Annotated in this window: 45 protein-coding genes, 1 tRNA gene and 1 pseudogene; 28 read left to right on the top strand and 19 right to left on the bottom strand. The window is 38.1% G+C overall.

What is annotated here, in order from left to right:
* Window positions 1–246: 246 nt before the first annotated feature.
* Entirely contained in the window at window positions 247–1662 is a 1416-nt protein-coding gene (gene thrC, locus ACEYX7_RS03370; protein ID WP_374805399.1) for a threonine synthase, read from the top strand.
* Window positions 1663–1764: 102 nt separating this feature from the next.
* Here thrC and ACEYX7_RS03365 read toward each other — a convergent pair whose 3' ends face one another.
* The 7 genes from ACEYX7_RS03365 to ACEYX7_RS03335 form a co-directional block, all read right to left on the bottom strand.
* Entirely contained in the window at window positions 1765–2130 is a 366-nt protein-coding gene (locus ACEYX7_RS03365) for a DUF423 domain-containing protein (protein WP_374806828.1), read from the bottom strand.
* 34 nt (window positions 2131–2164) lie between these two features.
* On the bottom strand, window positions 2165–3043 hold the full coding sequence (rpoH, locus tag ACEYX7_RS03360; RefSeq protein ID WP_374805401.1) for an RNA polymerase sigma factor RpoH: 879 nt from the start codon (window positions 3041–3043) through the stop codon (window positions 2165–2167).
* A 187-nt stretch (window positions 3044–3230) separates the two neighbouring features.
* Window positions 3231–3461 carry a sulfurtransferase TusA family protein gene (locus ACEYX7_RS03355; protein ID WP_374805402.1) on the bottom strand — a complete coding sequence of 77 codons (231 nt, stop codon included), beginning with the start codon at window positions 3459–3461 and terminating at the stop codon, window positions 3231–3233.
* Between the two features lie 47 nt (window positions 3462–3508).
* A complete protein-coding gene (locus ACEYX7_RS03350) occupies window positions 3509–4234 on the bottom strand; it encodes a UDP-2,3-diacylglucosamine diphosphatase (protein WP_374805403.1) in 726 nt (241 codons plus the stop codon).
* Window positions 4235–4259: 25 nt separating this feature from the next.
* Window positions 4260–4769 carry a peptidylprolyl isomerase gene (locus tag ACEYX7_RS03345; RefSeq protein WP_374805404.1) on the bottom strand — a complete coding sequence of 170 codons (510 nt, stop codon included), beginning with the start codon at window positions 4767–4769 and terminating at the stop codon, window positions 4260–4262.
* Window positions 4770–5076: 307 nt separating this feature from the next.
* Window positions 5077–5643, bottom strand: a complete 567-nt coding sequence (gene ahpC / locus ACEYX7_RS03340; protein WP_374804552.1) for an alkyl hydroperoxide reductase subunit C — start codon at window positions 5641–5643, stop codon at window positions 5077–5079.
* 314 nt (window positions 5644–5957) lie between these two features.
* Entirely contained in the window at window positions 5958–6767 is an 810-nt protein-coding gene (locus ACEYX7_RS03335) for a cytochrome C assembly family protein (protein WP_374804550.1), read from the bottom strand.
* Window positions 6768–6932: 165 nt separating this feature from the next.
* Between ACEYX7_RS03335 and ffh the strand changes: the two genes are divergently transcribed.
* The 7 genes and pseudogenes from ffh to acpP all read left to right on the top strand — a co-directional run bounded on the left by ffh (window position 6933) and on the right by acpP (window position 12951).
* Window positions 6933–8351 carry a signal recognition particle protein gene (gene ffh / locus ACEYX7_RS03330; RefSeq protein ID WP_374804548.1) on the top strand — a complete coding sequence of 473 codons (1419 nt, stop codon included), beginning with the start codon at window positions 6933–6935 and terminating at the stop codon, window positions 8349–8351.
* 88 nt (window positions 8352–8439) lie between these two features.
* Window positions 8440–9300 (top strand): dihydropteroate synthase, encoded by an 861-nt coding sequence (gene folP / locus ACEYX7_RS03325; protein WP_374804546.1) that lies wholly within the window; start codon window positions 8440–8442, stop codon window positions 9298–9300.
* A gap of 27 nt (window positions 9301–9327) precedes the next feature.
* Window positions 9328–9648, top strand: a pseudogene (locus tag ACEYX7_RS03320) (NGG1p interacting factor NIF3).
* A 186-nt stretch (window positions 9649–9834) separates the two neighbouring features.
* The gene (locus ACEYX7_RS03315) at window positions 9835–10566 is read left to right on the top strand and encodes a hypothetical protein (protein ID WP_374806826.1); all 732 of its coding nucleotides are present in this window, start codon (window positions 9835–9837) and stop codon (window positions 10564–10566) included.
* Between the two features lie 295 nt (window positions 10567–10861).
* Complete coding sequence (gene fabD / locus ACEYX7_RS03310) at window positions 10862–11824, top strand: ACP S-malonyltransferase (RefSeq protein WP_374806825.1); 963 nt, start codon at window positions 10862–10864, stop codon at window positions 11822–11824.
* A gap of 4 nt (window positions 11825–11828) precedes the next feature.
* A complete protein-coding gene (gene fabG / locus ACEYX7_RS03305; RefSeq protein WP_374804539.1) occupies window positions 11829–12575 on the top strand; it encodes a 3-oxoacyl-ACP reductase FabG in 747 nt (248 codons plus the stop codon).
* A gap of 139 nt (window positions 12576–12714) precedes the next feature.
* Complete coding sequence (gene acpP, locus ACEYX7_RS03300; RefSeq protein WP_374806824.1) at window positions 12715–12951, top strand: acyl carrier protein; 237 nt, start codon at window positions 12715–12717, stop codon at window positions 12949–12951.
* A gap of 72 nt (window positions 12952–13023) precedes the next feature.
* On the opposite strand, the gene ACEYX7_RS03295 is transcribed toward acpP, so the two are convergent.
* The 3 genes from ACEYX7_RS03295 to tkt all read right to left on the bottom strand — a co-directional run bounded on the left by ACEYX7_RS03295 (window position 13024) and on the right by tkt (window position 16311).
* Entirely contained in the window at window positions 13024–13356 is a 333-nt protein-coding gene (locus ACEYX7_RS03295; RefSeq protein ID WP_374804535.1) for an AzlD domain-containing protein, read from the bottom strand.
* Window positions 13349–14050, bottom strand: coding sequence for an AzlC family ABC transporter permease (locus tag ACEYX7_RS03290; protein ID WP_374804533.1), 702 nt, complete (start codon window positions 14048–14050; stop codon window positions 13349–13351). Before ACEYX7_RS03290 ends, ACEYX7_RS03295 begins: the two co-directional genes overlap by 8 nt.
* Window positions 14051–14319: 269 nt before the next feature.
* A complete protein-coding gene (gene tkt / locus ACEYX7_RS03285; RefSeq protein ID WP_374806823.1) occupies window positions 14320–16311 on the bottom strand; it encodes a transketolase in 1992 nt (663 codons plus the stop codon).
* Between the two features lie 252 nt (window positions 16312–16563).
* On the opposite strand from tkt, the gene sstT reads away from it, so the two are divergent.
* Together sstT and ACEYX7_RS03275 are read left to right on the top strand one after the other, a co-directional pair.
* Window positions 16564–17763, top strand: a complete 1200-nt coding sequence (gene sstT / locus ACEYX7_RS03280; RefSeq protein ID WP_374804529.1) for a serine/threonine transporter SstT — start codon at window positions 16564–16566, stop codon at window positions 17761–17763.
* Window positions 17764–18249: 486 nt separating this feature from the next.
* Window positions 18250–19338: a 3-deoxy-7-phosphoheptulonate synthase gene (locus tag ACEYX7_RS03275; protein WP_374804527.1), complete on the top strand. Its 1089-nt coding sequence runs from the start codon at window positions 18250–18252 to the stop codon at window positions 19336–19338.
* Window positions 19339–19416: 78 nt separating this feature from the next.
* On the opposite strand, the gene lysM is transcribed toward ACEYX7_RS03275, so the two are convergent.
* Window positions 19417–19908, bottom strand: a complete 492-nt coding sequence (lysM, locus tag ACEYX7_RS03270; RefSeq protein ID WP_374804526.1) for a peptidoglycan-binding protein LysM — start codon at window positions 19906–19908, stop codon at window positions 19417–19419.
* A 185-nt stretch (window positions 19909–20093) separates the two neighbouring features.
* Entirely contained in the window at window positions 20094–21464 is a 1371-nt protein-coding gene (locus ACEYX7_RS03265; protein ID WP_374804524.1) for a phosphohexomutase domain-containing protein, read from the bottom strand.
* 233 nt (window positions 21465–21697) lie between these two features.
* On the opposite strand from ACEYX7_RS03265, the gene lepA reads away from it, so the two are divergent.
* From lepA to metH, 10 genes are all read left to right on the top strand, one after another.
* Window positions 21698–23518, top strand: a complete 1821-nt coding sequence (gene lepA, locus ACEYX7_RS03260) for a translation elongation factor 4 (RefSeq protein ID WP_374804522.1) — start codon at window positions 21698–21700, stop codon at window positions 23516–23518.
* A gap of 91 nt (window positions 23519–23609) precedes the next feature.
* Window positions 23610–24119 (top strand): hypothetical protein, encoded by a 510-nt coding sequence (locus ACEYX7_RS03255; protein ID WP_374804520.1) that lies wholly within the window; start codon window positions 23610–23612, stop codon window positions 24117–24119.
* Between the two features lie 108 nt (window positions 24120–24227).
* Window positions 24228–24893, top strand: coding sequence for a hypothetical protein (locus ACEYX7_RS03250; protein ID WP_374804518.1), 666 nt, complete (start codon window positions 24228–24230; stop codon window positions 24891–24893).
* Window positions 24894–24972: 79 nt separating this feature from the next.
* A complete protein-coding gene (locus ACEYX7_RS03245) occupies window positions 24973–26334 on the top strand; it encodes a hypothetical protein (protein ID WP_374806822.1) in 1362 nt (453 codons plus the stop codon).
* A 216-nt stretch (window positions 26335–26550) separates the two neighbouring features.
* Complete coding sequence (gene lepB, locus ACEYX7_RS03240; RefSeq protein WP_374806821.1) at window positions 26551–27576, top strand: signal peptidase I; 1026 nt, start codon at window positions 26551–26553, stop codon at window positions 27574–27576.
* Between the two features lie 89 nt (window positions 27577–27665).
* Window positions 27666–28016 (top strand): DUF4845 domain-containing protein, encoded by a 351-nt coding sequence (locus ACEYX7_RS03235; protein WP_374804345.1) that lies wholly within the window; start codon window positions 27666–27668, stop codon window positions 28014–28016.
* Window positions 28017–28022: 6 nt separating this feature from the next.
* A complete protein-coding gene (gene rnc, locus ACEYX7_RS03230; protein ID WP_374804351.1) occupies window positions 28023–28718 on the top strand; it encodes a ribonuclease III in 696 nt (231 codons plus the stop codon).
* Between the two features lie 70 nt (window positions 28719–28788).
* Window positions 28789–29787, top strand: coding sequence for a GTPase Era (era, locus tag ACEYX7_RS03225; protein ID WP_374804343.1), 999 nt, complete (start codon window positions 28789–28791; stop codon window positions 29785–29787).
* A gap of 35 nt (window positions 29788–29822) precedes the next feature.
* Window positions 29823–30509, top strand: a complete 687-nt coding sequence (gene recO, locus ACEYX7_RS03220; protein WP_374804341.1) for a DNA repair protein RecO — start codon at window positions 29823–29825, stop codon at window positions 30507–30509.
* Window positions 30510–31172: 663 nt separating this feature from the next.
* Window positions 31173–34961 (top strand): methionine synthase, encoded by a 3789-nt coding sequence (metH, locus tag ACEYX7_RS03215; RefSeq protein ID WP_374807108.1) that lies wholly within the window; start codon window positions 31173–31175, stop codon window positions 34959–34961.
* Between the two features lie 45 nt (window positions 34962–35006).
* Here metH and drt2 read toward each other — a convergent pair whose 3' ends face one another.
* The 7 genes from drt2 to map all read right to left on the bottom strand — a co-directional run bounded on the left by drt2 (window position 35007) and on the right by map (window position 41847).
* Window positions 35007–36359 (bottom strand): antiviral reverse transcriptase Drt2, encoded by a 1353-nt coding sequence (drt2, locus tag ACEYX7_RS03210; protein ID WP_374804337.1) that lies wholly within the window; start codon window positions 36357–36359, stop codon window positions 35007–35009.
* Window positions 36360–36965: 606 nt separating this feature from the next.
* A complete protein-coding gene (locus ACEYX7_RS03205; protein WP_374807105.1) occupies window positions 36966–37331 on the bottom strand; it encodes a type II toxin-antitoxin system VapC family toxin in 366 nt (121 codons plus the stop codon).
* Window positions 37332–37568, bottom strand: coding sequence for a hypothetical protein (locus ACEYX7_RS03200; protein WP_374804333.1), 237 nt, complete (start codon window positions 37566–37568; stop codon window positions 37332–37334).
* A gap of 128 nt (window positions 37569–37696) precedes the next feature.
* The gene (gene metK, locus ACEYX7_RS03195; RefSeq protein ID WP_374804331.1) at window positions 37697–38866 is read right to left on the bottom strand and encodes a methionine adenosyltransferase; all 1170 of its coding nucleotides are present in this window, start codon (window positions 38864–38866) and stop codon (window positions 37697–37699) included.
* A 187-nt stretch (window positions 38867–39053) separates the two neighbouring features.
* The gene (locus ACEYX7_RS03190) at window positions 39054–40523 is read right to left on the bottom strand and encodes an aminoacyl-histidine dipeptidase (RefSeq protein WP_374804329.1); all 1470 of its coding nucleotides are present in this window, start codon (window positions 40521–40523) and stop codon (window positions 39054–39056) included.
* Between the two features lie 171 nt (window positions 40524–40694).
* Window positions 40695–40771 (bottom strand) — tRNA-Ile (locus ACEYX7_RS03185).
* Between the two features lie 248 nt (window positions 40772–41019).
* Window positions 41020–41847: a type I methionyl aminopeptidase gene (gene map, locus ACEYX7_RS03180; RefSeq protein WP_374804349.1), complete on the bottom strand. Its 828-nt coding sequence runs from the start codon at window positions 41845–41847 to the stop codon at window positions 41020–41022.
* 246 nt (window positions 41848–42093) lie between these two features.
* Here map and rpsB point away from each other — a divergent pair, with 246 nt between their 5' ends.
* The 8 genes from rpsB (at window position 42094) to ACEYX7_RS03140 (ending at window position 48489) form a co-directional block, all read left to right on the top strand.
* Window positions 42094–42852: a 30S ribosomal protein S2 gene (gene rpsB, locus ACEYX7_RS03175; protein WP_374804327.1), complete on the top strand. Its 759-nt coding sequence runs from the start codon at window positions 42094–42096 to the stop codon at window positions 42850–42852.
* 138 nt (window positions 42853–42990) lie between these two features.
* Complete coding sequence (gene tsf, locus ACEYX7_RS03170; protein WP_374804325.1) at window positions 42991–43872, top strand: translation elongation factor Ts; 882 nt, start codon at window positions 42991–42993, stop codon at window positions 43870–43872.
* A 141-nt stretch (window positions 43873–44013) separates the two neighbouring features.
* A complete protein-coding gene (locus ACEYX7_RS03165) occupies window positions 44014–44199 on the top strand; it encodes a hypothetical protein (RefSeq protein ID WP_374804323.1) in 186 nt (61 codons plus the stop codon).
* Window positions 44200–44242: 43 nt separating this feature from the next.
* Entirely contained in the window at window positions 44243–44725 is a 483-nt protein-coding gene (locus ACEYX7_RS03160; RefSeq protein ID WP_374807060.1) for a low molecular weight protein-tyrosine-phosphatase, read from the top strand.
* A 49-nt stretch (window positions 44726–44774) separates the two neighbouring features.
* On the top strand, window positions 44775–45830 hold the full coding sequence (murB, locus tag ACEYX7_RS03155) for a UDP-N-acetylmuramate dehydrogenase (protein WP_374804319.1): 1056 nt from the start codon (window positions 44775–44777) through the stop codon (window positions 45828–45830).
* Between the two features lie 111 nt (window positions 45831–45941).
* Entirely contained in the window at window positions 45942–47198 is a 1257-nt protein-coding gene (locus tag ACEYX7_RS03150) for a YdcF family protein (RefSeq protein ID WP_374804317.1), read from the top strand.
* The gene (locus tag ACEYX7_RS03145; RefSeq protein WP_374807061.1) at window positions 47198–48229 is read left to right on the top strand and encodes an alpha/beta fold hydrolase; all 1032 of its coding nucleotides are present in this window, start codon (window positions 47198–47200) and stop codon (window positions 48227–48229) included. Before ACEYX7_RS03150 ends, ACEYX7_RS03145 begins: the two co-directional genes overlap by 1 nt.
* 80 nt (window positions 48230–48309) lie before the next feature.
* Complete coding sequence (locus ACEYX7_RS03140) at window positions 48310–48489, top strand: hypothetical protein (protein WP_374807062.1); 180 nt, start codon at window positions 48310–48312, stop codon at window positions 48487–48489.
* Window positions 48490–48535 lie beyond the last annotated feature (46 nt).

Genomic DNA, 48535 nt, shown 5'->3' with positions numbered 1-48535 from the left:
AAGATTGCGATGCGTGCTGAGAAAACCGATGAATCTTTTGCTGCTAATATCTATCTGGCTGCAACAATAATCAATTTACGTTAATTGTCAACACGCCCTAATAAATTGATAGACAATTTTTATCGATTTTGGCATGATAAAGGTATGTAATGATTAAAGTGAAATTTGCATAATTAGAAGGATTAATTCTGTTGTGGCTGTGCAATTTTTCACTAATATTTTGATTTTAAGGATTTTGGAATACCTATGCAATACTTAAGCACGCGTGGCAAGACTGCCCCTATGCAATTTAGCGATGTTTTATTGATGGGCTTAGCACCAGACGGCGGTTTGATGTTGCCTGAAAGTTACCCACAGATTGACGATGCCACCCTGAACAAATGGCGAAGCCTAAGCTATGCGGATTTGGCATTTGAAATCATGCAACGCTTTGCGACAGACATTCCTAAAGCCGATTTAAAAGACATTATCGACCGTACTTATACCGTGCAAGCCTTTGGCAAAGCAGATATTACGCCTGTACGTACACTGAAAGACGGCATCAAGATTTTAGAATTATCTAACGGTCCAACCTTGGCATTTAAAGATGTGGCAATGCAATTTTTGGGCAATGCCTTTGAATATGTGCTGAAACAAAAAGGCGAACGCTTGACCATCATCGGTGCGACCAGTGGCGATACAGGTTCGGCAGCGGAATATGCCTTGCGTGGTAAAGAAAATATCGAAGTGTTTATGATGTCACCACACGGCAAAATGAGCGAATTCCAACGTGCTCAGATGTATAGCTTGATGGACAAAAATATTCATAATATCGCCATCGAAGGCATGTTTGATGATTGCCAAGATATTGTTAAAGCTTTACAGCAAGATGCTGAATTTAAAGCAAAATATAGCCTAGGTACGGTAAACTCAATTAACTGGGGTCGTATCCTTGCTCAAATCGTGTATTATTTCAAAGGTTATTTTGCAAGTACGGAAAATAACAGCCAAAAAGTAAGTTTCTGCGTGCCATCGGGTAACTTTGGTAATGTCTGTGCAGGGCATATCGCGCGTGAAATGGGCTTGCCGATTGACCGTTTAATTGTGGCGACCAATGAAAATGATGTGTTAAACGACTTTTTCCAAACAGGTAAATATACGCCACGCACTGCGGACAAAACTTATGTGACGTCTAGCCCGTCAATGGATATTTCAAAAGCATCGAATTTTGAACGTTTTATTTTCTTATTAACAGAAAAAAATGGTGAAAAACTATCTGAACTTTGGACAGATGTAAATAGCGGAAAAGGTTTTGATTTGGCTGATTTATTGGGTGATGTACAGCAAAAATATGGTTTTACCTCAGGTAAATCTACCCATGCCGACCGTTTAGCCACCATCAAAGCAGTATATGAGAGTGACAATGATTTGCTTGACCCACATACTGCGGATGGTGTAAAAGTCGCTCGTGACGTGCGTAAAGATGGCGAAGTGATCGTCTGTGCGGAAACGGCATTGCCTGCTAAGTTTGCAGAAACTATTACTGAAGCTGTAGGGCAAATCACAATCCCACGTCCTGCACATACGCAAAATATCGAAAGCTTGGAACAAAAAGTAGTGGTATTTGCCAATGATGCCAAATTGGTGCGTGGTTTGATTGAGCAAAATGTAGAGGCGAAATAGATTTTGCCTTGCTAGCCGGTAGATGAGCGTTTATCTATCGGCTAACATTTAAAAAAGTAATTGTCAAAAGATGATTGTCACATGAAATCAAAGTGACCAAATTTATAATTTTAATTTAAACGCCTGCACCGCTAGCAGTAGCCATGCCAGAATAAAACATAATCCGCCAATCGGCGTAATCATTCCTAACATTTTTGGCATACCTAATGCCATAAGATAAAGCGATCCTGAAAAAAGAACGATACCTGCTTGCATCAGATTAAATATCAGATTGATTTTAATAATTTTAATCACGTGATATAAGACAGCAACCGCTAATAAACCCAGAGCATGATAGAAAAAATATTGTGTAGCAGTTGCCCACCAAGCCAATTGCTGTTCATCAGCGATATTTTTAAGACCATGTGCACCAAATGCACCGAGCATTATCGCACAAGCCAAATTGATTGACGCAATTGCAATACGCATAACTTAACCTATTTTATATTGCCTAATAAATCGTTTAACCTGCAGACATTGCCACTTTAATTTTTTCCATGGCATTTTTTTCAAGCTGACGGATACGTTCGGCAGATACATTATATTCTGCTGCCAATTCATGCAATGTCGATTTATTGTCATCCAACCAGCGACGCTGTAAGATATCACGTGAACGATCGTCAAGATTATCCATTGCGTTTAACAAGGCATTATTGTTTTGCTCTTCCCAGTCTTCTTCTTCAACCAGACGAGCAGGGTCATATCGATTGTCTTCCAGATATAGAGATGGGGCAGTGTAGTGACTGTTTTCATCGTCATCATCACTTTGTGCTTCAAAAGCGGCATCATAAGCAGTCAAACGCCCTTCCATTTCAAGCACTTGCTCTGCGGTTACATTTAAATCTTCTGCAATCGCTTGTGCTTCGGCAAGCGTTAATTTTTTACTGGACTTTTTTAAACTACGCAAGTTAAAAAATAGTTTACGTTGTGCTTTGGTGGTCGCGACTTTCACAATACGCCAGTTGCGAATCACATATTCATGAATTTCTGCCTTGATCCAATGTACTGCAAATGACACCAAACGCACGCCCATGTTTGGGTCAAAACGCTTGACTGCTTTCATCAGACCCAAGTTGCCTTCTTGGATTAGGTCGCCTTGCGGTAAACCATAACCTGCGTAGCTACGTGCAATGTGAATAACAAAGCGTAAGTGCGACATGACCAACATTTTGGCAGCATCTAAATCTTGATCGTAGTAATAACGCTCCGCAAGCTCTTTTTCTTGTTCTACGGTGAGAATAGGGATTTGATTGACCGTGCTGATATACGCACCAAGGTTAGTTCCTGGTGCGGATAAAGATAAAGGCATGAGTGCATTGTTGCTTTTGGCAGACGATGACATATAAAAATCCTATTTGTGAAAAGCATCAATCAAGTGTGACTAGCGTATTATGCGTTAAAATTGCTAAAAAAAATATTGCAAAGTGTAAGCGAATAGACAGATCAATAACAAAGTTTGATATATGGCGATTTTAGCAAATATCAAGTTGCCTTTTGAACGTTAAATAAAATGAAATATATTCATTTATTCAATGACGTTGGATCGAAAAATGTATCTCATCAGTAAGATGTTGAATAGCTTGAAGCTGTAAACCTTGCACATCACAAAACTGTTGAATGTCTTGTATGCTATTTTGATCAGTGCTTTTTAATAAAAAGAATTGCTGGTCTGCCTGTTGCTTTAAGGCTTTTTTTAGCATTAATAATGGTGCAGGGCAAGCTTTATTACGTGCATCAATTTCAAAAAAAGATTCGTTCATAGCAGAAAATCAAACCGTAAATATCAGATTCTAAGTAAAAATTAATTTTAAGAAAAGTCCCAATCTTGCAATTCAAATGATAATTGACCATCATTTAACAATAATATTTTCGCTGATCCAAGCTTGCCTTGTTCACGCCAATCGCCTAAGACGATACGATATTTTTTTTCATCTAAAGCATAAATGGCGGGGCGGTGCGTATGACCATGAATCAATATATCACACTCATGTAAGGCTTGTGCAACCGCTTCAGCATTGACATCAATAGGTGCTTTTCGAGCCTGATTTTGCTTACTTTTATTGCGTAAATGATTGGCGAGCATTTTTTTTGCTTTAAAAGGCAAAGCCTTTAATGTTGCCAAACTAATAGGGTGGCGAATGGTTTTTTTATAACGTTGATAATCTACATCGTCAGTACATAAGCTATCGCCATGTTCTAGGCGAAAGTTTAGACCTTGCCATTGATAACAATAAGGCTCATGTAACAGTTTTCCATCAAAGCGATCCAAAAACCGCTGTCCCAGTAAGAAATCACGATTGCCTACTAAAAAATAAATATGATTGCCTTGATGCGTAAAATCTCGCAAGGCTTTGACAATCGGCAACAGCCATCCACTTGGATCAGCATCATCTAGCCACGTTTCAAACCAATCACCCAAAATATATAACTCAGTTGGTTCAGTTTGAAAGTGTTGTAATAAACGCACAAAACCGCTTGTTAAAAGCGGCTGGTGTTCAGACAAATGTAGATCTGAAATGAATAGCTGTCGCATTGCTTAAAGTCGTTCTCGTAGAGAATTATTCAGCGATGATTTTAGCAGATTCGATCACGATATTTTCTAATGGAACATCTTGATGATGACCACGGCTACCTGTACGTACAGCTTTGATCGCATTTACAACGTCCATACCTTCAACGACTTTACCAAATACAGCGTAGCCCCAGCCCTGTACTGTTTTGCCAGAATGGTTTAGGAAGCTGTTATTTTTTACATTAATAAAGAATTGTGCAGATGCTGAATGTGGTGCTTGAGTACGTGCCATTGCAATTGTACCCAACTCATTGCTTAAACCATTGTCTGCTTCATTTTCGATAGAATCACGTGTGGTTTTTTCGTGGAAGCTTTCATCAAAACCACCGCCTTGAATCATAAAGCCATCGATAACACGGTGAAAAATGACACCGTCATAAAAACCTTCACGAACGTATTGTAAAAAGTTTTCTACAGTTTTAGGCGCTTTTTCGCTATTTAGCTCAAGTACGATACGACCTTTATTGGTATTTAATTCAACTTGTGGAAGACTCATAGGATGCTCCGAATACATGAATGTCATGTTGTTTTTGGTTCGGTAAGATTACGCAAACTGTTTTGATTTCTCAAGCAAAATTACTTGATTTTTAACAAAGTACACAAATTTTAAACTCAATATTTAGTATTTTGTGATGATAATCACATTATTTGATGGTATTTTTACATTTCAATACACTATGTAAAATGTTTGAGAAAGCATTCTTTGTTCAATTTATTCTGGTTTTTAAAGAAATAAAATGCCCAAAGCCTTAAAAAAGCTTTGGGCAGGATTTATTTTAATGATCAATAAATCGCTTTAAAACTTAGATTTTACCAACTAAGTCTAAGCTTGGTTTCAAAGTTTGTTGACCTTGTTCCCATGCAGCTGGACATACTTCACCGTCGTTGTCACGTACGTATTGTGCAGCTTTTACTTTGCGTACCATGTCTTTTGCAGAACGACCGATACCCAAGTCATGGATTTCAGCAACTTTGATTTTGCCTTCTGGGTCAACCAAGAAAGTACCACGCAAAGCAGCGTTATCTTCTTCGATCATGATGTTAAAACCACGTGTGATTTTACCAGTACCATCGCCAAGCATTGGGTATTTTACTTTACCAATCGCTGGAGATGAATCGTGCCATGCTTTGTGTACAAAGTGAGTATCAGTAGAAACAGCATAAACTTCTACGCCCAAGCCTTTTAATTCTTCGTAGTGGTTCGCCATGTCTTCTAATTCTGTAGGGCAAACAAAAGTAAAATCATGTGGATAGAACATGAAAATTGACCATTGACCTTTTACGTCTTCAGAAGTGATGGTTTTGAACTCACCATTTACATATGCTTGAGTAGAAAATTCAGGAATTGTTTGATTGATAATGGCTACCATGTCAATTACTCTCTCTATAACTATATTGATTAAAAGGAAGCATCAGAGTGCTGGCTTCAGTATAACGTAAATTTGATTATTTTGCATGGCTAAAAAAACGGAAAATACGATTAAACAACATAAATACTACGATTATTTGTGTAATAATTATCCACTTTGGTTTAATTTATAATCCTTAAGAAATTATTGAACATAGGAAATAACAATTTTTAGATTAAATTGAGCGATTTATATTCAATTTAATCTAAAAATATGTATAATTTAATCTAAAAAATCGATGATGTTTTAAAATTTTGATTTTTATAGATATTGCATTAAGCTCGCATAAGAATAACTTGCAATACAAATTGCGTACCAATAAAGCCTAATGCTAAAAAGCCAAAGCCAATTAAGCTAAAACGAATGGCTTTATTACCACGCCAACCAAACTGCCAACGTCCAACCAACAAGCCCAAGTAAATTAACCATGACATGACACTAAATACGGTCTTATGTGCTAAATGTTGTCCAAAGAAATTTTCAATATTACAAAAACCAACAGTTAGTGCTGCGGTCAATAAAATAAAACCGATTAAAATTAAATCAAATAGTAATGATTCCATAGTTTGTAATGAGGGTAAAATATTGACCCAGAGGCGTTTGGCTTGTTTTTTCTTTAATTCACGGTTTTGTAACCAAATCAAAATGGCATGAATCGTTGCCATAGAGAGAACAGCGTAAGCGGATAACGATAAAATGATATGTCCATCGATGGCAAAGCCTTGTTGGCGGATGACTTGCGTTGGGCTATGCAACAGCTCACCGAGTAATAGACCAATCAATGCAACAGGCGTGGCGATCAGATTCATAAAGACCACAGGGCGGTACATACTAAAGCACGTGCCTAGTAATAATAATAAACCCGAAGTAAAAGAAATCAGATTGAATACATCATAGTCGATACCTTGCGGTTGAATCATATTCATGCTTAAAACTAAGCCATGCAAAATTAAACCCGAAAAAAGTACCGACCACAGTAAGAAAGGATTGAGCTGGCTTTTTTGTAAAAAATGCTTTAACAAATACAAAAACGCTACCACATACGCAACACACGCCATGACAGTTAAAGCAACATTTAATAACATAACACGCCTTTTGATGATATAATAAACGCCAGGATGATGACTTTGTAGCAAAAAGCAAACAATATGCTTGTCTCACTGTGATTACTATCGCATATTTGCACAAAATCATCTACCATATACAGAGAAAGATTTTTTGTAATTTAGCCTTTTTAAGCGGAATTGACAATGTTTGATACATTAACCGACCGACTCACGCAGAGTCTACGCAATGTAGCTGGTACAGGACAGCTCACAGAAGACAATATCAAAGACACGCTTCGTGAAGTGCGTATGGCATTGCTCGAAGCCGATGTTGCACTGCCTGTAACGCGTGATTTTATTGCCAAAGTTAAAGAACAAGCCTTAGGACAAGAAGTATTACAACAGCTTTCACCAGGACAAGCCTTTGTAAAAATCGTTTATGACGAACTCACCAAGATGATGGGTGAGGCAAACAAGAGCTTAGATCTGGCAGCAAAACCACCAGTGGTAATTTTGTTGGCAGGCTTACAAGGTGCGGGTAAAACGACTACTGCCGCCAAGTTAGCACGCTTCTTAAAAGAACGTCAAAAGAAAAAAGTCATGACTGTATCTGCTGACGTTTATCGTCCAGCAGCAATCAAACAGTTACAAACTGTATCAGCGGAAGTGGGTGCAGAATGGATTGAATCTGATGCCGCTGAAGCACCGATTGCTATTGTACAACGTGCGATTGGTGTTGCAAAACTTAATTTTGCAGATGTATTGATTGTCGATACAGCAGGTCGTTTGCACATCGATAGCGATATGATGGATGAAATTAAGGAACTTCATGCAGCCGTCAATCCAACAGAAACCCTTTTTGTTGTCGATGCCATGACAGGTCAAGATGCAGCGAATACTGCGAAAGCATTTAATGATGCCTTGCCTTTGACTGGTGTTATTTTGACCAAGACTGACGGTGATGCGCGTGGTGGTGCAGCATTGTCTGTACGTGCGATTACAGGTAAGCCAATCAAATTCTTGGGTATGGGTGAAAAACTGGATGCCCTTGAGCCATTCCATCCAGAGCGTGTGGCACAACGTATCTTGGGTATGGGTGACGTTTTATCTTTGGTTGAAGAAGTTGAACGCAAAATCGACCGTGATAAAGCCGAAAAAATGGCGAAAAAGCTGCAAAAAGGCGGTTCGTTTAACTTTGAAGATATGCTGACTCAGTTTGAACAAATGAAAAACATGGGCGGTATGATGGGCTTTTTAGACAAACTACCGGGTATGAATGGTGCAGGTTTGCAACAAGCCATTGAACAAGCCCAACCTGAAAAGCATGTCAAAAAAATGGAAGCGATTATCCAATCGATGACCTTAAAAGAGCGTCGTGATCCAGACTTAATGAATGCCAGCCGTAAACGCCGTATCGCAGCAGGTGCAGGCGTAGATGTGCAAGAAGTGAATAAACTCATCAAACATCATGCTCAAATGGCGAAAATGATGAAAAAATTCTCTTCACCATCAGGTATTAATAAAATGTTGCGTGGTATTCAAACTATGCAAAAGAAAATGGGTGGCAATAGCAGCATGGGTCCATTATTTGGTGGCGGTGCTGAGAAAGATGCTAAAAAATAAGCATCTATTGGTATAAAATTGCAATCAATAACCGTATTTCGATGCGGTTATTTTTTTATTGGAATAAATCTTTTTTGGTGAGATGATTATGTTTACGATAGAACAATTACCACATCAACAGCTTCACTTAAATAATCAAAATACTCTGGATTTCTCACAACCACAGATTATGGGCATCCTAAATGTCACGCCAGATTCCTTTAGCGATGGTGGTGAATATCAACGCATCGATAATGCAGTACAACATGCATTACAAATGCAAGCTGATGGTGCAAGTATTATTGATATTGGTGGTGAATCAACACGTCCCAATGCACCTGAAGTATCATTACAACAAGAATTAGATCGGGTTATGCCGATTGTAGAAGCTTTGAAGCCTTACCATCTTAATTTATCGATTGATACCAGTTCGCCTGAAGTGATGCGTCAAGCCGTAGCAGCAGGGGCGAGTATTTGGAATGATGTGCGTGCATTGACACGTCCGAATGCATTACAAACTGCTCGTGAACTGAATATTCCAGTAATTCTGATGCATAATCGTGGTGAACCTGCAACGATGAACAGTTTGGCAGTATATGAAGATGTGATGGCAGAAATTCTGTGTGAGTTGCAACAACGTATTGATGATGCCTTAAATGCTGGGATTGCCAAGCATCATATTATTATTGATGCAGGGTTTGGTTTTGCTAAAAATAGTCATCAAAATTTAATATTATTGAAGTATTGTAAACAATTAAATAAACTGGGTTATCCAATCTTAGCAGGCTTATCAAGAAAACGTTTTATCGGTGAATTACTCAATCAAGCTGATGTAAAAGACAGGGATATTGCCAGTAGTATGGCACATTTGTGGTGTGTACAACAGGGTGCGAGTATCGTGCGTACACATAATGTCAAAGCCATGAGCGATAGTCTAAAAGTTTGGCAGGCGATTTGTCAAACTGACTAAAAACACCATGATAAGTGAGAAAATAAAATGTATAAATTAATTTATTATGTACCTGACAGTCATCTCGATAGCACCAAACAAGCATTATTTGATGCAGGTGCAGGACAGTTGGGCAATTAAAAAAATGGTGCTTGGCAAGTACTAGGTACGGGACAATTTATGCCGACCAGTGGTGCAAAGCCATTTATTGGTGAATTGGATAAATTAGAAATGCTGAGTGAATGGCGAGTAGAAATCATTATTCCTAAAGATATTGCCAAGCAAGTGAAACAAGCCTTATATGCCAGCCATCCTTATGAAGAAGTAGCGTATGAATTTATTCCAATTGTAGATATTGATGCATTATAAACGATTAAATAAACATCGTGATAAAGCCTGTTGAAGAAGAAAATTTAAAAATGTACTCATCGGTATAAATTACTGTTATCCAAATCTTCAAAACTATGTTATAAAACAACACCAAAACACATTTTATCGAGCACAATATGGCATATGATATTCCCCCCAAATAACAACAGTAACAACGGCGTAACAGTGACTTCAAACATGCTTTCTACCGCAACACCACCTACTTTGACAGTAAGTATCACACAACGTCCAAGTGAAAATGCCAATCAACAAGAGCAAGATACAGCTACACAAGTCACAGCTACACAACAAGAAATCACGGTTTCACCGAACAATCCTTGTCCATTTTTACGCGCATTGGTGGCACGTGGCGATTTAAATAATGACAACGCAAGCCTACAGCAGATTGCCGATGCGGTATCACATATCGAAAAAGGTGCAGATCACGGTGAACAACCATTATCACCTAGAGCAATCAAAGTCATCGCCAGCGTAGCACACGGTTTCAGCCCTAGACAGATTTATCATAATGTCAACGACGGTGTGGCACTCAACCAATTACGAGGTAAAATTCTTGATAAAAAAGGCACAGGATCACGTTTACTGAATCATGAAGCCGTATATATGCCACAAGAATTAGAGCGATTAAAGCGATTTGCTTCGCCTAAAATAGATCAAAATGGTCAGCAAGAATTGGGGTTAAATGCCACAGAAATTGACCGTATGTTAGAAGCCAACTATGTACGTAATCAAGCACATCGTCGTAAAATCGATAAATTATTGATGCGTGGTGAGTTTCCAGTTTTACTTAAAGTTTTGGGTAAACAAGGACAAAAAGAACGCTATCTTGCAGTCTCTGATATTGAGCATTTATTCCGTGATAGAGCTTTTCCACAAAGAATTTTAGAGCGTTTGTAATCGGTAATTGTGATTTTTAATGCATTATCTGATGATGATGCAATTAAAAATCACTTTACAAAAATTAACATCTGAACGGATTTGCAATTCTAAATGTGTGTGAGAAATTGCAGTTTTGCCGAAATAATTTTTAAAAGATGATAAAAAACAATATATTGAAAATATTTACTTTGCAAGATTGCTTGAATTTTAAAATTTTAACTCGAGCAAATAAAGATAGTTTTGATGCTAGCAGAATATGAATTTGCTTGTTAATCTTACCAAGTATTTTAAATCAAGATTGTTAGAAACGTATATGACAGCACTCAACAATTCATCCGTTGCCTTTGTCTTCCCAGGACAAGGCTCGCAAAAAGTAGGTATGTTGGCAGAGTTGGCACAACATTATCCTGTGATTGAGCAGACTTTTGCAGAAGCATCACAAGCATTAGGCTTTGATTTGTGGAATATCGCACAATCAGGTGAAAAGTTAGATCAAACCGCCTATACACAGCCTGTACTGCTGACGGCAAGTGTAGCGATTTGGCGTGCATGGCGTGAAAACAACACAATTTTGCCTGTATATTTGGCAGGACACTCTTTGGGCGAGTATAGTGCTTTGGTGGCAGCGGAAGCGATTTCTCTGCAAGATGCGGTTAAATTAGTACATTTGCGTGGTCAATTGATGCAACAAGCTGTTGCTGAAGGCGAGGGGGCAATGGCAGCAATTTTGGGCTGGGATGATGCCCAAGTTATTGAATTATGCCAAAATGTTTCTAAAAATGCAGGTGTCGGTCAAGTTGATGCAGCAAACTTTAATGCCAAAGGTCAAGTCGTGATTGCAGGCACAACGCAAGCTGTCAATGTGGCAATCGAACAAGCCAAATCACAAGGTGCAAAAGCAATTGTATTACCTGTTTCTGTGCCATCACACTGTAGCTTGATGCAAGATACTGCACAGCAATTTGCACAAAGCCTAAATCAAATTGATTGGCAATTGCCAAAAATTCCTGTTATTCATAACGTCAATGTGCAAGTGGCAAATAATACTGATGAACTCAAACAAGCATTGACTGAACAATTATATAAGTCTGTGCAGTGGACACAAACTTTATCTTATTTAGAACAACATGGCATCCAATACTTGGTAGAATGTGGTGCAGGTAATGTATTGAGCAATTTGGCAAAACGTTTGCCTTTTGTACAACAAGTTTTACCTTTGGATACACCAAGTCGTTTTGGTGATGCAGTCAATCATTTACAGCATTTGAAAGGGTAAACTTATGACAGAATATATTGTTGGTGATAAAAAAATCGCTTTGGTAACAGGCGCGAGCCGTGGTATCGGTGCAGCGATTGCACAGCAATTTACACAAGATGGCTTTTTTGTTGTCGGTACAGCGACCAGCGAGCAAGGTGCTAATACGATTAGTACACAGTTAGCAGAGAATGGCGTAGGTATGGTGCTTGATGTGCGTGATGCAGAGAATATTGAAAGCCTTATCTCATCAATCGAACAAAAATACGGTGCTGTCTTAGTGCTTGTAAATAATGCTGGTATTACTCGTGACAACTTGTTGATGCGTTTGAGTGAAGAAGATTGGGATGATATTCTCAATATCCATCTCAAAGCGGTATATCGTTTATCTAAGCGTGTGCTTAAAGGCATGACCAAAGCACGTTTTGGCCGTATTATCAATATCAGTTCGGTGGTTGCACATTTTGCCAATGCTGGACAAACTAATTATTCAGCAGCTAAGGCAGGTATGGAAGCGTTTGGTCGTAGCCTTGCTAAAGAAATGGGTAGTCGCCAAATCACTGTCAATAGTGTCGCTCCAGGTTTTATTGCTACGGATATGACGGATACTTTGGGTGATGATGTCAAAGCAAAACTGATCGCACAAGTACCACTCAACCGCTTGGGGGAAGCACAAGACATCGCCGATGCGGTGAGCTATCTAGCAAGCGATAAAGCAAGCTATATGACTGGTCAAGTATTGCATGTCAATGGTGGCATGTATATGAATTAATATGTGTTTTTAAATTTTTTGATAAGTCGTATTCGAAAGATTTTGAAACCATCTAATACAAAAGAATGCTTTTATTCTTTTGAAATTTGTTTTAAACTTAATGGCAATCTAAACGCCACAACAGAGTAGGAGAATTCCTGTGAGCGATATCGAACAACGTGTTAAAAAAGCAGTTGCTGAGCAATTGGGTTTGAATGCGGATGAGATTAAAAACGAAGCATCTTTTATGGATGACTTGGGTGCTGATTCACTAGACCTAGTTGAATTAGTAATGGCATTTGAAAATGATTTTGATATTACCATTTCTGATGAAGATTCAAACGCAATTACTACTGTACAGTCTGCGATCGATTATGTTACTGCAAAATTAAACTAATTTTGTTTTAATACAATCTAAAAACCACCGCAAGGTGGTTTTTTATTTTAAACACAATTCACAAAACTTATTTTAAAAAATAAAATAGCGTAAGCCATAAAATACTGCCATACTTAATCCAATTACCACCAAAGTATTACGAATGACCAAACTGAATATAATCGTAGCTAAACTTGCCCAAAAGTAGGCACTATGAATACTTTGAGCGAAAGAATGCGTTGCCAGCGTATCTTTGAACATAATCGGGATAATCATGGCAGCCAGTACGCATGGTGCAGTGAAGAGTAATAAAGTCTTTACTTTTGGTGGAATTTTGATAGGTAATAGACGTGAGAAAAATGCATACCGCATATAAAAAGTAAGCAAAGTCATCAATAAAATTGCCAAACTATAATATTCAGTCATTGATATATCCTTGCTTGTCTGTGAGCATACTACCTACAAACATACCGACTATGGCTGAAATCAATAATGCATTTTTAAAATGTATCATTTCCAAAATCAAACAGAGCACTGCGGTGATTACCGTTACAATAATCATTATTTTTTGTTTTAACATTGGTATGAGCATGGCAATAAATGTCGCAGCAATCGCAAAATCAAAACCTAAACTATCAATATTTTTAAAATAATTTGCAGCATAAATACCGATAAATGTAGCGATATTCCAAAAGATATAAAATGTCAAACCTACTGTCATCGCATAGGTATAATCAAAAGCACCAGTACGTTTGGTATTTTCTTCCGTCAAAGCAAACATTTCATCAGTTAACAAAAATGCGAAACAAAAACGTTTATAAAAAGGCATCGGTAAAATATATTCTTTATAAGTCGCAGAATAGAGTAAATGCCTAACATTGACCATGATCGTGGTATTAATTAATGATAACCAACCTGCACCCGCCATAAAAATAGCTAATCCAGCCAGCTGTGCAGAACCCGCAAACACTGCTAATGACATGAGTTGTGACTGAAAAGGCGATAAGCCTGCTTGAATACCTAAGGTGCCACACAAAATACCCCACGGCACAACAGACAAAGATAAAGGAACTGATGCGATAAATGCATTGAATAAATTTTTCTGCTGTAAACTAAACATCATATCGCTCAAAATTCGTGTTTAATAAAGTAAGTGTTTGGCTGTGGGGATTTAGAATAACATTATTTAGAATTTCATTTTGCGTTATTGTCATGATTAATAATCATAGATTTATAAAGAAATATTTATCACTATCAATGCCGTGAATTTTTAATTTAAAATGATAAAGAATACTCAGCTTAATTGAGCTAAAAATAAAACCAACCAGTCTAGGCTAGTTGGTTTTATTGAAAATGATCAGTTTATCAAGATTTTTATTAAACCAATGATTAAACCAAAGATTTCACTGCATCAACCACTGCATCAACAGTAATACCAAAATGCTTAAATAAATCTTTGGCAGGGGCTGATTCACCAAATGTGGTCATACCGATGACTTTACCGTCTAAACCAACAAACTTATACCAGTAATCAACGATGCCAGCTTCCACTGCTACACGAGCACGCACAGTGCTTGGCAACACTTGCTCGCGGTATGCTGCATCTTGTTGGCTGAACAATTCTGCACATGGCATAGACACTACACGCACGCCATCAAGTTGTGCATAAGCTTGCATTGCCAAATCAATCTCCGAACCCGTTGCAATAATAATTGCTTTAAGCTCGCTTTTTTCTTTAGCAAGGATATAACCGCCTTTTTCAATCGCCTTAACTTGCTCAGCATCACGATTTTGTGGTGCAAGGTTTTGACGAGAAAGGATCAATGCAGTTGGTGCATTTTGGCTAAGCAATGCCATTTTCCACGCTACAGCAGTCTCTGTCGTATCACATGGACGCCATGTATACATATTTGGTGTTTGACGCAATGATGCCACTTGCTCAATCGGTTGGTGAGTTGGACCATCTTCACCTAGACCAATAGAGTCATGCGTATAAACTTGAATCACACGTTGTTTCATCAAAGCTGCCATACGTACTGCATTGCGTGCATATTCCATAAACATCAAGAAAGTTGCTGTATAAGGAATAAATCCACCGTGCAATGCCACACCGTTAGCGATCGCCGTCATACCAAATTCACGCACGCCATAATAGACATAGTTGCCGTCAACATGCTCATTTACGCCCTTGGCATCTTTCCAAAGTGTCAAGTTTGAACCAGCTAAATCTGCTGAACCACCTAAAATCTCTGGCAACAATGGTGCAAAAGCAGCAATGGTATTTTGACTTGCTTTACGTGTTGCAATATTTTCAGCTTTTGCTTGTGTTGCAGCGATAAATTCATCTGCTTTCGCTACAAAATCACTTGGTAAATCACCACTGATACGACGTAGTAACTCTGCAGCTTGCTCAGGATATTTGGCTTGATAGTCAGCAAATTGTTGATTCCATGCTTGCTCAGCTTGATCGCCTTTTTCTTTGGCGTTCCATTGGCTATAAATATCTTCAGCAATATCGAATGCACTTGCAGTCCAACCCAAAGTTTCACGGCTCAAAACAATTTCGTCTGCACCAAGTGGTGCACCATGGCAGTCTTCTTTACCTTGTTTATTTGGTGAACCCAAACCGATGATGGTTTTACAAATAATCAAAGTTGGCTTGTTGGTCTCTTGTTGAGCTTGTTTGGTCGCTTCACGGATTTCATGATGATTATGACCATCAACTTTAATCACTTGCCAACCATAAGCCAAGAAACGTTGTTCAGTGTTGTCGCTAAACCAACCTTCAACTTCACCATCAATTGAAATACCATTATCATCATAATAAGCAATTAACTTACCTAAGCCTAAAGTCCCTGCCAATGAACACACTTCGTGCGAAATACCTTCCATCAAACAGCCATCGCCCAAGAAACAGTAGGTATAATGGTTGATAATTGCGTTGTCTGCTTTGTTAAATTGAGCAGCTAAGGTTTTTTCTGCCAAAGCAAAACCCACTGCATTGGCAATCCCTTGACCTAGTGGGCCAGTAGTGGTTTCAATACCTGCTGTGTAACCATACTCAGGATGACCTGGGGTTTTTGAGTGCAATTGGCGGAATTGTTTTAAATCATCAATACTGACATCGTAGCCAGTCAAATGTAATAAGGCATAGTGCAACATCGAGCCATGACCATTTGATAATACAAAACGATCACGGTTTGCCCAGTTTGGATTGCTTGGATTGTGTTGGTAAAATTCACGCCATAACACGTCGGCAATGTCCGCCATACCCATAGGTGCACCTGGGTGACCAGAATTGGCTTGTTGTACTGCGTCCATCGCTAGGATACGAATCGCATTGGCAGTATGACGTTGATTTAAGGGAGTAATTGTGCTCATAAAAAATCCAAACAGGCGGGTTGTGTAAAATTTGTCTGTTATTTTAATCTTTTTTTCGGTCTATGTCAGCTCATAAAATAATAATTCGTTATTTGAAAATTACCTTTTAGTATAAGAAAAATGAACAAATAATTAACAAAATGATCATTTTTAATTATTAAATCGGTTTAAAGGTATAAAAAGAACTAGATTAGCAAACATAATTGTTATAGTCTTGTTCGCCTAAATTTAAGCTCAAGGCACATATTTGCGATGTTTAGTCTATTGAATCGTTTGAGTCTCATTACTCAAATTTTTATTGCCCTGATTTTGGGTATTGCTGTTGCTTTCATCTTCCCAGAAAGTGCGAAACATTTCACTATTTTAGGTGATTTATTTATTAAGGCATTGAAATCTGTTGCGCCTATTCTTGTATTTGTTTTGGTGATGTCTGCGATCAGCAATTATCAATCATCAAGTAATAAACAGATTCGTTCAATTCTTATACTTTATATCGTGGGTACAGTGGCAGCTGCTGTGACTGCGGTTTTGGTGAGTCAAGTTTTCCCATCTACGCTTAACTTGCAAGTTGATGCGTATAACAAAAATACACCGCCTGGTGATGTATTGACTGTATTAAGTAGCCTTGTGGTGAGCTTTATTGACAATCCAGTTAATGCACTAATCAATGCAAACTTCATTGGTATTTTGGCATGGGCTGTCGGTTTAGGGATTACCATTCGTCACGCAAATGAAACTACCAAGCAAGTGATGCGTGATTTGTCAGAAGCTGTTGCGAAGATTATTAGCTTCGTGATTCGCCTTGCACCATTAGGTATTTTGGGTCTCGTGATTGTATCAGTTGCTGAAGCAGGTGCAGATGCATTAAAGAATTATGCACATGTCTTGGCAGTACTTGTAGGTACGATGTTCTTTGTTGCATTAGTCATTAATCCAATTCTTGTTGCAATCATCACACGTCGTAACCCTTATCCATTGGTACTGACGTGCTTACGCGAAAGTGGCGTAACGGCTTTCTTTACACGTAGCTCTGCTGCAAATATCCCAGTAAACTTAAATTTAGCACGTAAAATGGGCGTGGATGAATCTGTATATTCAATCAGTATTCCTTTGGGTGCAACCATCAATATGGCTGGTGCAGCAGTGACTGTCAGCGTGTTGACGATGGCAGCTGTACATACTTTGGGTATTCAAGTTGATTTGGCAACGATGTTGATCTTGTCTGTGGTCGCAGCAGTGTGTGCTTGTGGTGCAGCGGGTGTTGCAGGTGGTTCTTTGCTTTTGATTCCATTGGCATGTAGTTTATTCGGCATCAGTAGTGATATTGCGATGCAAGTGATTACTGTAGGGATGGTGATTAGTGTGCTTCAAGATTCTACTGAAACAGCACTTAATTCATCTACCGATGTATTATTTACAATCGCTGCGGATCAAGCAACAAAACGTGCTTAATATGATCTAAGTGATTGATTAAAAAGCCATAAGAAATTATGGCTTTTTTTTATTGAATGCAGTCTAATCGTCAAGATTTCATTATAAAGATAGTTATGATAAAAAAATTTCTGAAAACACTTGCCAAACTTGATTTTTTTGCATATTTTATCAATGAAGATTTTTTGGAGTGGTATCATGACTTACATGCCATCACAACACGCTTATTTTTATTTTTGGCAATTTGATTGATTGCCCGATGCATCGTGGGCAAAAGAAGGTTTGCCCATCATGATATTTAACCTGATTGGCATAACCAGTCAGGTTTTTTTATGGCAATTTTAATATTTTTTTATTTTTGATGAACCAGCTTTAGGAGCAAGATATGGATACGTTTTACTGTTTTTATCAGGGTGATTGGGTCTTTTGGCCAACACTTTGTCATAGCTGTACTTTGAGTAAAGCTATACATTTTAAACATCGAAAAATTATTTTGTGAGAAAAATCATGTATCATACTGAATTCAGCCAAACATTAAGCTATAGAGCCGTGAAGAACTTAACCCAATGCAATCAGCCTGTAACGCTAGACTATACGGCACAAGCATTAGTTCAACCGATTGAGTTAAAAACAAAGTACGCACTCAGCGATCGTACCAAAGAAAATATTATTAAACATCGCCAAGACATTGAGAACATTCTCAATGGTCAGGATAAACGCTTCTTATTGGTAGTAGGGCCTTGCTCTATTCATGATGCTAAGGCAATGCTGGAATATGCAGAATGCTTAAAAATATTGGCAAGCAAATATCAACAACAATTAAAAATTGTCATGCGTGCTTATATCGAAAAGCCACGTAGTACAGTAGGTTGGAAAGGGTATGTATATGATCCAAGCCTTGAAAATGCCGAACAAAAACACTTACAGAATCTGGCGAGCGGTTTACAATTAAGTCGCCAATTATTGGTTCAGCTGGCAGAAATGGATTTGCCTTTGGCGACAGAAGTGCTCAATCCAATGTTAAGTCATTATTTTGATGATATTTATAGCTGGGGTGCAATTGGTGCCAGAACCAGCGAATCACAGATCCATCGTGAAATTGCCAGTCTACTGCCTTATGCAATAGGTTTTAAAAATGGTACTGACGGCAATGTCAAAATTGCTCTTGATGCGATTCAATCTGCTCGACAACCCCATGATTTTTTGGGTGTGAATGAATATGGTCAAATGGCAATGCATAGTAGTATCGGCAATCGCTGCGGGCATCTGATTTTGCGTGGTGGGCAACATAGTACTAATTTTGACCAAGAAAGTATCTTGGCAATTCAACAGCAATCCAAAGCGACTGCAATTGTGGTGGATTGTAGCCATGGTAATAGTCAAAAAATCGCCAAAAATCAAATCACTGCACTACAAAAAGTAATCGATGAACGTGCGATTACAGGCATCAAAGGCGTGATGCTTGAGAGTCATTTGCGACACGGTAAGCAAAATATTGACGCTCAACCTTTGATATATGGTTGTTCAATTACAGATGAATGTATAGGATGGGAAGAAACCGTAGACTGTATTGAATATTGTGCCAAACATCTTTAAATCAGGTTAAAAGTCAAAAAAAGAAGTCGCTATATAACGACTTCTTTTTACTTCGGCTCATTGGCCAATAGGTTCAAATTATTGTGGAATACGCAATACTTGACCTGGGAAGATTTCATTTACATCTTTCAGCATTGGCTTATTTGCTTCAAAGATTTTATTATATTGATTTGCATCACCATAAAATTCTTTAGAAATTTTGGACAATGTGTCGCCAGACTTGACCGTATAGAACTTTGACTCAGGCTCTGGTGTGGTGACAGTCATTTGGTCATCGACACGTGCAACATGGTCAATGTTACCTACAGCCAAAATCACTTTTTCACGATCAGCTTGGGTATGTGCAATACCATGAATGGTTGCTGTGTCTGTGTCACCGTTATAACCGATAGACAACTCTTTGATGCCTAAGTCTAAAGACTGAACGTGTGCCAAAAGTTTATTTGCCATTTCTTGTGCAGAAGGCTCTGATGGTGCGGTAGGTGCGGCTACAGGTGTAGATGTTGGTTGTGGGGCTGGCTGAGCAGTATTTTTACGACCAATACCTTTAATAAAATCGAATAAACCCATGATATAAATCCTATGTTTAGATAATTAACGTGCTTTTAAATATAAAGTAATTCTGATCATAATGGTTAAAAAAATGGCTAAAATTTGTTAGTTTCATGTTAAGAATAATGGTGTTTAGTAACGCCAAAATCAAATAAGCCCTTATGATTTTGGTCAATAGGGCTTATTGTTCAATAATACAAACGTTAGACGTTTGAGGCTTTGATGAGTGCTGATACGTCGGCAGTCACTTGTTTTAGCAAGTCTAAATCTTGGCGGACTTCAATATTTAAACGTAATAAAGGCTCAGTATTGGATGCACGAATATTCATACGCCAATCACCAAAATCAGCCGATATGCCATCGGTATAATCCAAAATAGGATTTTGGGCTTGATAATGTGCTAATACAGTCTCAATGGTATGTTGGCTGTCTTTGACTTTAAAATTAATTTCACCACTACATGGATATTTGGCAATCATACCATTTACTAATGTAGATAAAGTAGTATTTTGTTTTGATAGCAAATCAATCGCCAATAACCATGGAATCATACCACTATCACAATAACCAAAATCACGGAAATAATGATGGGCACTCATTTCACCGCCATAAATGGCATTTTCAGCACGCATCACATCTTTAATAAAAGCATGTCCTGATTTTGACTGCACTGCTGTACCATCATATTGATTGACAATATCTAAAGTATTCCAAACTAAACGTGGATCATGTACGATTTTTTCATCGCCAGATTTATTTAAAAAGGCAGCCGCCAATAAACCGACAATGTAATAGCCTTCGATAAATTGACCAGTTTCATCAAACAAGAAACAACGGTCAAAATCACCATCCCATGCAATACCCAAATCCGCACCGTGAGCCAATACCGCATCACGAGTAACAGATTGATTTTCTAATAAAATCGGGTTTGGAATACCGTTAGGGAAATTGCCATCGGCATCATGATGCAATTTGATAAATTCAATTGGTGCATTCACAGCTTGGAAACGCTTTTCAATTTCATCAATCACATGACCTGCTGCACCGTTACCTGCATTCACCAAAAGCTTTAATGGTTTTAAATCTGCGACATTAATATAAGTCATCAAATGATCAACATATTCAGGCAAGATGTTATAGCTTTGCGTTGTGCCTTGTTGGCTTGGGGTTTTAAACTCACCCTTCTCAGCAATCGCTTGAATGTCACGCAGACCTGTTTCGATACTGATCGGCTTGGCGTTTTCACGTACCAATTTCATACCATTATAATTCATAGGGTTATGACTGGCTGTAATCTCAATACCGCCTTGTACATCCAAATGAAAGGCTGCAAAATACACTTCTTCTGTACCGGTCATGCCTAGGTCTAACACATTTACGCCTGCATCGTTTAGCCCTTTAATCGTAGCTTGTTTTAGGCTTTCGCTCGATAAACGGATGTCGCAACCGACAGCAACCGTTTTGGCTTGATACAATTCACCATAAGCACGTCCGATACGATAGGCGACTTCTTCATTGAGTTGGCTGCCGAGTTCGCCACGGATGTCATAAGCTTTTACACATTCAATTTTCATCGTATTCTCAAGAAATAAAATTTGAATCATTATAAATAAAATAAAGCTTAAAAAGCGATACAAGATTTGCAAAAGTGTTTTGAATCTATTGAAAAGTGTATCTTGTAACAACATCAAACATAACATCATTTTGGAAAATGAAAAAACTACCATCAAGATGAAGTTTTCGCTATAATGCCATGTCTAAATTTTCTTTGCCCTATGTTTTGGCAGGTAACAGGTAATCATCTACAATGTCTAAATCGAAAAAATCTACGCCGATGAGCAATATTCGCAATTTCTCTATTATTGCTCACATTGACCATGGTAAATCGACACTTGCTGACCGTTTTATTCAAATGTGTGGTGGCTTACAAGACCGTGAAATGCAAGCTCAAGTGCTTGATTCCATGGAGCTTGAGCGTGAGCGTGGTATTACCATCAAAGCAGCGTCGGTGACATTGTATTATACCCATCCGAATGGACAGGAATATCAGCTCAACTTTATTGATACCCCTGGACACGTGGACTTTTCTTATGAAGTATCACGCTCGCTTGCTGCCTGTGAAGGTGCATTGTTGGTTGTTGATGCAGCACAAGGCGTAGAAGCCCAATCGGTAGCTAACTGTTATACTGCGATTGAGCAAAATTTAGAAGTCTTACCGATTTTAAATAAAATTGATTTGCCGCAGGCAGAGCCTGAGCGTGTAATTCACGAAATTGAAGAAATTATTGGCATTGAAGCGACTGATGCACCGACCTGTTCCGCAAAGACCGGCTTGGGAGTAGAAGGGGTATTAGAGCGTTTGGTTGATGTCATTCCTGCACCAACAGGCGAGCGTGAAGCACCATTACAAGCTTTGATTGTGGATTCTTGGTTTGACAATTATTTAGGCGTAGTGTCGTTGGTACGTATCAAACATGGTCGTATTCGTAAAGGCGATAAGATGTTGGTCAAATCTACTGGTCAAAGTCATCCAGTGACTTCTGTAGGTATGTTTAATCCAAAACATACAGAAACTGACATTTTAGAAGCGGGCGAAGTCGGCTTTGTGATCGCAGGGATTAAAGATATTTTTGGTGCGCCTGTGGGTGATACCATTACACTTTCTAATACACCTGATGTTGCTGCATTACCAGGGTTTAAAAAGGTTAAGCCACAGGTTTATGCAGGCTTGTTCCCAATCGATGCGAGTGATTTTGAGCCATTCCGTGAGGCGTTGCAAAAACTACAAATCAACGATTCGGCATTATTTTTCGAACCTGAGAGTTCAGATGCATTGGGTTTCGGTTTCCGTTGTGGTTTCTTGGGCATGCTACACATGGAAATCGTACAAGAGCGTTTGGAGCGTGAGTACGATTTAGACTTAATTACCTCTGCACCAACAGTTGTCTATGAAGCGGTAACCAAAAAAGGCGATACCATTTATATCGACAGTCCATCAAAAATGCCTGATGCAACCACAGTAGAAGATTTGCGTGAGCCGATTGCTGAATGTCATATTCTCGTACCACAAGAATATTTGGGTAATGTGATGACGTTGTGTAATGAGCGTCGTGGTATCCAAAAAGACATGAAATTCTTAGGTAATCAAGTCTCGATTACTTTTGAAATTCCGATGGCTGAAGTGGTGATGGATTTCTTTGACCGTTTAAAATCATGCTCGCGTGGTTTTGCATCACTCGATTATAATTTTGTACGTTTTGAAAGCTCAAGTCTTGTTAAAGTGGATGTGTTGATTAATGGTGAAAAAGTCGATGCTTTGGCAATGATTTGCCATCGTAATGATGCACGCCATCGTGGTATTGCATTGGTCGATAAAATGAAAGATTTGATTCCACGTCAAATGTTTGATGTGGCGATTCAAGCCGCGATTGGCTCACAGATCATTGCACGTTCTACCGTAAAAGCCATGCGTAAAAACGTATTGGCAAAATGTTATGGTGGCGATGTCAGTCGTAAGAAAAAATTGCTGGCTAAGCAAAAAGAAGGTAAAAAACGTATGAAGCAAGTGGGTAGTGTTGAAATCCCACAAGAAGCGTTTTTAGCCGTTTTGCAAGTGGATAAAAAATAATATCTTTACTTGAAATCCTTTGGGTATATGGTTGTTTATTATATAGTTTGCTATAGTTGGCAATCAACCATATACCCTTAAGGATATCAAGATGTCATTTTTTTCAAAATTATTTGGTAAAAACAATAACAACAATAAGCGTGACAATACTCAAAGCACATTCGTTATTTCAAAACAGCAACTGCCTGAAAATCAACAACGTTTAAGTACATATCCTAACGATGAGCCTACTCAAAAAAATTCAGGTTTTGAGATTATAGATATTGAATTTGATATTCCTATGGGCAGTAAAGTCGAATTTGGACAAAAAATTACTGCCACAATAACCTACGATAGTGTAACCGACGTGCAAATTTGGCTCATGCCTGATACAGGTGGCGAGATGAGTGGGCAGTATGAACCATCCGAATTAGAGCCAGCAGGTCGCCATACGATTAGCCGTTATATCGCTATTAATGATGTAAATAATGGGGTCGAACCGAAATTATCGCAAGCCTATATTGAAGTTAAAGATGATAATGGTCAAATCATTTATGGTGTGGTATTTGATGTAGATTATCAGTTTATTGAATCATCTGACCCAGAATATCATCAACGTTAAAATGATGGTGTAGGCACAGCCAAGCTGACTTATTCTGGTGTATTTTTATATAGCAAACGCCTTACTCGTCATGAAGTCTTGCCAATCAATGTGGATATAGATGTTTATATGCACTTTGAATGCCAAGATAAATATGGTGCAATATTTTCAGTCACAGCAGATGAATTAGAGGGTAACTTTACGGCTACAAGCTATGATTATCCTACGCCTGTAGATGGAAAAGAAATGTATTCAACCTTTAGTGTCAGCGAAGAAGGTGAATTAAAACATTTTTCGTTTAATGCTTATAATCAGCAAAATGCACATTTGGCAGGCATGAGAGTCGATTTTCCACTGACTTTTGTTGATATGCGTGGTGATGGTTTAAGCGATGAAGATAGTGATAAAAATCTCATTTATGGTGTATCTGACGAAGACGATGAAGAAATTGATATTTTTGATGAACGCGGCAATAAATTACAGCCGAATGATAGTGTAAAAGTTGGCTCAAAAATCCAGTTAGATATAGGTTATGAGTGTGTAGCTGAGTATGGCGGGCGGATTCAAATTTTTGATTTGGTTGGTGAAGATGACGACCGAGAAATTAACCAAGAAATCTATGACAGCGTTTGGCTGAAAAAAGAATATTTTGATGAAAGTAATTGGGCAGAAATTATGACTTTTGAATTTGATAAGCCAAGGAAAATTACAGGTTTTGGATTGTATCTATTTAATATTTCTGGGGAATTGTTAGATCATGAAATTATTGAATTTCCTTTAAATGTTGTTGATTAATAGAATGTTTGAACGATTCATATAAGTTAATTTTTATTTAGCGTGTTGATTCTTAGGATTGGATTTTTAGGATTGGATCATGGCATTTCTCTCAAAATTGATTGATAAAAAGAATTTTTCTCAATCTTATACGGACGCTTTGAGCGTTGATTTTACTGAACCGCCCTTAGGTTTTAAGATTGTAGATGTTCGATTGGACGTGCCTTTAGGAACTGCTATTGAATTCGGACAAGTCGTTACCGCCAAAATCACTTATCAAAGTGATATTGCAGTACAAATTTGGGTCAAGCCTGAATTAAGTGGTTATGATATAAGTGGTGCTTATGAGCCATCAGAAGTAGAGCCAGCTGGACTGCATACCATCACACGTTTTTTTCATATCGATAATATCGTTGCCAAGCAAAACGTTAATTTAAATCAAATCATCGTGTTGGCAAAAAATGAACAATCTGTCACAGTGGCTCATGGTCTGGTCGATGTAGATTATATTTTGGCAAAATCTTCTGATCGAAATTACAATCAAACTAGAAATGATGGTGTAGGGACAGCGAAACTCACTTATTCTCGTATATCTATGCATGGGACACGTCTTGCTCGGCATGATGTTGTGCCGATGAATGTGGGAATTGATGTGTATATGCATTTTGAATGCCAAGACCAATATGGTGCTAAATTTGCTGTGACCATTGATGAGCTAGAATGTGGATATACGCCACAAGGTTATGATCACGCTACACCTAAAGCTGGGCAGGAAGTCTATTCTTCGTGTAGTGCAAACGAAACGGGAGAAATAAAACATCTGACCTTTGTTGCATATAATCATCAAAATGCTGTGTTAACGGGAATGAAAATTGATTTTCCGCTTACTGTGGTTGATATGTCGAGTGATGGACTAAATGAAGAAGACAATAAAAATGCAATCTTCATTATGACTGACAAAGACACCAAACAGCTTGAAATTTTTACTGAATCAAATCAACGATTACATGCTCACAATAAAATCTCTGTAGGTTCAAAAATACAATTCAAAATTGCACATGAATGTATGGCTGAATATGGTGGCAGAATTCAGATTTTTGATACTGTTGGTGAGGGTGATGAGAGAAAGCTTAACCAAATATTGCACGATAGCGTGTGGCTAAAGAAAGATTATTTCAATGAAAATCAACATTCATCCATTATTACAAATGAGCTGGATAAATCACGACAGATCACGGGTTTTGTCGTTTATTTATACAATATGTCAGGTGAAATTTTAGCTTATGAAGTGATTGATTTTCCATTACACATAACACATAGCATAAAAGAATTGAGTAATTTGGCATCAAATGCAGATATCCAAGTGCCGTCTTTCAAGACGATTTTGAAAAAAATTGCTTTATACATATTAGCTTGTATTACAATGCTTATTGTGGTTATCTTTATAGTGATGATGAAATGATGTAATCTGCGTAGAATTTAATAAGCAAAATGTCCCTGTAAAAAGCCATCATATTGATGATAATCTTTTAATGAATTGACGTAAATATGACACAATTACATTTTGATATATGTTATAGTTTGCAACCAATGATTTAGCTGGATGGCTCAATCATTATCATGTCATAATTATATGATTTGAGTAATCTACTGTTCGATAAAGTGATAGGCAAGTATTGTGAATTTTGACTTTAATTTAATTTTAGTTCCGCTGACATTAATATTCTTTTTTGTTTGGTTATTGGACAAATTGGTACTGAAAAGCTATAACAAAAAGACAAAGTTAGAGCATGATGCGGCATTGGCTACAAAAAATGTCGAACAAGCGAAGGCTGATTTAGCACACCTAAAGCAGCAACATGCGGTGGACGCACCTGAAGTGTTACATGCACAAGATAAACTGAGCCATGCTGAAACACAACTGGCACAGGCACATTATCAAGCCAATCAGCAGCGTTTACATCCTGTAGTTGCTTGGGCTTACGATTTTTGGTGGATTTTAGCTTTAGTCCTATGCGTACGTTCATTTTTGTTTGAACCATTTAATATTCCGTCTGAGTCGATGAATCCGACCTTACAAACCGGTGATTTTATTTTGGTTAATAAATATGCTTATGGTGTACGCTTACCTTTAACCAATACCAAAGTTATCGACAGTGGCTCACCGCAACATGGTGATGTCGCAGTCTTTGCATATCCTAAAGACCCAAAGATTAAATTTATTAAACGTATTATCGGTTTACCAGGTGATAAGGTAGAAATACGTGATGGTCAAATGTATATTAATGGTCAATTACAACCATCTGATTTTAAAGCTGATTCTACGGTGATTGTAAATACACTTAATGAAAATAATCAAATCAAAAAACTACCTGTAGCAGGCAAACAATATTTGACTACGATTGGTGAACATCAATTCTTAGCACAATATTTATTGCCACAGCAACCAGACTTGCTTGCACAAAATTATGTGCAGAGTATGTTGATTGATTCTCATCGTTTGTCACAACAGCAGAATTTAAGTTTTGAAGTACCCGCAGGTCAATATTTTGCTATGGGTGATAATCGTGATCAGAGTGATGATGGTCGTTATTGGGGTTTTATTCCAGAAGATCATCTTACTGGTAAAGCCACTTATGTTTGGATGCATAAAGAACCTGGTTTGAATATCCCAAGTTTCTCACGCAACGGCAGTATCCCTTAATGTTCGACTTGTCAGTGTAAGTACTATCGTAATTTATATTGGTAAAGGTTATAATATTTAAATTCTTTAAACAATTTTTGGAGTAAATGATGAGAAATACACAGCGTGGTGCGTCGATAAGTAGTATCATGAGTCTTTTGATCCTAGCTGCATTGTCACTCAAAATATTTGCAAGTCTTTTTCCACCCTTCATAGATGATAGAACTATTGATTCTCAACTAGAATCAATGGTTAACTCAGGTTCATTAGATAAAACCAAAGATGAATTTTTGGTTGAGTTAGAAAAGAAACTTGATATGAATAATATTAGAGACCTAAAACCGACCGATATTGTTAAGATTCAGGAAGGTAAAAAATTGAAAGTGACTAAAGATTACGAGGTTAGAAAGAATTTTGTATCAAATATCGACTTCGTCATTAAGTTCCACAAAGAATACTAGTAGTTTATTATCTTGAAGACACTCTCTATCAAACAAAAGCATCTATTAAACCGCTTAGGCTATCAGTTTAAACAGATTGATCTGTTTAAGCTGGCACTTACGCATCGCTCTATCAGTAGCCATAATTATGAGCGTTTAGAGTTTTTAGGTGACGCTTTACTCAGTAGTATTATTGCTAAATACTTGTATGACACTTACCCTAAAGAAAAGGAGGGTAAGCTGTCTCGAATGCGTGCAACTTTAGTATGCCAAGACAGTCTTGCGAAAATTGCTAAGGATTTACAGCTTGGTCAATGTTTGATTCTTGGTAGTAGTGAAGCCAAATCAGGCGGCCACCACCGAGAGTCTATTTTGGCTGATGTGGTCGAGGCTTTAATTGGTGCAATATTCCTAGATAGCGATCAGGATTACGCTTTAATTGAGCGACTGGTGCTGGCATGGTATGCGAAGTATTTAGACAGTGTCCAACCACACGAACAGCTTAAAGATCCAAAAACGCGTTTGCAAGAATTCCTGCAAGCACGCAAACGGGCTTTACCCGTTTACACCGTAGAAAAAATTATCGGCGAGTCACCAAATCAACATTTCACCGTGCACTGTCATGTAGATGAACTACCGATTGCAGTCGGTGAGAGTAGTAGTCGCCGTTATGCTGAGCAAGCCGCTGCTGCTGAAATTTTAAAAATATTAGAATCTGTCTAGTTTGTGTTATTATCCTATTTATAAGTTTCCAAATTCTTTATGCTTTAGTTTGGTCTAAGGCATAAATCCAATGAGTATTGTTATGTCAGAAAATGATGATCTGTTAAATCAGTTTTTTTCAGCTGAAAAAAATGAAATTCCTAGCGATTTTCGTAGCGGTTTTGTTGCGATTGTTGGTCGTCCAAACGTGGGTAAATCTACCTTGATGAACCACCTTTTGGGGCAAAAGTTATCTATTACTTCACGTAAACCTCAGACCACACGTCACAAGATTGTGGGGATTGATAGTCGCGAAACCATGCAGGCAGTGTATGTCGATACCCCTGGTATGCATAAAAAAGAAGTGCGTGCAATCAATAAAATGATGAACAAAGCTGCCAACTCAGCATTGCGTGATGTGAATTTGGTACTGTTTGTGATTGATGGGCAAAAGTGGACACAAAATGATGAATTGGTATTGGAAAAGCTTAAAAATGCTGAAATGCCAGTGTTGTTAGTCATCAATAAAGTCGATACTTTGGAAGATAAAAAAGCCATTTTGCCATTGATCGAGCAGCGTCTAAAGTTGATGAATTTTGCTGAGATTGTGCCCGTATCTGCATTACACGAGCATAACTTAGATCATTTACGCAACACAATCGAAAAATATCTACCATTTTCCCCACCATTGTATTCGACTGATCAAATCACAGATCGCTCAGAACGTTTCTTGGCGAGTGAAGTGATTCGTGAAAAAATCATGCGTCAATTAGGCGATGAATTGCCTTATGATTTAACAGTCCAAATCGAAAGTTTTAAAACTGAAGATGAAGTTGTCAATGAAAAAACAGGTAAAATTAAGCCTGCTTGTACCTATATTGATGCAACAATTTTTGTAGAACGCCAAGGACAAAAAGCCATTGTCATTGGTGATAAAGGACAAAAACTGAAAAAAATTGGTATGGATGCACGTTTAGACATGGAAAAGATGTTTGAGCAAAAAATCATGCTGACACTTTGGGTAAAAGTCAAAGGCGGTTGGTCTGATGACGAACGTGCATTAAAGAGTCTTGGTTATAGTGATGTATAGAGCATCACTATACTTACTTATATGGAATTATCTTCTTGCGTAATCAAAGCCTGACAGGCTATGCGATACATCAGCGTCCTTACCGAGAACGTAGCCACATTCTACATTTTTTTAGTGCAGAATGTGGTCGGGTAGATGGTGTCATTCGGCAGTTGCCCCCTGCCTTATATCACTTGGTGAGTTTGAATGCGACAGGCAAAAGAGAATTAAAAAATTTTAATCAAATTGATTTGCAAGGTTCACCATTTTATTTACAGCAAAAATCATTATTTGCAGGCTTTTATCTAAATGAATTATTATTAAAGCTATTGGCAGTAGAAGTACCAATGCCAAATACTTATCAGGCTTATGAATTAGCACTGAGTCAATTAAAAAACTTGATTTTAGATGATCCGAAAGAATTACAATTAAAACTGATATTAAGACATTTTGAGCAAGTATTACTTAATGAATTGGGTTATGCAATCGATTATGCGTATGATCATCGTGGGCAGCCTATACAGGCGGATACTTATTATCAGTTTGTGGTTAAACAAGGTTTTATGTTGGACCTATCAGGCAAAGGTTTTTTGGGTAAAGAATTATTGGTTTTGGCTGAAAATGAACAAGTGAATCTGCAAAATATAAACTTATTTGGTAAATTGTATCGTCAAATGATCAATGATATTTTGGGCAATAAACCATTGAAAAGCCGTCAATTATGGATACAGCATAGGGCATAATTTTGTAGAAATTAGATATTTTTTGTCATGCTTAACTATTCTTTTAGTTCTATGATTTTTGAGTAACTGTTGAAATAAATTAGACTGAATATCACAAAAATAATATATAAAATGACTGCAAAAATAAACACAGGATTTGAACAATAAAATAGATTGCTGATGATATACTGCCATAGATTACTCGCTTCCAATGCTAGGCTTGTTATAATAAATAAAATAGAATATATACAACACACGATGAGATAGAAATATCCTTTTAAAAATCCTAAAATAACCACAGACAATATACTCAATATCGCCATTACTGCAAAGACTGTGTCATCATCATTTCCACTACTGAGAATCTCAGATAAAAATAATATTTGTTCTTGATTTTCTCCCACTAAATATGAGAAAAGACATAGATTTTCAGAATTTAGAAAAAATAAACTTATTGCCATACCAAACAATGCGACCAATGCAAAGACTTTGTAGCTGACGTAATAGGATGGCTTTGATAGCATGGCTTGTTTTTCCTGACCTTTTCTTTGGATGTCACAGATTATTTTAAAATATAGAAAGAGTTTAGCATATTTTTATCTCAAGATAAGTTTATATTTTAAGTACAAAATATAAAAATTTGCTATAATAAATCATGTTTTTATTAGCCAGTCAGCCCATATCATGTCTAGCCAAACCGTATCTTCTTCTTATACTAAGCCTATTGCTGATGCAGCGATTTCACAATTAAAACAATTGCTTAAAGAACGTATTCTCATCATTGATGGTGCGATGGGAACCATGATTCAACGCCATAAATTACAAGAAGAAGACTACCGAGGTGAACGTTTTGCCGATTGGGCGAGTGACTTAAAAGGCAATAATGACTTATTGGTACTGACACAACCGCAAATTATCCAAGGCATTCACGAGCAATATTTGGCAGCCGGTGCCGATATTATCGAGACCAATAGCTTTAACGGTACAAGGGTATCGATGTCAGATTATCACATGGAAGATTTGGTGCCAGAGATTAACCGTGAGGCAGCACGCATTGCCAAGGCAGCTTGTGAGAAATATTCTACCCCTGGCAAGCCACGTTTTGTTGCCGGTGTACTGGGACCAACATCACGCACTTGCTCAATTTCCCCTGATGTGAATAATCCTGCCTATCGTAATATTACTTTTGATGAACTGAAAGAAAATTATATCGAAGCGGCGATTGCTTTGATTGAGGGCGGTGCGGATATTCTATTAATCGAAACGGTATTTGATACGCTGAACTGTAAAGCGGCGATTTTTGCGGTCAAAGAAGTCTTTCAACAGCTTGGACGTGAATTGCCAGTAATGATTTCAGGGACGATTACTGATGCATCTGGGCGTACTTTGACTGGTCAAACTGCCGAAGCCTTTTGGAATTCGGTGCGTCATGGTGATTTATTGTCAATTGGTTTTAACTGTGCCTTGGGTGCAGATGCCATGCGTCCACACGTCAAAACCATTGCCGATATTGCCGATACGTTTGTCTCAGCACATCCTAATGCCGGCTTGCCGAATGCTTTTGGTGAATATGATGAAACGCCTGAGCAGACTGCTGCATTTATCCGTGAATTTGCCGAAAGTGGCTTGATTAATATTACTGGCGGTTGCTGTGGTACCACGCCTGCCCATATTCAAGCCATTTATGAAGCGGTGAAAGACATCAAACCACGTCAAGTGCCTGATACCGTGCCTGCTTGTCGTTTGAGTGGCTTAGAGCCGTTTAATATTTTTGCTGATAGCCTATTTGTCAATGTTGGTGAGCGTACCAATGTGACTGGCTCGAAAAAGTTTTTACGTTTAATTCGTGAAGAAAAATTTGCCGAAGCCTTAGAAGTGGCACAACAACAAGTCGAAGCCGGTGCCCAAGTTATTGATATTAATATGGATGAAGGCATGCTAGATTCACAAAATGCCATGGTGCATTTTTTAAATCTAGTGGCATCTGAGCCGGATATTTCTCGTGTACCGTTGATGATTGACTCTTCAAAATGGGAAATTATCGAAGCTGGCTTAAAATGTGTACAAGGCAAGCCGATTGTCAATTCGATTTCACTCAAAGAAGGCTATGATGAATTTGTAGAAAAAGCCCGTCTGTGCCGTCAATATGGTGCGGCGATTATCGTGATGGCATTTGATGAAAATGGTCAAGCCGATACCGCAGCGCGTAAACGTGAAATTTGTGAACGTTCGTATCGGATTTTGGTGGATGAAGTGGGTTATCCTGCCGAAGATATTATCTTTGACCCGAACGTATTTGCCGTGGCGACAGGGATTGAAGAGCATAATAATTATGCGGTGGACTTTATCGAGGCGACAGGTTGGATTAAACAAAACTTGCCACATGCCATGATTTCTGGTGGTGTGTCGAACGTATCGTTTTCATTCCGTGGTAATGAACCTGTGCGTGAAGCCATTCATGCGGTATTTTTATACCATGCTATCAAACAGGGCATGACCATGGGTATTGTCAATGCTGGACAATTAGCCATTTATGATGACATCGCCAAAGAGTTGAAAGATGCGGTTGAAGATGTGATTCTCAACCAAAATCAAGGCGAATCTGGACAAGCTGCCACAGAAAAACTATTAGAAGTGGCGGAAAAATATCGTGGTCAAAGTGGTGCAACCAAAGAAGCGGAAAATCTAGAATGGCGTAATCAATCAGTGGAAAAACGCCTAGAATATGCCTTGGTAAAAGGTATTACTACTTTTATCAATGAAGATACCGAAGAAGCCCGCCTAAAATCCAAACGTCCTTTAGATGTGATCGAAGGGCCTTTGATGGATGGCATGAATGTGGTCGGGGACTTGTTTGGTGCAGGGAAAATGTTCTTGCCACAAGTGGTGAAATCTGCCCGTGTGATGAAGCAAGCAGTGGCATGGCTCAATCCCTATATCGAAGCGGAAAAAACCGCAGGCGAGAGTAAGGGTAAAATCCTGATGGCAACCGTCAAAGGCGATGTGCATGATATTGGTAAAAATATCGTAGGCGTGGTGTTGGGCTGTAATGGCTATGACATTGTTGATTTGGGTGTGATGGTGCCTGCCGAAACCATTTTACAAAAAGCCATTGATGAAAAAGTCGATATTATCGGTTTGTCGGGTTTGATTACGCCAAGTTTGGATGAAATGGTTTTTGTTGCCAAAGAAATGCAACGTAAAGGCTTTAAAATTCCGTTATTGATTGGCGGTGCGACCACATCCAAAGCCCATACCGCAGTCAAAATTGATCCACAATATCAAAATGATGCGGTGATTTATGTGGCGGATGCGAGCCGTGCGGTCGGTGTAGCGACTACACTTTTATCCAAAGACATGAAAGCCGACTTTGTAGCAGAATATCGAGCCGAATATGCCAAAGTGCGTGAACGTATCGCTAACAAACAGCCAAAAGCAGCCAAGCTGTCTTATGCCGAAGCGATTGAACATGGTTTCAAAAAAGACTGGGAAAATTATACCCCGCCTGTGCCAAATTTTTTGGGTAAACAAGTCATTACCAACTATCCACTTGATGTGTTGGTGAAATATTTTGACTGGACGCCATTCTTTATTTCATGGAGTTTGGCAGGCAAATTCCCGAAAATCTTAGATGATGAAATTGTCGGTGAAGCGGCACGTGATTTGTACAGTCAAGCACAAACTATGCTGAAAGATATTATCGAGAGCAAACGTTTTGATGCTCGTGCGGTATTTGCCATTCAGCCTGCCAAGCGTACCGATCACGATACAGTGACGGTATATGATGAACAGGGCAAGCCATTGCATGAATTTTATCATTTACGCCAACAGTCGGATAAAGTCACGGGTAAAGCCAATTATTCTTTGGCGGATTTCATTAAGCCTACCCCCCACCTAACCTCCCCCCAACAGGGGGAGGAACTCCCTCTCCCTCAGGGAGAGGGTTGGGGAGAGGGAGTCACTGACTATCTCGGTGGCTTTACCGTATCTATCTTTGGTGTGGAAGAAATGGCGAATGAATACAAAGCCAAAGGTGATGATTATTCAGCGATTTTGGCACAAAGTTTGGGTGATCGTTTTGCCGAAGCCTTTGCCGAGCATTTGCACGAGCGTATCCGTAAGGAATATTGGGGTTATCAAGCTGATGAAAACTTAAGCAATGAAGAATTGATTAAGGAAAAATATGTCGGTATTCGTCCTGCGCCGGGTTATCCTGCTTGTCCTGAACATAGCGAAAAAGCCACTTTGTTTGCGTGGTTAGACTCGACCAATGCTATCGGCACACAGCTCACTAGCAGTTATGCCATGTATCCGCCATCAAGTGTGAGTGGTTTTTATTACAGCTTGCCTGAAAGTGAATACTTTAATGTTGGTAAAATCAGCCAAGACCAATTGGAAAGCTATGCCAAGCGTAAAGGGTGGGATATTGAGACGGCTAAGCGGTGGTTAGCACCTAATTTGAGTGATATTTAAAATCTATAAAATGGATAGGGTAGATAAAACATAGCTTACCTTGCCTTATCTATTTAATCGCTTATTTAAATAACTATGGAACTCATTCCAGTGATTTTTAATTTGTTTTCTAACCGTATAAGAATTGAAGTTTTCTGATACTCTGTATACATACTTTGGGTAATTCCTGCGTCCAATATAGGTATATCTAACATATAATTTTCTTTCAAAAATCCCATTTTTTGATAACTGATTATTTGCTTTTAATCGACGGTAATGATTTCCACGCATACGAATGGCTTTTCGCATTTTATAACGATGTCTTGATAGCCCTTTATCTCTGACAAATACATTTTCCCCATCAAATTCAATACCTAAATATTGTAATCTAGTCGGCTGATTAAATGTTGATTTGCCAGTAATCTGTATTTTCAAGTCATTGAATATAATTTTTTGTGTTTTAGCAGGGTTTATATTTAAAGAAAGCTTTTGTATCTCATTGATAACCAATCTTTCAACTTCGTCCGCCAATTTGTGGCAAGAGATAACAATCATATCATCGCAATATCTGAAATAATGTGCATTATTTTTCTGACAGAAATCAAAAATAACTTTGTCAAAATTCATCATATAAATATTAGATAATAAACCACTCATCGGAGAACCCTGAGGAATCCCTTGATTTTGATTAACCTTGATTAGATTACCTTTACGAACAATTTCTCTGAAATCATTTACAGAGCATAATCGATCCATGCGTTTATGTAATGTACGGCTTCTTAATGATAAGCCTAATTTTTGATATAAATCTTTTTTATCAACATAAGCAAATTTTGTTAAAGATTTATAAACTTTAAAATGATCTTGTGGTAATCTTTCAACATCTAATACTTGACACCATTGTTGTTTCAAAACTTCATGGTCGAGGTTATCAAAAAACTTTGTAATATCAAAACATAATACAGTGCAATTTTTTCTATCCTTAATGATATCAAAAACTTGTTTGCTAAAATGAATGTTACAAAATGATGTTTTTTTCCCATGTATTACTTTTGAAATTTTTCTAAAAGCAATAATGCTATCTGATAACCCTTGATTTTTTAAGTAGCATTCATAATGTTTATATAATATTGTAGCGTAGTAGGCATAAATTGCACTATCTATATGGCTAGAATAGTTAATTAATCTATCTTTAGGTGGTAGTTTTAAAAAACCTAATTTTCCATTTTGAGCCTCTGTTTTAATTTTGGTTTCTTGAGTCATATAAGAGATAAAGGGAAAAAAAGCATGATGTTCTATGTTAAATGGATCTGTGACAAAACTAACTATATTAGAAATATTTGGTTTTCTATCGAAATGAAGATAGTTTTTTAACTTGCTACGCTTTGTAAAAAAATCATGTAAATCTAATGAGTTCATTTCAAAGATTTGCCAAACTCTGAGGGTTTAAGATGGTTGCTGTCTATAGATACCCTCAAAGTTTTTATCCCATACTAAGTAAAATACTTTTCTGAGACTCCTTGTTACAGAGCAACCAAAACATATTCAAGGAGCTATATAACCATGTTAGTTATGCTTATACCATACCAAGTATTGATGGATACATCAGTAATTGATATAATAGACGCAATTGTTCTATTTCTAGAAATAGAACAATTGCGGCGACATTACCACAAGTTTACATACTGTTCCACTCAGACTACTCTGAGAGCAAATTAACTATAACAAAAAATAAATAATTTCACAATATCGAAATCTTACATTTAATAATCTCAATCAGGGCAACCGCGAACCTGGATTAAAAAATAACACTCTTTTTTCAATAAGTTATGAAAGATAAGTATTTTTGTTAAATTTAGCATTTTGGATAAAATAAATGCAAGAACATTTATTCATATCAAATTTCGACTAATTGATTAAATTTGTATACTTTTTATACCAAGCTTGCGGTTACCCTGACTATGCTATTAGATTTTGATTAATTTTGATTTTAGATGGCAGAGAGTAATTTATGATTACTCTTTTTTAATCGATTGGATTAATCAACTTACAAGGTAAATGCTGAAAATCTTTTTCATTGCGACTGACTAATGTCAAATTATGACATACGGCGGTTGCCCCAATGATTGCATCAGGTGTTTTAGTCTTCTTTTGACGACGTATTTTTGTGCTTTCAAATACAATGTCACGGCTAACATCAAGCCAAGTAAAATTGTTTTGTAGAAATGATTCAGCAATCGTTACAGCATTTTCATCATTACCAAAAGATAAGACTTCTAATACTGTAATGGTGGAAATCGCAAGATGACCATGATTTTCATTTAAAAAATGACGTGCCTGTTTATCACCATTTAAGTAATAAATGATGATATTGGTATCTATAAGGTACATTTATTCCCACTCACTACGTACTTGACGTTCATATTCCAAACCATCAATCTCATAATCTTTAAATAAACCAAAGGCTTGCTCATCACCGATTAATTTTGAACTGTGCTTTGGGATGCTATCTTGCGATAATTGCGCAATGATTTTGCCATCTTGAGCAAATTGTACAATTTCGCCTTGCATGACTGCCAATATTTGTTGTTGAACAGTAGGCGGGAGTAAACTAATCTCGATAACCATACTTATTTCTCCAATGAAGCCAAGCTTATTATTTCTTGATTAGGTGCTAAAGTCAATCAATGACTTAATATCGAGTATTTTTCCCATAAAAAAGAGAGCTTTCGCTCTCTTTTCTACACAAGCAAAGTTTATTTCAACCCAGCAGCAATTGCCAAGCCTTCTGCTTTATCAGTCAATTCCCAAGTAAAGGCATTTTCTGAACCAATACGCCCAAAATGCCCATAACTTGCAGTCTGTTGATACATTGGTTGCAATAAATTCAACATACGAGTAATGCCATACGGACGCAAATCAAAATGCTCACGCACTAAAGCAATAATGGTGTCTTCTGCGACTTTGGCAGTACCAAAAGTATTGATTGAAATCGAGGTCGGCTCAGCCACACCAATTGCATAACTCACTTGAATTTCACACTTGTCTGCAAGTCCTGCTGCCACAATATTTTTGGCAACATAACGACCAGCATATGCTGCTGAACGGTCCACTTTTGATGGATCTTTACCAGAGAATGCACCACCGCCATGACGTGCCATACCACCATAAGTATCGACGATGATTTTACGACCAGTCAAACCACAGTCACCAACAGGACCACCGATTACAAACATACCAGTTGGATTGATATGGAATTTGGTGTCTTTGTGGAACATCTCATTTGGGATGACTTTTTTGATAATTTCTTCGATCACTGCTTCTTTAAGATCAGCTTGAGAAATACTCGGGTCATGCTGTGTAGATAAAACCACTGCATCCAAACGTACTGGATGATCATTTTCATAGGCAAAAGTGACTTGGCTTTTGGCATCAGGACGTAACCACGCCAAAGTACCATTACGGCGTAATTCAGCTTGCTTTTCGACCAAACGATGTGCATAAGAAATCGGGGCAGGCATTAATACATCAGTCTCACGGCTTGCATAACCAAACATCAAGCCTTGGTCACCAGCACCTTGTTCTTCAGGTTTTTGACGATCAACACCTTGAGCGATTTCTGGTGATTGTTTACCAATCATATTGATCACGGCACAAGTCGAGCCATCAAAACCAAGATCAGAATGATTATAGCCAATATCATTGACCGTTTTACGTACGATGGCTTCGATATCGACATTGGCAGTGGTTGTCACTTCACCGGCTAACACTACAGCACCAGTTTTCACCAACGTTTCACATGCGACACGGGCATGAAGGTCTTGTGCTAAGATCGCATCAAGAATGGCATCACTGATTTGATCGGCCATCTTATCAGGGTGACCTTCACTTACAGATTCAGAAGTAAATACAGCATATTCACGCATCGGATTATCCAATTATAAAAAAATAAGGCTATGTTACAATATTTGTTGGTTTTTCTCTAGCTTTTATATTGTTTTGTATATCTAATTTCTTGATAAAGCAAAAATTAATACTTTATTTATAAAAAATCACCAATACTTCAATCTGTATTGGTGATCCAAATCACTTAATCGATCGTAGCTATACGGACTAAGCAGTTTTTTCAGGAATACGAGCTAAAACGCTACATAATAAATCCCAATATACTGATACCGCAGCGATATTGACTTTTTCATCAGGAGAGTGGGCATGTTTGATGGTTGGTCCGATAGATACCATATCGACATCAGGATAAACTTTTTTCAATAAACCACATTCTAAGCCAGCATGAATCACTTTATATTCCGCAGGATGCTTAAGAATCTCAGTATAGACTTGTTGCGTCAGTTGCGTAATGTCTGAATTTAAGTCAGGTACCCAACCGACATAATCAATGTCAAACTCCATCTGCATATTAGCAAGGTCGGCAATCGCTTGTATCTGACTACACACTGCTTGTTTGCCTTCTTCATGTAAAGAACGCACAAGTTGTTGAATATAAACTCGATCTTGATCCAAAGTGACCACACCCAGATTAACCGAGCTTTCAACGGTATGTTCAACGGTAGCAGAATAACGATTGACACCATTTGGTAAGGCATATAATACATTTACGATATGCTTACTGGTTTTTACATCCAAACATGATGTGTGTTCTTGAGCTGATGCTTTTTCAATATCGATTTTTAACTTACTTTCAAAATCAACATACTCAGTGATGATATCTTTGCGGTATTGTTCAAGCAAAGTGACCAATTTTTCAGTATTTTGTGCATCAACCAAAATTGTTGCATTGGCTTCACGAGGAATGGCATTACGTAAAGTACCGCCTTTAAGTTGTGCAATATTAAAATCAACTCGTTGTTGAGCAAGCTGTAACATACGGCTTAATAGCTTGATGGCATTGCCTTTTGGGTGATGAATATCAATACCTGAATGTCCACCAGATAAGCCTTTGACGCTGATGTTAATCGCTGTTGTATTGCTTGATGCAGTGTGCCACGCTACCGGCATTGCCAAATTGGCATCGATACCGCCAGCACAGCCGATATAAATTTCGCCGATTTCTTCGGTGTCAGTATTGATTAAAATTTTACTTTTTAACCAATTTGGGGCAAGGTGAATCGCACCGACCATACCTGTTTCTTCAGTACGCGTGATTAAAATTTCTAAATCAGGATGGGCAGTGTCTCTACTTTCCAAGATTGCCATCATCGATGCCATACCGATACCATTGTCAGCACCCAAAGTTGTGCCTTTGGCTTTGACCCATTCACCATCGACATGTGCTAAAATCGGATCTTTGGTAAAATCATGTGCTGTGTCGGCATTGGCTTGCGGTACCATGTCAATATGCGCTTGTAGGGCAACAGATTGACGATTTTCCATGCCCTTGGTGGCAGGTTTACGGATTAAAATATTGCCAACGCTATCTTGTGACACATCAAAAGACTGTTGCTTTGCCCAATCCATAATATGTTGAGCCAATTCTTCTTCATGATGTGAAGGGTGGGGAATGCTACAGATTTGGGCAAACCATTGCCATAATAATGTTGGTTGTAAAGTGTTTAATGAACTCATCACAAATCCTTTAATTGTGGTTTAGGGGTGTTTATTACCATATGGATTTTAGCAGTAATCAACGAATTTGCAATGCTATCGGCGTGGTTTTGATTTATATTTTTAATAAACTCATTTCATTAGCGTAAATAAAAAACCTATCTTAAAACAATAAGATAGGTTTTATAAATATGGTGGGCCCAGACAGACTTGAACTGTCGACCAACGGATTATGAGTCCGCTGCTCTAACCAACTGAGCTATAGGCCCGAAAAGGAAATTTTCTTTTGCAACGACTTATAATTTTGGAAAAACTAGACTTAAATTGCAAAGTGGCATGATTCTACACCAAGTTTGAGCATATAGTAAAGTGCGTCACGCTATTTATTGAGCAATTAAATGCCTATAACAGTCTTTTATCGCTCAATACCCAAATAATATTTTGGCTTTGAAAAAACTGACTTGTTGAAGTCGATATCATCTTAAATCAAGTCAGTAGTTTCTTTTCAACACATAAATTACTGCTTAAAGCGTGACAAGTCTTCACCAGGACGAGCGGTTAAGACTTCTAATCCATCTTTGGTCACAGCAATCATATGCTCATATTGTGCAGATAATTTGTGATCTTTGGTCACAACAGTCCATTTATCACCCAGAAGCTTAGTTTGCCATACACCTGCATTGACCATTGGCTCGATCGTAAAGGTCATGCCTGCTTCAAGCTGCATACCTGTGCCTGCTATACCATAATGCACAATTTGAGGTTCGTCATGGAATTTTTGACCGATGCCATGCCCACAATATTCACGCACTACGCTAAAACGTTCAGCCTCAACATATTTTTGAATAGCATGACCAATATCACCAACAAAAGCACCTTCACGTACCATGCTCATGCCGATATATAATGCTTCTTGTGCCACATCACAAAGACGTTGTGCAAGTACAGAAGTCTCACCACCCACGATATACATTTTGCTACTGTCACCATGATAACCATCTTTAATCACAGTCACATCAATATTGAGAATATCGCCTTTTTTCAAGATTTTACTTTCAGAAGGAATACCATGACAAACTACATGGTTAACAGAAATACATGTAGCATGCATGTACGCAGGACGGCCACCACCACCACCGTAGCCGATACATGCAGGGATTGCACCTTGTACATTGACAATATGCTCATGGCAGATACGATCTAGCTCTAAAGTCGAAACGCCAGCTTGTACATAAGGCTCAATCATATCCAAAATTTCAGCGGCCATACGACCAGCAACACGCATTTTGGTAATTTCATCGGGAGTCTTAATCAGGTGACGTGGTGCAGTTTGGGTAAAATTAATCATATTCAAATAAAAATAAATAGCAATTTGTGTGCGTCTATGGTATAAATATGCACGAATTTTTTCAAATGGTTTTTTACTTTATTTTGTTATGCAAAATTTGGCTGAAAATACTTTAAAATTCATTTTCTTGAAAATCCGCACATATATCGTCACATTACTCTGGGTGCTTCGCTTGTGATAAGCAAAAGAAGTGGAGGATGCGGATATATGGAGGCTTAACCCAAATTTTTATAGGTTATTCTTATGTCTAACAGCTACAATGTAAGCGTTCGTGACTTGCTTCAAGCAGGTGCTCACTTTGGTCACCAAACTCGTTTTTGGAATCCAAAAATGCGTCAATATATCTTCGGCGCGCGTAACAAAATTCACATCATCAACTTGGATAAAACTGCTCCAGCGTTGAACGATGCATTAAACTTTGTCAATAACTTGGCAGCTAAAAAGAATAAAGTATTGTTTGTTGGTACAAAACGTGCTGCATCAAACATCATCCGTGAACAAGCACAACGTGCAGGTCAACCATACGTTGATCACCGTTGGTTAGGTGGTATGTTGACGAACTGGAAAACTTTACGCCAGTCAATCAACCGTTTGAAAGATCTTCAAACTCAATCTCAAGACGGTACTTTTGCTAAGTTGACTAAACGTGAAGCATTAGAACGTACTCGTGAGATGGAAAAACTTGAGCGTGCTTTGGGCGGCGTGAAAAACATGGGCGGTTTGCCAGACGCATTGTTCATCGTTGACGTTGATCACGAAGCGATTGCAATCAAAGAAGCAAACAACTTGGGTATTCCAGTAATCGGTATCGTTGATACAAACTCAAACCCAGATGGCGTTGATTATATCATTCCTGGTAATGACGATGCGATCCGTGCGGTAACTTTGTACGCTTCTGCAATGGCTGATGCGATTCTTGCTGGTAAAGAATATGCAAACAACCAAGCAGGTGTAGCTCGTCAAGAGACTGAAGAAAAAGCTGAAGAAGCTGCTGCTGAATAATGATGAGTGTGCTAAAAAAGATTCGCTTTATTAGCACACAAAATCGAGTAAAATAAAGAGGCTTATAAAATACAGTTGTTGATTTTGTGAGCCTTTTTACGTTTAAACCGAATTGAAAAACTAAAATTTGAGGTATGTATGAGCCAAATTACTGCACAAATGGTCAAAGAATTGCGTGACCGTACTGGTCTTGCAATGATGGAATGTAAGAAAGCATTGACTGAAGCAAATGGTGATATCGAATTAGCGATTGACAACTTGCGTAAATCAGGTCAAGCAAAAGCTGCTAAAAAAGCAGGTAACATCGCTGCTGACGGTGCAATCACTATCGTTCAAGACGGCAACAAAGCTGTATTGGTTGAAGTAAACTGTCAAACTGACTTCGTTGCAAAAGACGAAAACTTTGCAAACTTCTCTAAGAAAGTTGCTGAAATCATTCTTGCTTCAGGTGAAACTGACGCTGAGAAAGTTGCTACATTGCAATATGATGATGCACAAACTGTTGAAGAAGCACGTATTGCATTGGTTCAAAAAATCGGTGAAAACATCCAAGTTCGTCGTGCAAAAATCGTTGCTGGTGAAAACTTGGCTGTTTACAAACACGGTTTGAAAATCGGTGTAGTTGTATCTTATACTGGTGATGCAGAAACTGGTAAAGGCGTAGCAATGCACGTTGCAGCGTTCAACCCAGTTGCAGTAACAGCTGAACAAGTTCCAGCTGACTTAGTTGCAAAAGAGAAAGAAATCGCTGAAGCAAAAGCTGCTGAATCAGGTAAACCTGCGAACATCATTGAAAAAATGGTTCAAGGTTCTGTTGATAAATACTTGAATGAAGTTGCACTTGATCGTCAAATGTACGTGATTGACAACGATAAGAAAGTCGCTGATGTATTGAAATCAACTAGCACAAACATCGTTGAATTTGTACGTTTCGAAGTAGGTGAAGGCATCGAGAAGAAAGCTGAAATGAGCTTTGCTGACGAAGTTGCAGCTGCTCAAGCGGCTGCTGCAGGTAACTAATTTTTAGTGGTATTTTACTAAAAATTGCAGTACACAAAAGGGATTGAGCAATCAATCCTTTTTGTATTTGGTTGTAATTCATGTTAAAGCATAATTTTTCGTGATTACAGAATATTTAAAATCTAATTTTGGTAGCTTTCGATGTCATCTCAAAACAATACAGCAAAAAAGCCGAAAGTCGCAGTGAAACTGCCGTTTCCAATGCCTAGCGAAGAGCAAAAACAAAATACGGATGCACATAATGATGTTCGTCCTAAGCCTGAAAACTACGCTGATCGCACTTTCCCACCGCCACGTGGCACACGTCGCTCTATGGGCAAACGTTAGATCTATTCTATTATTCAATCACTTATTATGGGCTGAATAAATCATGTTACGTGTATTGTGTGTATGCTTAGGTAATATCTGTCGCTCTCCTACGGCAGAAGTGGTTTTACGTGAAAAAGCGAAACAATTGAAGGTATCTGTGCTAGTCGATTCAGCAGGTACAAGCAATTATCATCCTAATAAAGCCCCTGATAACCGTAGTCAAAAGTATGCTTTACAACACGGTTATGATTTATCCGCATTGCGTGCGAGACAAATTCAAGCCCAAGACTTTGTTGATTTTGATTGGATTTTGGCGATGGATTCGCAAAATTTAGCGGATATTCAAGACCTATATCAACGGGTTAAACACACTTTGCCACAGGCTAAACATGCCAGAATTGCTTTGATGAGCGAACATGACCCACGATATCCACGACAAGCTGTGCCAGATCCGTATTATGGTGATGAAGCGGACTTTCAACGTGTCATTGCTCAATGTGAAAGCAGTAGCCAAGCTTGGCTAGAAGTTTGGTCGCAACACTAATCATTAAAATTAATAATGATTTAACTTGATAGTTTAGGCATATACAATCATGACTGATTTAAATATTCAATACGATGTTGATTTAACACAAAAAAATACTTTGGCTTTACAGTGTGTCGCCAGTCATTATGTGCAAATTCAACAGATTTCACAGATTGCTCTAGCTGTGGAATATGCCAAGCAACATCATTTAAATTGGGTGATTTTATCGGGTGGAAGTAATTTTTTATTACCCGAAAAAATCCATGCTTTGGTGCTGGATATGGCGATTTTGGGTGAAGAAATTTTAACTCAAGACCAAGATTCGGTGGTGGTTAAAGCGTATGCAGGGCAAAATTGGCATCAATTTGTCTTGGATTGCTGTGCCAAAGGTTATCATGGCTTGGAAAATTTAGCCTTAATTCCAGGTAAAGTCGGTGCAAGCCCAATTCAAAATATCGGGGCTTATGGTGTAGAAGTAGGTGAGTTTATCCAACAGATTTGGGCTTATGACACCGCACAACAACAAGATGTTATATTTGATGCGGCAGATTGCCAATTTGCTTATCGTGACAGTATTTTTAAACAAAATGCGGGACGTTATGTGATTTATGCGGTGAGTTTTAAATTACTCAAACAAGCAAAATTAAAAATCAATTATGCTGATGTCGCACAGCGTATGGGCGATGAGCAAACGCCTGAAAAATTATTACAAACCATTATTGCCATCCGTTCGGAAAAATTACCACAGCCAAGTCAATATCCCAATGCAGGCAGTTTTTTTAAAAATCCGTTGATTTCAACACAGCAATTTGAGCAATTACAGCAAAAATTTCCAAATATGCCACATTATCCACAAAGTAACGGCATGCAAAAAATTGCAGCAGGTTGGCTGATTGAACAGGCAGGATGGAAAGGCAAGCAGTTGGGTAAAGTCGGTATGTTTGCTAGACAAGCTCTAGTCTTAGTAAATTATGCTGATGCAAGCCTAAGTGATGTACAAAACACCTATCAACAAGTGCAACATGACGTACAGCAACAGTTTGCTATACTTTTAGAACCCGAGCCTGTATTATTAAATGCTTTGGGACAGGTGGTGTCGCATCACACTTGCCATCAAATATAAGTGATTTGACTTTACAGTTTATAATTTCATTAGGGTGATGGTCAATGTGTTTAAATTGATCAGTTTTAAAAAGAGAATACGTTGAAAGCGTCGCTATCAAGGCAACAATTTTTGCAGGCACTTATTGCAAAGGGTAAAAAATACATCATGTTACTGTGTATCGCTGTAACGGGGCTAGTATTATTTATCTATTCGCCCTTTTATTCTCGTAGCCTGTTGTGGCTATTGCAACGTGCTGTGCCTGTACAAATCAACCCGATTGCTGCACAAAGTCAAAAAGCTGCTCAATTGAGTTTGGACGACCAATTTGAACCAGGTTCAAACGAGTGGATCGCACGTCGTGCTTATCTTTATGAGATTAGTCATTCTATGGATGATCATTTGCGTAAAGATAATCTTTATGCACGCTATAAGCAATTGTTAAAAGAGATTGAAAAAGATAAAAAAAATCAGAGTCATGTACAACGTGTAAATAGCGAAACTGCAAATGCCAGCCAAGAAGCCAATGCCAATCTCAATCAGCAGTATGTGATAGATACTGAAAAGAATACATCTCAAGACAATTCGCAATTACAACAGCGTTTTCAGCAATATCGTGCATTTTTATTGTATGTAAAAGATGAAGATAAACAGCCTGCCAGTAGTGTGCAAAGTAATGCTTTGGATAATTACCTTGCCAATCTCAAAGTTAATCAAGATGTTATGCAAGACAGCAAGACAGCATCTGCCACATTGGATAATAAGCCATTACAAAACACCACTGAACAACGACTAATCTCCAAGCAAAATCAATTTGCATCCGAACCTGCAATTGATATTCAAGCAATTGGTACGCCAAACTCAGTCAAAACAGATGAGCAAGATTTCAAGCCGAATGCAATCGTTGTTTTAGGTGGTGGTTTGACCAAAAAAGACAGTGATATTATTATTAATAAATACACTGAAAATCGATTGCAACGTGTATTGGAAATTTATCAAAAACAAGCCCTGCCAATTGTATTGAGTGGTGTGGAAGCCCCTTATATGCAAAAATGGCTGGTCGCCAATGGTGTCAAAGCCGAACTTTTGGAAAATAAGAGCATGAATACCTGTGAAAATACACGATTTACCGCTTTATTGTTGCAAAAGCGAGGTGGTGCACCGAGTGTTTATCTCATCACTGATGCTTATCATATGCCACGTTCACAGCGTTTATTCGCACAAAATGGCATTCATACCGTACCTATTGATGCCCAATTACCCAATAATTTAACCACATGGATGCCATCAAGCCAAAATTGGATGCATAGTCGCCGTGCCACTTATGAGGCGGCTGCACTGATGCGTGATGTCTTGCTAGGTCATACTGATTGTAGAGAAGTACCATAATGCCACAATTACCCTTTGCTAACTTGTATGATTTACGCCAACAGAATTTACCAATCCCGAGTAAAGCTACAGCAAGTGCTTTACCGATTTTGGACTTGAGCCAATTACAAACTGAATGGAATGATGAGCTAAAAAGCTATGCTTTGTTATATGGTTTAAATGCATTGGATGCACAGCGTTGGCAAGGCAAGGTGAGTATTGAACAATTTGATATTCATGTGCAAGTCTTTCAGCCCAAAACTGATGATATTCGGGGCAGTGTTTGGCTTTTGCATGGTTATCTAGAGCATAGTGGCATTTATCAGCCGATTATTGCTGAATTATTGCAACATGGTTTTAGTGTGATTGTGTATGATTTACCAGGGCATGGTTTGAGCAGTGGGGCGAGTGCCAATATTGATAATTTTGCTGATTACCAAAAAATATTATTAAATATCAAACACATTGTACAAAAGCATGTGGATATTTTACCAAAACCTTGGCTCGGTATCGGGCAAAGTACTGGTGGGGCGATTTGGATGGATCACATTTTGGCATTTGCGGCTGAGCGTAAAAGTCCGATTGTGGAGCGAGTATTATTATTATCACCATTGTTACGTCCTGCAAAGTCGGCATGGTGGCATAATCCGATTGGCTTGGGTGTGGTCAAACTGATTAAAAATGATATTCCACGCCATTTTAGGCGTAATAATCATAATCCTGAATTTTTGCGATTTGTCCGTTTATATGATCCGTTACAGCCACGCACCATGGGCATGGGGTGGATTTTGGCAATGACGCGTTGGATTAATGATATGGAACAGCGTCCTGCTTGTCGTATTCCTGTGTGGGTGGCACAAGGGGCTTTGGATGAAACGGTAGATTGGCGATATAATATTGAATATATTCGTAAAAAATTCCGTTTACAAACCGTATTAATGCTCGAAGAAGGTTCGCATCAATTAATTAATGAACGTGATGATATTCGTGTGGCACTAACTGGACTTATCCCTGCTTTTTTAAATGCACAAGGTAAGGGGCAGTATTATTGATTTGTTGGATTGATTTTAGCTAATTTTGCTATAGTATATTTTAAATCAGTAAAGATAATGTTTAAAGTGGGGAGTATAGTATGGAAAATTTTTATATGGACAAAGCCAAAATCAAACAAGCGGCGATTGATTTTTTGCAAGCTTTAAAAAATTGGTATAATAGAGAACATATTATACAAGCTTATATAGAGCAAGGTCGTGAATTGGATGAAGAAAAAATTAATATAACTATTAGACCTCTTGCGAAAGTTTTGATATAATGACAAGATGAGATACGAAACAATCAAGGGCTTTAGCGACAGCCAA

The organism is Hubeiibacter jixunmingi, assembly GCF_041928215.1.
Lineage (GTDB): Bacteria > Pseudomonadota > Gammaproteobacteria > Pseudomonadales > Moraxellaceae > Acinetobacter.
Note: the sequence above shows the minus strand (reverse complement) of the source record. Positions and strands in the feature narration are given on the sequence as shown.

Coding starts and splice junctions, on each gene's coding strand:
- tsf (WP_374804325.1), top strand. CDS start 42,991: ATGAGCCAAATTACTGCACAAATGGTCAAAGAATTGCGTGACCGTACT.
- sstT (WP_374804529.1), top strand. CDS start 16,564: ATGTTTAGTCTATTGAATCGTTTGAGTCTCATTACTCAAATTTTTATT.
- ACEYX7_RS03200 (WP_374804333.1), bottom strand. CDS start 37,568: ATGGTTATCGAGATTAGTTTACTCCCGCCTACTGTTCAACAACAAATA.
- ACEYX7_RS03145 (WP_374807061.1), top strand. CDS start 47,198: ATGCCACAATTACCCTTTGCTAACTTGTATGATTTACGCCAACAGAAT.
- ACEYX7_RS03355 (WP_374805402.1), bottom strand. CDS start 3,461: ATGAACGAATCTTTTTTTGAAATTGATGCACGTAATAAAGCTTGCCCT.
- ACEYX7_RS03140 (WP_374807062.1), top strand. CDS start 48,310: ATGGAAAATTTTTATATGGACAAAGCCAAAATCAAACAAGCGGCGATT.
- ACEYX7_RS03365 (WP_374806828.1), bottom strand. CDS start 2,130: ATGCGTATTGCAATTGCGTCAATCAATTTGGCTTGTGCGATAATGCTC.
- ACEYX7_RS03275 (WP_374804527.1), top strand. CDS start 18,250: ATGTATCATACTGAATTCAGCCAAACATTAAGCTATAGAGCCGTGAAG.
- ACEYX7_RS03265 (WP_374804524.1), bottom strand. CDS start 21,464: ATGAAAATTGAATGTGTAAAAGCTTATGACATCCGTGGCGAACTCGGC.
- ACEYX7_RS03235 (WP_374804345.1), top strand. CDS start 27,666: ATGAGAAATACACAGCGTGGTGCGTCGATAAGTAGTATCATGAGTCTT.
- fabG (WP_374804539.1), top strand. CDS start 11,829: ATGACAGAATATATTGTTGGTGATAAAAAAATCGCTTTGGTAACAGGC.
- ACEYX7_RS03345 (WP_374805404.1), bottom strand. CDS start 4,769: ATGAGTCTTCCACAAGTTGAATTAAATACCAATAAAGGTCGTATCGTA.
- rpoH (WP_374805401.1), bottom strand. CDS start 3,043: ATGTCATCGTCTGCCAAAAGCAACAATGCACTCATGCCTTTATCTTTA.
- metK (WP_374804331.1), bottom strand. CDS start 38,866: ATGCGTGAATATGCTGTATTTACTTCTGAATCTGTAAGTGAAGGTCAC.
- ACEYX7_RS03290 (WP_374804533.1), bottom strand. CDS start 14,050: ATGTTTAGTTTACAGCAGAAAAATTTATTCAATGCATTTATCGCATCA.
- ACEYX7_RS03160 (WP_374807060.1), top strand. CDS start 44,243: ATGTTACGTGTATTGTGTGTATGCTTAGGTAATATCTGTCGCTCTCCT.
- era (WP_374804343.1), top strand. CDS start 28,789: ATGAGTATTGTTATGTCAGAAAATGATGATCTGTTAAATCAGTTTTTT.
- ACEYX7_RS03190 (WP_374804329.1), bottom strand. CDS start 40,523: ATGAGTTCATTAAACACTTTACAACCAACATTATTATGGCAATGGTTT.
- lepA (WP_374804522.1), top strand. CDS start 21,698: ATGTCTAAATCGAAAAAATCTACGCCGATGAGCAATATTCGCAATTTC.
- rpsB (WP_374804327.1), top strand. CDS start 42,094: ATGTCTAACAGCTACAATGTAAGCGTTCGTGACTTGCTTCAAGCAGGT.
- ACEYX7_RS03295 (WP_374804535.1), bottom strand. CDS start 13,356: ATGACTGAATATTATAGTTTGGCAATTTTATTGATGACTTTGCTTACT.
- ACEYX7_RS03255 (WP_374804520.1), top strand. CDS start 23,610: ATGTCATTTTTTTCAAAATTATTTGGTAAAAACAATAACAACAATAAG.
- ACEYX7_RS03245 (WP_374806822.1), top strand. CDS start 24,973: ATGGCATTTCTCTCAAAATTGATTGATAAAAAGAATTTTTCTCAATCT.
- tkt (WP_374806823.1), bottom strand. CDS start 16,311: ATGAGCACAATTACTCCCTTAAATCAACGTCATACTGCCAATGCGATT.
- fabD (WP_374806825.1), top strand. CDS start 10,862: ATGACAGCACTCAACAATTCATCCGTTGCCTTTGTCTTCCCAGGACAA.
- metH (WP_374807108.1), top strand. CDS start 31,173: ATGTCTAGCCAAACCGTATCTTCTTCTTATACTAAGCCTATTGCTGAT.
- ACEYX7_RS03335 (WP_374804550.1), bottom strand. CDS start 6,767: ATGTTATTAAATGTTGCTTTAACTGTCATGGCGTGTGTTGCGTATGTG.
- lysM (WP_374804526.1), bottom strand. CDS start 19,908: ATGGGTTTATTCGATTTTATTAAAGGTATTGGTCGTAAAAATACTGCT.
- ACEYX7_RS03250 (WP_374804518.1), top strand. CDS start 24,228: ATGCACTTTGAATGCCAAGATAAATATGGTGCAATATTTTCAGTCACA.
- ACEYX7_RS03165 (WP_374804323.1), top strand. CDS start 44,014: ATGTCATCTCAAAACAATACAGCAAAAAAGCCGAAAGTCGCAGTGAAA.
- drt2 (WP_374804337.1), bottom strand. CDS start 36,359: ATGAACTCATTAGATTTACATGATTTTTTTACAAAGCGTAGCAAGTTA.
- ACEYX7_RS03205 (WP_374807105.1), bottom strand. CDS start 37,331: ATGTACCTTATAGATACCAATATCATCATTTATTACTTAAATGGTGAT.
- ACEYX7_RS03350 (WP_374805403.1), bottom strand. CDS start 4,234: ATGCGACAGCTATTCATTTCAGATCTACATTTGTCTGAACACCAGCCG.
- ahpC (WP_374804552.1), bottom strand. CDS start 5,643: ATGGTAGCCATTATCAATCAAACAATTCCTGAATTTTCTACTCAAGCA.
- thrC (WP_374805399.1), top strand. CDS start 247: ATGCAATACTTAAGCACGCGTGGCAAGACTGCCCCTATGCAATTTAGC.
- folP (WP_374804546.1), top strand. CDS start 8,440: ATGTTTACGATAGAACAATTACCACATCAACAGCTTCACTTAAATAAT.
- ffh (WP_374804548.1), top strand. CDS start 6,933: ATGTTTGATACATTAACCGACCGACTCACGCAGAGTCTACGCAATGTA.
- murB (WP_374804319.1), top strand. CDS start 44,775: ATGACTGATTTAAATATTCAATACGATGTTGATTTAACACAAAAAAAT.